Origin of the sequence: Aeoliella fuhlenseeensis (assembly GCF_052161615.1) — a bacterium.
In the GTDB taxonomy this organism is placed as follows: Bacteria; Planctomycetota; Planctomycetia; order Pirellulales; family Lacipirellulaceae; genus Aeoliella.
Genome location: NZ_CP197417.1, coordinates 461,372 through 519,042, shown reverse-complemented (window position 1 = coordinate 519,042; position 57,671 = coordinate 461,372). Strand labels below are relative to the sequence as shown.

The following is a 57,671-nucleotide window of genomic DNA, read 5'->3' as shown; positions in this document are numbered from 1 at the left end:
CGATGCGCAACGTGGAACTTCGAGCTCCACACGGGCGTACCGCTGGGCTCGATCGGCACCCACGAGGGAATCGCTTGGTCGCCGCTGACGATCACTCGCCACACGGGGTCGCCCCCCTGCTCTGCCAGCACCGGGTCGACCACCCGCAGCAGGAACATGAACCCACCGCCGGCGAGCACGAACACGTGGGCACAGTTCGGATCGAGCTTGGTGCGGAGCGGCACGTCTTCGAGCCGCCACTCGTTCGCTAGGCTACTGCCCGGGAAGTCGATGCCGAGTTGCTTGCGAACCGTGCTATGCGCGCCATCGGCCCCCAACAGCCACGGGCAATGAATCGTCTCTTTCGCACTTCCATCTGGCGATTCGATGGTCGCTTCCACGTGATCGCCTACGTTTCGACAATCGACGACCTGCTTACCGCGTTCGATCTCGCCACCGGCGGCAACGAGTGCTTGGTGAAGCAGTCGTTCGCTGGTTGCCTGCGACAACGCCAGCAAGTACGGGTACTTACCCGGGATATCCTTCAACTCGATGTGAATGTCACGCCGACCTTGGCGGTGGATGAAAGCGCCGCGGATGGGCTCGCCAAGCTCGAGCATCCGTTCGGTAACGCCCGTGGGGCCGAGCAGGTCGAGCGTCCGCGGGTTTACGGCGAGGGCTTTAGAGTAAGGGCTCGGTTCGGTGCGCAGCTCAATCACGCGCGGCGGCGAACCTTGCCGCGCAACGAGCATCGCTGCGCCCAAACCTACGGGCCCTGCACCAACGATTAGGGGTGGTTGTTCCTCAGGCATCGCGCGTCGCCTCCGTTGCTTGTGCTTCGCCTGACGAACTGCCCCCCGCTACATCCCTTCGACAACCACCATCCGGCCCGATTCGTCTTCGCAGAGAATCTCCAAGTGCTCGGGCGAGATGCCTTCGCGGCCGTTGACGTACAGCACCATCTGGTTCTCGTCTTCCAGCCGCGCAAGTTCCCTCCGCTTGCGATTGTTGAGGTACGCCGCCACTTCTTCTTCCACCGTGACGGTCACCTTGCAGACGCGTTGATCCTGGGTGGTCATCATCAGTTTGCGAACCACCTCGATCGCCATGCTCTCGGCGCTCTTCACGAGGCCCGCGCCGTTGCAGCCCGGGCATTCCTTGAACACGCTTCGCTTCAGGCTCGGCCGAATGCGCTGGCGGGTCATTTCGATCAGCCCGAAAGGACTGATGCGTAGGATTTTGGTCCGCGCGCGATCGCGTTTGATGGCGTCGCGGAGCGTACGCTCGATGATCCGGCGATGCCGATCCTTGCGCATGTCGATGAAGTCGTTCACCACCACGCCACCCAAGTCGCGGAGCCGAAGCTGGCGAGCGATCTCTCGTGCTGCGATCTGGTTGAGCTGGAACGCCGAATCCTCGGCCGAGCCATCGGTGCGGAAGCTTCCGCTGTTGACGTCAATCGCCACGAGGGCTTCGGTTTGATCAATCACCAGCGAGCCACCACCCTTGAGCGGCACCTTGCGCTGATTGATGCGTGCGATCTCGTCGTCGATCTTGTACTTGTGGAACAGCGGTTCGCGTCCCTCGTACAAATGCAGCCGATTGACGTACCGCGGCATGACGATTTGCAAGAACTCTTTCGCCCGCTCGTGGGCTTGGGGTTCGTCGATGTGGATGGCGTCGACGTCCGCGGTGAAGATGTCGCGGATCGTCCGAATGATCATGTCGCTTTCTTCGTAGATGTCCGTCGGCGCTTCGGCGCTCTTGATCCGGCGGACGATCGTCTTCCACAGACGTAGCAGGTACGCGAGGTCGCGCGAGATTTCTTTCTTCGTCCGGTCGGTACCGGCCGTGCGGACGATAAAGCCCAGACCCTTCGGCGGATTGAGTTCGCGGAGGATGTCACGCAACCGGCGGCGATCTTCTTCGCTCTCGATCTTTCGCGACACGCCAATCCGACCGAGCGCGGGCATCAGCACCACGTAACGACCGGGGATGCTGATGTAGGTCGACAGCGTTGGCCCCTTGGTGCCAATGCCCTCCTTGATCACCTGCACGACGACTTCGTCGCCGCGTTGGAAGATGTCTTGAATCGGAGGCTTGATGCGCGGTCGCACACCAGGGCGACGGCGGTTGGGGCCGCCGTTGGACGAGGGGCGTGGGCCGGACTCGTCCACGTCGAGATCATCGTCGTCAAAGTCGGCGTCGAATTCTTGCTGGCCACCACGATCCTCACCCCGCTGCGATCCATCGGGCTGAATCGGCTTGTCGGGATCGTAGCCACCTTGGCGGAAATACTGCGGCTCGACGTCGCTGATGTGCAAGAAGCCATTGCGACCGACGCCAAAGTCGACGAACGCCGCTTGGATGCTCGGCTCCAGATTAACGATGCGGCCCTTGTAGATGTTGCCGACGTAGTTGTCCTGGCTGCTTCGCTCGACGTACAACTCTTCGAGAACGCCATCCTCCAGAATGCCGATGCGGCACTCTTCGGGCTGCGCGACGTTGATCAGCATTTCCTGCTTGACCGACGGACGCTTGGTGGTCGATTCGGGCACTTCGCTCGAGCGACCGGTGGCGACCTTCTTCTTCCGCTTGGTGCCGCGACGGCGACGACGCTTCGGCGCGCCCCCTTCGCCATCGGCCACGCTTCGCAGTCCACCGGGATCATCTGGTTCGAGATCGGGTTGAGTGGTTTGAGATTCCATAGTTGACTCGTGTTTTCTCTTGAGGAAAAGTGAACGGCGTCATACGGGTTGGTCGGGGAGTATTTTGAGCAACTCCTCGCGAAGCACCGTTCTGACGTCGCGTGCGCTTTCGAGCGACAACACCCGCGCTGCGACTTCTTCGCATTGCGGAATGGTCACCGAACGGCACACACGTTTGATTTCGGGAATGGCTGCGGGAACGATACTAAGGGTCCGAAGACCAAGTCCCAGCAGCACCATCGTGTACATGGGGTTGCCACACATCTGGCCGCACATGCTAATCGGGCGGCCATGTTGCCCGGCGGAGTCGATTGCCATCTTGATGAGCCGCAAGACCGCTGGATCGCTCCCCGTGTATAGCGATGCCACGTCCTTATTGCTCCTATCGACCGCCAGGGTGTACTGAATCAGATCGTTGGTTCCGATGCTGAAGAAGTCAGCTTCTTCGACGAAGTGGTCCATCATCACCACGGCCGAGGGGACCTCGACCATCATGCCCACTTCGATGTCGCGGCTAAATGGAATGCCCTCTTCTTCGAGGTCTTCCATCGCATCGGACAGCACCATCTTCGCGCGCCGTAGTTCCAGCACGTTGCTAATCAGCGGGAACATGATCTTCAGCGGACCGGCGGTGCTTGCCCGTAGCATGGCGCGAAGCTGCGTGCGAAACATCTCGACGTGCTTGAGCGCCAGGCGAATACTGCGAAGGCCGAGGAACGGATTGCGCTCGTCATCCGGCATCGGGAAGTTCGGAATCTTGTCGGCACCCAGGTCCAAGGTCCGCATGATGACAGGCAGACCGCCGAGCGCTTCGATCACTTCGCGATACGCCGCGTGGTGATCGTCTTCGCTCGGCTGGATGTCCCGCATCAGGTACAGGAACTCAGTGCGGTAGAGCCCCACGCCCTCGGCCCCGCGGGCTAGGCACTGCTCGACCTCGGCAGGGAACTCGATGTTACCTAAGAGCGTAATGTGCTGCCCATCGAGCGTTACCGGCGGCAGGTCGCGAAGTGTTTCGAGCTTCGCCGCGAGTTGGCGATGCTCGTCCACTTCGTGGCGATAGCGGGCGAGGGTCTCTTCGTCGGGCTGCAAGATCACCAGGCCGTTGTCGCCATCGATGATCACTGTCTCGCCGCCGGAGACTTCGGTAAGGAACGGGCCCGTACCGACCACTGCGGGGATGTCGAGTGCCTCGGCGACAATCGCCGTGTGGCTGCCCGGTCCGCCGGTTTCGGTGACGAAACCTTTGACGAACTTCGGATTGAGGTTCGCGGTTTCGCTAGGCGTCAAGTTGTGCGCGAGGATCAGCACTTCGCTCGACAGTTCGCCGAGCCCTTCGCGTCGCTGACCCAACAGGTGACGCAGCAGCCGCTTCTCGATGTCGAAAATGTCGTTGGCTCGCTCGGCCATGGTGTCGCCCTGAAGCGACAAGAACACCTTGGCGTAGCGACGCAGCGCACGGCTCACCGAGTACTCGGGCGAGTAGTGGCGATCGCGGATCATCTGCTCCAGCTCTTCGCGGAGCTTGCGATCGGTGAGCATCTGGAGATGCGCGGAGAAGATCGCGGCGTAGTCGTCGCCCAGTTGTTCGGCGACGCGCTGGCGATTGAGATCGATCTCTTTGGCCGCGGCGGCGATGGCTTCGTCGAGGCGGCGGAGTTCGGCGTTTACGGCTTCGCGCGGCAGGAAGCGACGAGCGATGCGAAATCCCTCGTTGCCGAATATCACCGCTTCGCCGATGGCGACTCCCGGTGAAACTGCAATTCCCTGCAAACGCTGCATGCCGCACTCGTTGGAGGCGACCAGAGCCGTCACGTGTTGTGGGAATTGCTCTTGCGGTTTATCGTCGCGGTGCGATCGGGCCGGCTAATGGGGCAATGCTGTGGAACACGGTCAGGTTCACTGGGTGCGGAGGCCTAGCAGCAAGTGGCAACCGGGCGACGGGCGGGAGTACTCGCATTGTGTACAGCATCCGCTGGTCCCAGTTGGTGCTTAGGTATGGAGCTCGCTTTTGGGCGACTCCGACCCCTTGCTGGTGGTGGCTCCCGCGTGGCTTCCTGCTGACGTGTCCCTGATGGTTGGGCCTTAGATGGTTTGGCCTCGGGGGTTCGCCGCCAGTGGTCGGCCCTGGTGTGCCTTGTAAAGTTTATGTGGTTTACGACCAATCGTCCGCGGCGGCCCATGGCCACTATCGCACGGACAATACTCTCAAATCACGCGTATTTTGGATAATCAATCTTTAGCTGCTGGAGTGTATGTCGGTTGGTAGTACGCACACAACTCCGATTGGTTCGGTGGTCCGAAGTATTTTCAGGTAGCCGGGGGGCCCGACTCTGCTTCGGATTTCTCGTCTGACTTCCGGTCGGCGGCAAATTCGCTCTCGACCAGGGCCAGGATCGCTTCGACCGCTTCTTGGGCGTCGCTGCCTCGCGCCTCGACCACCACGCTCGTCCCCTCGCGGGCACCCAGCGTCAGCATGTCCATGATGCTCTTGGCGTCGACTCGCTGGCTCTCGCAAATGAGGCCAATTTGCGCCGCAAAACGGTTGGCCAACCGCGCCAGTTGCTCGGCAGGCCGAAGGTGTAGCCCGTTCTTCGACGAGACTACAAAAGTACGGGTAACAAATACGTCAGTCATAACTTGATGCTAGGTTCCGGCAGAGCGAGTGGGATGCCCACTTGCTCGGCGAGTCCCACAGCCCCTCGGTTACGAACCGAACTGGTTGTTGTCAGCTTCTTCGAGCAGCGTCCATACGTCGTCGGCCGTCTTAGCCTGCTTCAGGAAGCGGCAGAACGTGTCGTTGCGTAGTTGACGCGAAATGTTTTCCAGAGCCCGCAGGTGATCGCCAGGGCGATCGGGGGGCGAGACGAGCAGGAACAACAGGTGGACCTTGTCGCCATCCAGGCTGTCGAACTCGACGCCGCCGGTGCTAACGCCCACCGCGCCGCACAGTTTGTCGACCGTCGGGTGCTTGGTGTGCGGAACGGCAACGCCACGGCCAATGCCGGTGCTACCCAGTTCTTCGCGCTTCAGGATGGCTTCAACCACGCTCTCGAACTGATCGTCGCCAATCGAGTGGGCCTTCTGCAGTGCGCCAGCCATCTCGCGGATGACCGATTCCTTGTCGACGGACTCCAAATCCGTGCGAATGGCGTCTTTCGATATAAACTCAGAGAATTTCATTCCTTGCGATTCCTTTTGTCGGCGGGCTACCGGGCAGGTGCCCAATGTGTCTCTTGGTGAGCCGGCGGGGTAAAGCGAACCACTGCTCGCTCCTGCCCGGCGTCACACTCTCGCTATTGGCTTGGTTTACTCGTTGTCGGCTTCGACCTGTTCGCCGTCCACCTTGAATTCCGCTTCCACCTCGCGGACTTCGCGGTCCCGGTCGCGATGGCGCTCCACGACCTTTTCCTTATACTTGCGCAATTGATGTTCGACCTTATCAATCGCCGAATCGACGGCCACCATCAGCTCGTGATTTTGGACGTGGGCCACGAAGTCGTGCTTGTGTTCAGCCGTCACGTTGACATCTACGCGCGGTTGGTGTTCGTCGCTCAGGTCGACCACCACTTCGATTTCCATCAGGCGATCGAAGATTCTTAGCAGCTTCTCGGCCTTGGTTGCGATTTTGGCCTGCGTCGCGTCACTCAGATGCCCGTGGCGGGTCGAAACTCGAACTTGCACAGATGGTGCCCTTACCTTCCTACATTTCAGTCGTATTTGCCAGCCATCGCCGGCACCCAGCGGACGCTGCCCCAACGCGGCAGTACTCAAGGCCCGGAGAGACCTCCCAGTCTACCACCCGCCTCGCGGTCTGGGAACCGAGCTATCGGGGGTGCGGAAATCCCCCAGAGTGGCTCCAAACAGCTCCCACGGGGCCCCTAGCCCGACCGCCACGGCGGTCCGGGACTTCTCCGGACAGGACGGACTTACGGAGTCTCCACGGCCGAAGGCACCAGCTCGTTGTCCGCCAAACGGGCACGCCATTGCTTGACGGCCCGCTCCTGGCGGCTGGGCTCGGTGATGACGGGGTTGTAACCCAGCGTCTTGCCACCGTAGATCAGCTTGAGATTGTGGATGGCCAGCACCCGGTACTCCAGCCGATCGTGCTCCAGCCAGTCGATAAGCTTTCGGGTCACGCCAGCACGGACCTCGTCGGGGGTCGCCCCGACTTGGGCGGGCGTGTAGCCCCGCAGCATCTCGAACAGGTCGTCTGCCAGCGCGGCACCCCGCTGCTCGATGAGCGTCTGATGCACCAACTTGGCGGCCTGAGTGCTACGCGACATGGCGCTCTGCAACTCGGCGATGTGGTGATCCCAGCTCGACTGCTGCTGCGTGTCGGCCAGCGCCTGGACGAATGGCACGAACTGCCCGACGTGCGTACCACACTCGGCAGCCAGCGCTTTGTCCTCGCGGCGACGCGAGGTCTCGTAGAGTTCGAGCAACTGCACGCGTGCAGGCTCGGTGGTCACCAGTTGCTTCTCAAAGTAGTCGGAAACATTCTTCTCCAAGTAGTCGAGCGACTGGCCATCGAGCCACGCAACGTCGTCGGTGATCGAAGCCGCCTCGGGGTTCAACCAGGTCCATTGCGATGGCTTATCGACGACGGTCGGCAACCCCTCCATGTCCCAAGTAACGCCGCCGTTTGGTGCGTAGAACTTGGCGACGAACGTCCCAAGCGACGCCTCGACGTCTGCTCCAGGCACAAAGGGTCGATCGACATCAAGGCCGAGAATCGCGGTCGACGCGAGACTTACTCGCTTCGACTCGCCACCAACTACCAGTTCGATCTCGGAGGGTTCTTTGCCCGTGTTCTGAAGTAGGAAACGACCGTAAGCCACGTCGAGGCGTGGGGTTTTTCCATCGGCGGCAAAGCCGAGCGTCATGCTCGCGGCGTTGGAGAACTCAACGCGGAGTCCCGATACAAGAGCCAGCGAAGGACGGTAGGTCGGGAGCGACAACAATTGCTCACCCGCCACGATGCTCGCGCGAGGCGGCAAGCGAAACCACTCGCCCGACTGCGGATCGACTTCCAGCAGAACTTGATCCGTGGCGACCAGGGTACCTAACGGCGCGTCGGCCGGCAGTTCAGCCGTGCCCGTGCCTTCGGTGGCCGGTGCGAGCGCATCGGGAGTTTCTAGGGGACCCATCAGAGGATCGGGAACATCAGTGTTCATCGCCGCGCGATCGGGCTCGGCAGTGGCAGTGGCTTCGGTGCCGGGCTCCGTCGCAGCGGTTCCTTCAACGCGAGGCGCTACGGCAACCGGCGGCGTCTCCACGACCGGCGGAGTGACGGGTTGCGCCACGGTATCCGGCATAGTCGACGGAGTGGCAGCCGCCACGTCGGGTGAGGCCGCATCAGGAGCGGTCGCGTCGGGCGTTGTAGCCGGAACTGTGTCGGTGACAGGGGGCGTCGTGGGCTCCACTGGCGGAGTGGTCGCCTCCGCCGTGTTCTCGTCCAGACCACGAACCGGAGGCAGGGTCATCTCGCCCGTCCCTGCTTCGTTCGCGAAGGGTGCCTCAGCGGTGGGCGTTTCGGTCGCAGGGTTGGCGGCCGGTGGCGTCGGTGGGGTACCGAGCTCAATCTCGGGCTCGGCGGTGCTCTCGCCACTCAAGTCGGGGACGGGCTCTACGTCGGTGTCAGCCGTGTCATTGGCGGCGGCAGCGGGTTGCTCGGTCGCGCTGCCTTCGGTTTTGGGATCGTTCTGAGCGACCTCGGGCTTCGCGGTCAGCATGCCATCCGGGCCAAATAGCGCGTAAGCGCCGAAGCCTAAGAGCAGAGCCGCGGCGCACGCCATCAGCACGCGGCCGATGCCCGACCGCTCGCCGGCCTTGAGGTAGTCGGGCACTTCGGTGATCGGTTCGTCTTCGCCCGAGTCGCTACGCCGCATCGGCGACACCGCCGCGGCAGCGACTGGAGCAGCAGCGGAAGTCGTGGCACGGTGCGCCCCGTCCAAACGCAAACGACGCCATTCGTCGAGCCGCTCGGGAACGCCGTACATGCGTTGCCGCATCTCGGGGTCGATCTCAGCCGGTTCGCCAAGGACCATGGTCAAAATGTGATGGCACGATGCGACTTCTGCCAGATGCACGTCCGAGTCCAAGCAAACCTGCTGGTACTCGGTCATGTCGTCCGCCGACATGGTGCTATCGAGATACTCGGCCGCCGAATTGGGGTCGAGCTCCATCCCGTCGCCAATCACCGGTGGTGCACCCAGCCGCAACCGCCGCGTGGCATCGCGGGTGCGATGGATGAGTTCGGTCGCCTTCTCACTCTCCGCCACCTGCTTCGCCAGGCTCTCCTGGTCGGCCGGATCGAGAATGTCGTCCATGTAAGCAAGCAGCGTGCGGAGTGTAAGTCGCATAGTAGTAGCAGCGTTAGAGTTTAATTGTCCCAGCGAGCGGGGCCCGTAAGGGCCGTGGTACTCCCACATTTCGCCAAGTGCTAGCACTTCGCAAAACCTCCGGGAACTCACCGTCCACCTTTACTAGTGGCGCGGTCGCACAGAATCCGTGCAAGAAAATCCCAAACGGCGAAGAATCTCGTCGCTACTGCCGCTCGGGACCCGGCGGAGCAACCAGTGCTAGCATGCCTGCGAGCGCGATAAACCCTGCTACCACAACGGGATGCAGCGGGCCTTCGGTCGGCGGAGGGGACTGCCAGCTAGCAGGACGCTCCCATCCTTCGGTGGTACGGACCCATTCGATTTCGTTCGAAATCGCCTGCGGCCCGCTCGACGATGTCGCCTCCAAATCGACTGTTGCGGACCATGCCCCCACGGCGAGCAGCAGGGACGCAAGTAGCAAGGTCTGCTTCAAGGCCATACCGTGGGGCAGGTGGCGAAAAGACCACTCGCCCGGCGTGCTGCCCGAGGGGACAGGAGCAGCACGCCGGGGAGCGAAGGAGGAGTGCTGGCGGTAACACAAGGCAACCGCCGCGCCACACCTCGCCTGCCATTGCCCTATCGCGGCACAACTTGCCATGCCCCAAGCACTTACGCCAATTGGCCCGCCGAACGGGGGCACACCTAGCGTTGTGTTTTGGCCACATCTAGTAGATGCGTGCGAATCCTTTTCGCCACAAGTGGCAAACTCACCTCAACGCGAGGCGTTTCGAGCGATTGCGCTACCAGATCACGAGCACGTCGAGACTTACCTGCAAATTCGCGCAGGCCCCGCTGGATGTGTCCAGCACGACACAGCTACCCTGCGCGTTACAGGAGGAAAAGACGTGAAGCTTTATTTCTTGTGCATGGCATTCAACGACTTCCAGAAAAAGTTGTGTGACTTCCCATTAGGTGCTTGGGCGCGGCGAAGTCTCTGCGTAGAATGCAACCACAACACAGAGCGCGTGCCGCACGAATGGATGCAAGTCGGCCTTAGAACACTGCCCCTCCACGTGCCTCTCTAATCAACATGCCTCCACGAAACACACGCACGAGTCGCATCATCCGCGAGGCGGAAGGCTATCTCGAACTTGGACTTCCCGATCAAGCCGCTGAGTGCTTGAAGCGTCGCCCTCACTTGGTCGCCGACAGCGGTCGCGCCTGCTACCTGCTGGGCGAAGCCCTTCGCGAAGGCGAACGGTACCACGAAGCGGCACCTCCGCTGGAACGTGCCGCCGAGCTCCTGCCCGAGGACATGCATGTCCATTTGGCGCTCGCTTGGTGCTACAAGCGCACGGGACGCTTGGAACTCGCCATCCAGTCGCTAGAGAATGCGCTCGAGAGCGATCCCCGCGAGGCGATCCTGCACTACAACTTGGCGTGCTACTGGAGCCTCGCCCGCCATCGTCGCCGCGCCTTGCGCTGCCTCGGCCGTGCGCTCGATCTCGACATCAACTACCTGGACCTCGTTCCCTACGAGTCCGACTTCGACACCATGCGTGACGATCCGGAGTTCCAGGAACTGACGAGCATGATTGTCTAGCTTGTCCAAGGGAGGCCCTACAGCACACCTGTGGGAGGGCGTGACAACTGTGGGAGGGCTCTCCGAGCCCGATTCTTGAACTCGGGAATCGCCGCTGCTATCGGTCCATCGCTTGGCACGCCGGGGTAAGTCTGTCATTCTGACAGCACTTTCCACCCCACTGCATGGCCGCATGTCCGACTCTCTCCCACATCTTCTCGTTTCGCTCTGCACGTACAACGAGCGAGAGAATCTCGGGCCGCTGATCGGCGCGATCCACGAACACGCCCCCGACGCCCATATTCTAGTGGTGGACGATGGCTCGCCCGATGGCACCGGTGTGCTGGCCGACGAACTCGCAGCGGCCGATCCACGAATTCACGTGCTGCACCGCCCTTCGAAGATGGGCCTCGGCACCGCGCTGCTCGCAGCGATCGAGTACGCCAACGAGCACCAGTACGAATTCCTGCTGAACCTCGACGCCGACTTCAGCCACCCGCCGCGCTACATCCCCGCGCTCCGTGCGGCGATGGACCACGCTGACGTGGCGATTGGTTCGCGATACGTCGCGGGCGGAAGCGTTGAAAACTGGCCCCTTCAGCGCCGCATCATGAGTTGGGCGATCAACACCTATGCCCGCACGCTGCTGTGGCTACCCATCCGCGACACCAGCGGCAGCTTCCGCTGTTACCGCTTGTCGAAGCTGCGCGAACTCGATCTGTCGCTGGTCAAAGCGCGGGGCTACGCGGTGCTCGAAGAAATGCTCTACCGCTGCCGCCGCATCGGCTGCCGGTTCGCCGAAGTGCCGATCACGTTCGAAGACCGCCGCTTCGGCGAGTCGAAGATCAACTACCGCGAGGTAGTGGCGGCGCTGTGGATGATTTTGAAGCTGGGCGGGCAGGGAGTGGTTGGGGTGCGGGTGAAGAAATAATGAGAAGCGACGAACTGGTTCGTACCGCTATCACTGCGTAGTGAATAGCCCCGACCAAGCTTGGTCGGGGCTAGCGGTATTCGATACTGTGTTAGGCTACTTCCCAAACTCTCCATCGACCTCGATCGACTCGCCCGGCTTAAGCTCTAGCTCAAGACGCTGGTCTCCATAAACAACCCACAGCTTTTCGCCGCCGTGGGATTTGATCTTGGCCGAAGTCAGCTTGCCGTCCTTCCAATCGATGTCGACTTCGAAGTTACCGCGCGCTCGCAGGCCTTTTACCGAACCCGTTGGCCAAGCTCTGGGGAGTGCTGGTAGAAGCTCCACTTCGTATGGACCTTTCGCGCCATCGACTTGAACGTGCGATTGCAGCAGCATCTCGGCGATGCCGGCGGTGCCGCCGAAGTTGCCGTCGATTTGGAACGGTGGGTGGTTGTCGAACAAGTTGGGGTGCGTACTCTTCGTGAGTAGCGCCACCAGGTTCTCGTGGGCTCGTTCGGCATCGCCGAAACGCGCGAAGAAGTTGATGATCCACGCCCGGCTCCAACCGGTGTGACCGCCGCCGTGCGCGAGGCGGTAGTCGATGGTCTTTCGCGCGGCGGTCACCATCTCGGGCGTGTCGCGTTTGTTGAATTGACGACCGGGATGCAAGCCAAACAAATGCGACAAGTGGCGATGCCCCGGCTCAGCTTCCTTAAATGGCCGGCTCCACTCCATCAGTCGTCCATCGTCGGCGATGGTGGGCAAGTGGAGTTTGTTCCGCGCTTCGCGGACGCGATCGATGAACTCATTCTCCACGCCGAGAATCTCGGCCGATTCGAGTGTCGAGGTGAACGTCTCCCAAATGATCTCCTGGCTCATGCTCGCGCCCATCGAAATGGCATAGCGCTGGCCATCGTCGCCCAGGTAGCTGTTCTCGGGCGAAGTATCAGGCCCCGCCATCAAGGCACCGGTCTTCGGATCGGCCGTGAGGTAGCCAAGGTAGAATCGCGACGCCTCGCACTGCATGGGGAACGCCCGCTCGCGGAGGAACTCTTTATCGCCAGTGAAGCGATAATGGTCGCTGAAGTGCAGCGTGTTCCACCCAATGCCGTGAGGCCACATGCCCCACACCACGTGCCCGGTGAGAGCGGTCCAGTGCCAGATGTCGGACGTGTGCCCCGCGGTGGCTCCTTCGCTGCCGAACATCTCGCTCGCCGTCTTTCGCCCCGCAGGAAGCAGTCGTTCGGTGTACGAGAACAATGGCTCGTTGAGTTCGCCCAGGCCGGTGACGTCGGCCGGCCAGTAGTTCATCTGCAAGTTAATGTTGAGGTGGTAATCGGAGTTCCACGGCGCTTCGAGCATGTCGTTCCAGATGCCCTGCAAGTTCGCCGGCAGATTCCCCGGCCGCGACGAGCTTATGAGCAGGTACCGACCGTACTGGTAATAAAGCGCTTCGAGCGCCGGATCAAATTCTCCTTGTTTGACGCGATCGAGCCGCTCGTTGGTTGGAAGCTTAGCGTTGTCACTCGCACCTAGTTCGAGGTGCGAACGCCGGAACAACTCGCGGTGGGCAGCGATGTGATCGCCGCGGAGCGTTTCGTACTTCTTGCCTCGTGCCGACGCAAGTGTTGTTTCGACTTCGTTCTTGAACTGAGGCTTCGACGTGTCTTCGCGGTTGTAATCGGTTTCCGCAGCGAGGATCAGCGTGGCGGTCGTCGCCCCGTCAATGCGTAAGGAGCTTCTGCCCTCCTTCGGCTCTTCCGTCGTCACATTACCGTCGCCTTCGACGATCATCAGGCCGCGGAACTTCGACCCCAAGTGCTGGCCATCGTGCTGGGCCTGGCCCCAAAACTCCAAGCCTTTGTCATCCCCTATCGATGCTGAAAAATCGTCCTCGCGATCGACCCACGCCTTGAAACTCAACTTCCCGGGCTCACTCGCCGTCAAGCGAACCACCAGCACGTCGTCGACTGGCGACACAAACACTTCGCGGGTGTAGGTGACACCATTCTTCTTGAACGTGGTGGTCGCGATCGCGGTGTCGAGATCGAGTTCGCGGCGGTAATCCGTTACTTCGCCCGGGGCGTCGAGCAACTCGAGGTGCAGATCGCCTAGCGGTTGGTAACTCTGCCGGTCGGGGTTGGGACCAAGCGTCGGCTGCACGAGTTCTTGCGCGCGCCGGTAGTCGCCCGCGAACCACGCCTCGCGAGCGGCGGGCAGGACTTCTTTCATCTTCGGATTGTCGGTGGGGAATGGCGCCCCGGCCCAGATCGACTCCTCGTTCATCTGAATCCGCTCGTGGTCCGTGCCGCCGAAGCACATCGCCCCCAAGCGTCCGTTGCCCACGGGCAATGCTTCGACCCACGCCCCAGCCGGCTTGTCGTACCACAGGCGATACTGGTCCCACGGGTCCGCTTTCGAGGCTCCAACTATCAGTAAGTAGGGCAAAAGCAGAGGGGCGCAGCCGAACAGGACGCGGAGGGATCGTTGCATGGTCCACCTGTGACGATTGAAAGGATCGGGACTGCCATCTTACCACACCTGCCTTACTGATCCCAAATCTTACAAACTTGTTCCCCGGCACAATCCCCGAAGTAGAATTGCGGGTAGCTTTTCACGGGGGCTCACGAAGGCCGCCGATCAACTTGGATCTTCGAGATTACGATCATGCTTCGCAGCGGTGCACGTTCGAACTACCTTCGTTACTTCGCAACGCTGGGCGTTGCCATCACCGCGCTGACGTTCTCAACCAGCGTCCGCGCCGACAATTGGGCGACGCGGCTCGGCTATCCCGAGGATGCCAAGGTGTTGATCCTGCACGCGCATGGCATGGGCATGTGCTACGAGACCAACGCCGCGGCGGGCAAGCTGCTTGAAGAGAAGGTGATCAGCTCGGCCAGCGCGATGCCCCCCTGCCCTTGGTTCGCCAACGCGGCCGAGTGGCGAGGCGAGCACCCCAAGGCCGACGTGGGTCTCGAGTTCACCATCAACAGCCCCCTGCCTCAGTATCGCTGGAAGAATTTGAGCCAGGACGAGTTCGTTCGCTCGCTGATCGATCGCGATGGCTACCAGTGGCCTCGCGTGATTCAAGTGATGGTCACCGCGAGCGCCGAGGACGTCGAGCACGAACTGCGGATGCAGATCCTGCACGCCGAGCGTCACGGCCTTCGCCCCACGCACTTCACCACGAGCCTTGGTGCGCTTTACTCGCGCCCCGACTTGGCCGATGTCTATTTGCGGATCTCGCGCGAGCAGTGGATTCCCGCCGTCGTGATTGAACTGACTCCTGCACTCGCCGAAGGGTTCCGCGAGCAAGGCTTCCCGGTACCGGACGAGATGATTCGTTCGCTTGAGGACTACCCGTTCCCAAAGATTCAGGACCTGAAGATCGTGCCACGCACGAAGTCGCTGGAAGAGAAGATCGAGGGCACGGTGAAGATGCTCGCCGATCTGCCGCCAGGGCTCACGCAGATTGCTTGCGCCCCCGCGGACGACTCCCCTGCCCTGCGGGCGCTCGACCCCAATTGGCAGCAGCGGGTGTGGGACGCCGAGGTTTGGAACTCGGACGAAGTGAAGGCCGAACTGGCGAAGAAGGACGTGGTGATCACAACCTGGCAGGAAGTCATGCAGCGGTTTGACGGTTCGAACTGACCATCCACTGCATGCCGGGAGAAACTAACATGAACTACGTCCGCAATACACGAATCCTACTACTCGGCTGCCTAACGCTCGTCGCTTGTTCGTGCGCGAACATCGCCCACGCACAAAGCTACGGCGAAGTGTATCAGAAGAACTTCAAGGTCAATCCGGTTGTTGCCGACAGTAACAATCGCTACATGTACAACAAGTACTTTAAGTCGAACCCGAACATCAGCCCGTACATCAGCGGCGCGGTGCTGGGTGGCAGCCAGTACGGCGACGCGTACACGACGGTGGTCGCACCGGAGCTAGCCCGCCGCGGCGCGGCGCAAACCGCCCAGAGTCAATACATCCAGCAGCGCAAGCTACAAGGCAACATCGGCCACACGGCAAACCCCGGCGCCATCTCTTACGGCGCCCCCACCGACTACCGCGCGGGCAAACCGGTCCCCGCGGGGCGGAACAATAGCGGGGCGTATCAGAATCACTGGTACGGGCAGTGGAATAAGTAGAGCAGCCCAGCGACCTCACGTTTCGAAGTGTCGGAGGATTGAGACAACGCCCTTTTTACGCATCGACGTTTGCTTAGTTTCGAGCATCAGCCCGTACGTTCATGGACTGCAACGATCCCGACAATGCGGCGATGGCAGACCTCATGTCCGCCGTGGGGTACTTTCTGCTTCATTGGGGGTGGTTGGAACACGCATTGGAATCGCGTCCACTTCCCACTGAACTGCAACACTTGCGCGTCTTGCGGAACACCATTTGCCACGGCTTGTGGAGTGCTCATGCCAATCCGTGGGAAGACTCCTCCAAAGCGCACATTGGTTGCTATTCGCAGGACGGTGAGTTGGTGAAGTACTCGTTGCATGAGATTCACACCGCGATAGACTCCCTCGCGAAAGCTCGGCTTTCCTTGCTTTGACTCCACGGCACTGCGGCTTATTCGCGTCGGCGACTCCATAAAGGCTTCGCCCAGCCTTCACCGCCGGTACTCCTCATCACTCACCGGCTCGTACCAAGTCACCCGATCGTCACCCAGAACTTCCAGAATAGCGATGTGCGTCATCGCGACGGTCGGGCTAGCGCCATGCCAGTGCTTGACTCCTGGAGGAAACCAGACCACGTCGCCGGGGTGGGCTTCTTCGACCGCTTCGCCTTCGATCTGAGTCCAGCAGACGCCCGCGGTGATGATTAGCGTTTGGCCGAGTGGATGGGTGTGCCACGCGGTGCGAGCACCGGGCTCGAAGGTAACGCTGAGTCCCATGGTTCGCGCAGGTTTCACTGCTTCGAACAACGGGTCGAGCCGCACCGTGCCGGTAAACCATTCCGCGGGGCCGGGAGCTGACGGCTGCGAACCTACGCGGGTGATCGACATGCTGGGAGTCCTTAGTTGAATTGGGTACACGCGTGGACAGTTCCGGGGCCGGGGACGGCCCGGCTCACACGAAGTCTACCACCGCATGTCGCGCAGGATCTCCCCTGCCGCGTTCTTGCCACACGCCCCCATCACGCCGCCGCCGGGATGGCTCGCGGCACCGCAAAGGTAAAGGCCGTCTACCGGGCAGCGGTGGTCGGCCCAGCCGGCGATGGGGCGGAAGCAGAACAGCTGGTTGGCGTTCATCGCCCCCTGCATGATGTTGCCACCGGTGATGCCGTACACACGCTCCAGGTCCAAGGGCGAGAGCACTTGGCGATGCTCAATCGCAGCCGGCACGTTGGGGGCGTATTCGCCGATGATCTCGACGCAGCGGTCGGCAACCTTGTCCTTGATGTCGTCCCAGTTTTGATCTTTGAGCTTGTACGGCGCGAACTGGACGAAGCACGACAGGATATGCTTGCCCGCCGGCGCCAGCGAATCGTCGACGCTGGTCGCCATGGTCATCTCAATCACCGGCGACTCGCTTGGCCGGCCGTACTTGGCATCGTCGTACGCCCGCTCGATGTACTCGAGCGAAGGCCCGATGTGCATGGTACCGTGGTGATGCGGCGCGACTCCCTTGGTGGGGAGGGCCTTAAAGCTTGGTGGCTCGGCGAGGGCCATGTTGATCTTCATCGACGCCGACGCGTAGTCGATGTTCTCAATCGCAGAGCGGAAGTTGTCGGGCAGCACTTTCGAGTCAAGCATTTTGAGGTAAGTCAAGTTCGCATCGACGCTCGACGCCACGATCTTCGTATCGAAGTGCGAACCATCCGACAAGCTGATGCCGGTGACCTTGCCATTCTCGGTGTGGATTTGATCGACGGCCGTCTCGCGGAAGATCTCGACTCCCATGTCGGTCGCCGCCGCGGCGATGGCATCGCTTAGTTTGCCCATACCGCCGCGAACGTACCCCCACACGCCCCGCGCGCCACCCGCCTCGCCCATCACGTGGTGCAGCAACACGTACGCACTGCCGGGCGAGCTGATCGAGATGAACGCCCCGATAATCGCATCGGTCGCGAGCGTCGCCTTCACGGCATCGGACTCGAACCAGCGATCGAGAATCGGCCGCGCCGCACCGGTGAGAATTTCCACCGCCGCGGGCAGGTCTTCGCCGAGTGCCGCCATCGCTTGGTACAGCGACCACAGCTTCTTGGTGTCCCGCATCTTCTTGGGGAAACCTACGCGACGCCACTCGTGCGGCAACGGCAACGGATCGGGCGCGGTTTGGCTCAGCACCGGCTCCAGCACGGCCGCGATCTTCTCCAGCAGCTTCTCGTACCGCGGGTACGCCTCGGCGTCGGCGGGGCTGAACTTGGCGATCTCGCGCTGATTCAGTCCCGGCTCGGGGCCCATCAATAGCGTCCGGCCATCCGGCAGCGGCGTGAACGACGATGGCGTGCGGGGCAGGATATCGAGACCGTACTCGCGGAGCTTCAGGTCGCGGATGATCTCGGGCAGGAACAGGCTGATCACGTAGGCGGCCGTCGACACTTTGTAGCCAGGCCACAGCTCTTCTGTGCAGGCGCAACCACCGAGGACGTGCCGCTTTTCGACCACGGCGACCTTTTTGCCGGCCTTGGCGAGGTAAGCCGCACACACCAAGCCGTTGTGGCCGCCACCGATGATCACCGCGTCGTAATTCGCTCGTTTTGCCATGAAATCCGCACTCAGAAGCAGTCAGGTTAATCGGCCGTAAATCCCCTCTACCATCGGCATGGAAGGGGCTGTTGGCACGGCTTATTCTTGTAAGTCACAATAGACCGACCCTCCCGATTCGCAAACTACGGAAACTTTGACGTGCTACCACGCTGGAAAACTTTGCCGCTCGTAACGATTGCAACCGCGGCCGCGACTTGCCTGCCAACCTCCGCGCAGGCCGTCGAACGCGTGATGATCGGCTATTACGCCACGTTCGCCGACCTTCCGATCGACGACATTCCCTACGACCGGCTAACCCATCTGTGTCACGCGTTCCTCACGTCGGACGACGAGGGCCGCCCCGTAACCGGCGACCAAGTGCCGAGCCGCACGCTCACCGATACCGCCCACAAACACAACGTGAAGGTGCTGCTGAGCCTCGGCGGAGGCAACACCACTGCCGCGTTCGAGCGCGTGACTAAGGACGAGAAGTCGCTCAACACCTACGTCGACGAAGTGGTGAAGCTGGTCGTCGACAACGGCTATGACGGCATCGATCTCGACTGGGAGTTTCCCCGCTCCGAAGTGACGACCAAACAATTCACCGAGCTGGTAACCGCGCTCCGCGCCAAGCTCGACGAGGCCGCAAAGAGCGCGGATCGCAAAGAGCCGTACTTACTGACCGCGGCCGTTAGCTCGTCCGAGTTCTTTGGCAAGTTCATCGACACCGACGCCGTGATGGACAAGCTCGATTGGCTCAACGTGATGACCTACGATTACTCGGGCCCTTGGGACCGCGTGGTGGGACACAACGCCCCGCTGCTCGCCTCGCCCGATGACCCCGCGCGGAGCTGGCGGTCGGTCGAGGCGTCGATGGACTACTGGCACAACGACCGTCAGGTGCCCGCTGAGAAGCTAGTTGTCGGCCTCGCGCTCTACGGCCGAGCGTTTCCGGTGAAGGCCAAGTACACGCCGATCGACCGCACACAGAAAGACCAGCACGGCGTGCTGACTTTCGCGCAGATTCGCAAGCTGATCGACCAGAAGTGGAGTGCCGAGTGGGACGAAGACGTGCAGGCACCGTGGCTCGTTGCGCCGGGCGACAAGCCCATGCTCGTGGCGTACGACGATCGCAACTCGATCTACAAAAAGTCCGCCTGGGCCCGTGGCGAAGGCTACCGCGGCGTCTTCTTCTGGACCATTCACCAGGACCGCATGGACAACGGCGAACACTGGCTGATCGACGCCGCTTATAAAGCGTGGCCGAAGTGATTCATACCGAGCGTTTCGGATGTTGTGTCATCCTGAGGAAGCCTAAACGACTGAAGGATCTCCTTAACTATTGGAGAAAAGCCTCACGCAGAGACGCGGAGACGCAGACATAAGAGAGAGACGACGCAGGCGATTCAAGGAAGATTAGTCACCGGAAGTCTTCGCCAATGAATACTTATTAGTGTCAATTAGCGCAGATCAGCGGTTCCAAGGTCCTTCGCGACGATTCTCTCCGCGTCTCTGCGTGACATCCTTTCGAATGGCGAAGGAGATTCTTCAGTCGCCGGGGCTCCTTCAGAATGACATGTGGGCGAACGACGACCATTGGTAAATCCGCGCTCATCCTGCCCGATCCGCGTTCATCCGCGTCCTATTCTTCTTCGGGCCCGGAGTCCGCTGTGGTTCACTCCGGCCGCTAACGCGACCGGCTCGATGGGAGGTTAGACCCCCAACAGCTTCGCCGTCGCTAGCCAGTAGAGTTCGCCCGCGCCGACTTCCACTTTGCCGCGGAATCGTATCGCCGCGACAGTGCCCTTCGCAAAGCGAATCGAGCTCGCCGCATCGCCCACCAGCGCTGCGGCCATCAGGCCCATGTCGGGGTTGTGGCCCACCCAGGCCATCTCGCCGACACGCTGCGCATTGCTCCAGTGGATCAGCTTCGATAGCTCGGCACCCACGGCGAGTTCGTCCCGCTCGACGATCTCGCCGCCGCACACGTCCGCCATCAGCTCGGCCGTCTGCCGGCAGCGGACGTAGGGACTGGTGGCGATGATTTGTGGGGCGACTCCACTCTTCGCGAGCCGCTCGAGCATTCGCCTATAGCGGACGATCCCTTCGTTCGTCAGCGGTCGCTCGCTATCGTCCGGCCAAGCGGGATCGCCATAGTTGCCCGCCCACGCGTGTCGTGCAAGGTAAAGATACATGGTCGTGCAACGAAATTCGTTTCGCTCTTTGAAGTGGCTCTAAAGGTCTGAACTGTATTCTACTTCTCACGCCACAAGATGTCGTCACTGATCGCCAGTTCCCGCTGCTTCGCTTCGATGTCGAGCTTGAACCGCTTCGCGTCGCCCGGGTAGCCGGCGGTCGGCTTGAGATTTGGCACGTGCGACTGCCAGTAGGCGTTGAAGGCGTGCATCGACAGTTCACGCAGGTACTTGGCGACCATCGACGCCAGGGCCGCCTCGAGCTGCGACTCGCCCTTACTGCGGAATTCAATGCGAATCTCCATGCCATCGCGCGTCAGCAAGTAAGCACTCCGCGGCCGGCTCTCGACCACCACGCGGATCGTATAACCCGGAAAGAACTCGGCAAGCAGTCCCGCGTACGAGTTCCGGCCGCCATGCTTGTCGCAAGTGACGAGGATGGGGGCTGAGGACTGGGGGCTAGAATTTAGGGTCAGCCGGTCGATCGTGTCTCTCACCAAGGCGAGCGTCCAGCACGATAACGCCCGCCCCTTGCTTGCATGCTCACGGCACCCGCCGTTGAACTCCGCGGGAAACACCATCCGCCCGCCGATGGCTCGTAGGGCGATGTTGTCCGGAAGCTTGTTCCGCACGAACGATTGCATCGAACTCAGGCGATCGGGACACGTATCGCGTGGCACCGCGGCGTTATAGCCATTCGCGTGCCAGGGCAACTGATGCCGACAGCCTTCGCTATCCGCCGCGAGCCCGTCGATCAGCGTCTCCCAGCAACTGGCCGGCGCTTGGTCTAGTAGCGACATCATCGCCAGCACCCCACACTCGAGCGCCTCGACCCCGCCACCCGGTTTGTAGAGCAGCTTCGAATCGGCGATCGGCAAACGCTTTTCACACGGGCCATTCGCCACCGCACGCTTTAGCAATCGAAACAGATCGACATCCGCTTGCGCGTCCCTAGCCCCCAGCCCCCGGCCCCTAGCCCTTCCCCCGACTTCCCACGCCGACACACCAATACAAAGCGGCCCCAAGTTCGGCCCGTACCCCGCTTCGTCAACTCCCACGACTAGTGTCATGGGAGGGATTGTAACCGAACGGATTGTCGCGCCCTAGCGGGAGAGCTACATCTCTCCGGGATGACCTGGGAAGTGTGCTTCAAGTTCGCAGTCGATCGCGGGACGGTCCGACGAGGCGTAGCTCGTCGGCTATTGGGGAAGAGGACAAGCTAGCGTTAAAACATGCCGCCGCCACCCATGTCGCCTCTAAAACCTCCGCCACCGCCGAATTGGTCCTGCGGAAAAAGCTCTATCGCCTCTCTTTCCCAATCGATCTCGGTTCTCAAGTCGGGTTGATCCTTCTTCATTGCTTCAATGCGATCGTAAAGCTCCTTAGGTACATCATAACGAAGCCCACCATGCGGCAATTTTGTTGTGTGCAGGTTACTGATCACCCACTCTCCCAGCTTCTTGGTGTCATCATCTTCCACTGCAAAGAGAGCGAAAACACGTTCGCTCATCGCATGGGCATGGGTTCCAATCGCTGCCAACGCTCGCAAAGCATCAAGCCTACGCGCCTTCTGCACCTTCGCGTCGTCGGTTTTCTCCACCACCGCAGCACCTCTAAAAGTTGCAGACGCACCAGGCTTCTCGGCGATGGTCATTAGCAGTTCGGGGAGATCCTCGAGCTGGTCGGGCTTCGCGTGATTGAGGACAAGGCGCGCGTACTGTCGTAGTCGAGGTTCTTCGTGAAATAGTAGCGGAGGCAGGGAGGTCGGCAGTGTCCGCAGCTCGACCACACTCTCGTAGTTGCCGCTAGCTGATGCCACCATGCGACGGGGCATCAGACTCATGATGGCCCCGACGGCTATACCTTGTTCGTCGCTCGCGAGGCACTTCCTTAGCACTTTTTGCGTGCGTTCCTGATTTAACTTGGGATCACTCGCTATGAGGTGTTGAAGCACATCGAGCGCCATTGTGGAGTTGTCTGCGAGCGCCGCGATGCGATCCAATAGCTTCACGTCCTTCGAAGCCGTGTTCGACAGAACCCACGCCGCCAAGCGAACTCGGTTCTCTTGGCTCGCGTCGTACCAGTCGAGAATCACCGGGAGCGACACCTCACTCGGAATGGGAGACGAGTCATTGATATCCACGAACGAATAGACAATGGCTGTTTGCAAAGTCTCTTTCGGCGAGCCCTCATGACCGATCGAAATCATCGGATACTCCTCCGCCACCTCCAAAATTGCCTCGGTCGCCTCTTTGCCGTAGCCCGCGCGGCCGAAGGCTCGTAGGGCTTTGATCGCCTCGGTGCGGTTCTCGGTCTTCAGCTCCGTCTTCCACTCGGTCCGCCAGTCGTCGAACGTTCGGCCGTCGTAGAGGAGCTGGGGTGGGGCCGGTTTTATAGGTTCAGCATCCGCTGGCTCGGCGATGGGCGTGGTCGCGATGGGCGGAGGGTTCTCGGGCTCCTTGGCGGCAGCGGCGGGTGCTTCGGCGGGTCCAACCTTCACCGCGCCGGGTTGCCCCGGCAGTGGAAGTAGCGTCGTCTTGCCCGCGTCTTGCTCGGCCTTGAGTTCAATCTGCTTGAGCCGCTGCTGCTCTTGGCTCCACCTTTGGGTGTCGAACGAGACGCGGCCGGTGTGGAGCGTCCACTCGCCGGATGGTACCTCCACCGGAGTATGCCGCGAGTCTGGTGACGATCCCTTCACGTACTCCGTTCTAATTCCTTGCCGCAGTACGAAATACTTCAGCGGCGTGAACTGATTGAGGTCACCTCGTCGTAGCACTTCGGCAAGCTGATCCAAGTCGGCTGTGGGCCAAACGTGCAATCCTACCAGGATGTCGCCGCCCTGGATCCCGTTAGGCTGTCGCCTGCCCGCACTACTTTCCATCTTCACTCCCCCCGCAAACCCCTTCTCCTTCACCGCTGCGAGCTCCTCGGCATCAATCGCCGCGACTTCGACGCCGAGCATGCCGTAGGCCAGATCTGCGATCCGCTGGTCTTCGAGAGAGAGGAAGGGGGGCTTGTTGACCATCGGGTTAATAGGGGACCAATTCTTCTCCGCCTCGTCCTTCGCGGTGGAAGCCTGAGCCTCGGTGAATGCTTTGATCGATTGGGGGCTCCCTGCCAGTCCGATGATGAGATCACCAACGATCAAGATCTCGTCGAAGACGAATACATCGCCTCGTGCGGACAAGGACACCGAGTTTTCACCCAGTCGAAATGTCCAATCGGTATTCTCGCGGAAGAATATCCGAGCCTTTTCGAAGTCCTCTGGGTCCATCTTCGGACTCAGGTGCCACAAAGACCCCAGATGACCGGCGTCGTCCGAGTGAGGGAATTGGCGCAAGAAGTACGCGTTGACGACTTCTTTCATAAGTTCGGAAACTTGGCCTTGGCTGATATCATCTTCCGGACCGCACTCGATGGCCACCTGCAATTCCCAATCATTCACACGCTTGAGCTTAAGATGGTCCTTCAGCCACTCCGCGTCGATGGAATCGGCTAGCTTCAGTCGCGAGACAACTCCTTCTAACGCCTTCGCACTGGTGAACTCCGCATCGTGCTTCGCTATGCGCTCTGCGTGGCGAGCGGGGTCGTCATTGCCGCGGCCGACGCCGACATTCGCAAAGTAAAACGCCGCCAGGGCGCGTTTGGGCTGAACATCGGCGGCCGCAGCGACTTGCTGATCCGTCCTCTTCCCTGCGTCCTCCGTGCTCTCCGTGGTTAGTTCTTCTACTCCGGGCGCTGCTTCTCCAGAAACCGGCGCTTCCGGCTCGCCGGGTTTGTCGGACGCTACACCAGGTTTGGTAACGACCACTTGGTAGTTGTCTCTGTCCCCTCGCCGAATCATTACGCTATTGCCTGCCTTTTCATGGGCGACGATCAGCATCTTTATAGTTTCGGCCGGTATTGCTTCATCGATATCGTAGATTCTGGTTGGGCCTTCGAAATCGGTAGCAACAACATTCATCACATTGTGCGGAGTTGCTAATAGGCGGACCGGCCCCCAATCAGATCGGACGACTTCAATAGTATGGTCCCGCAGGTCCTTCTTTATTTGGTTGATGCAACGCGTCTCGAACTCTTGGGAGAGCCCATTAATCTCAGCTAAAAGAAAAGAGTAGTGCTCCCCAGATTCTTCCGCAAAGATGGGTGCTAGGACTCGCCAGTTGCCTTGTTTGATTTCTAAACGCCGCGCCTTCACCAAGCCGTCGTTGCTTCGCAGAAACACGTAGGAGCCATTCACAGAGACTGAGTAACCCGTGTTCTCGGCGGCCAACGTCTTCCGAATGTCGGCGAGTTCGGCTTCGGTAAGCTCGGGATGAAGGATGATCGATTCCTTCTTCTCCGCGTCCTCCGTGCTCTCTGCGGTTACTTCCTCCACTCCCGGCGCTGACGCTTCCGGCTCGCGTTTCGATTTCTTCGATGTGTTCTCCAGGTTCGCAGCGAACAATCGTTCAACATCTGAAGCATTGTCCTTAGGGGCGAAAACTTCCGCTGACGTCCCGCCTCGCATGACAAGTACCTGCACGCGACCCGAACTCGGATTAATACTTACCTTGTGCCCTGCCTTCTCAAAAACCTCGATCGCTTTGAGAATCTCGTCGGCGCGAGACTTATCAGCAGGGTCATTTTCATCGTAGCTATAAGTCTTTGTGGTCTCTCCATCACGGAACTCAGTATCGATGACAAAAGGTTCGTCCACTTCCTCCGTGCGCCCTTCGATTGCATAGCGATCGTCAACTTCATCTCCGGGGTCGGGGACGACCCGGCTCACTGGTTCTGACTCACTTGCTTTCGCCTCCTCCGCCTGCGTGCTCGACCACACGGCTCCGGCGGTTAGCGCGGCGAGCAATACGGCAACCGACAACAGCGTTCGTTTTGAGACCAACATCGGATCGTCCTCCAATTGCAGGATGCGTCGCACGCGTTTGGCTAGGGGATGCGAGGCCATGGCCATCGCGGGCGACGGGAGTCGCCGGGTTACGGAGCTCTTCGCCACCGACACCAGCAGGCTGGCGTACGCCTCGCGGTTGCCACAGTGGGCGACCACCACGGCGTCGCAGCAATGCTCGCGGTCGGCGCGGACCCACCGGCTGGTGATCCACACGGCGGGGTGGAAGAACAACAGCGACTCGACGAGCCGTTGCATGAGATTCATCAAGTTGTCCCATCGCCGAACGTGGGCCAGTTCGTGGACCAGCGCCATTTCGATCTCGGCGGGCGACCAACTGGTGAGCGCCACCGACGGCAGCAGAACCAGCGGCCGCACGATGCCGACCAGCACCGGTTGCAACACGCGATCGCTCACGGCGAGCGACACTTGGCGGCCAATCCGCAGAGCGGCGGTGAGCCTCGCCAGGGTTTCGAGCAGCACGGGGTCTGTGATCGGCTCCGCCCGACGGCGGAGTCGTTCGCTTCCCATCAGCCCGGTGGCGAGTAGCAGTAGCGTCGCAGGCGTGCCAATCATCCAGAGCCACGGTAGGTAGCTTGGCAAGGCTTGGAGCAGCAACTGCGGGTCGAACATCGGTTCGTCGCTCACAGGTGCCGGCGGCGCTATTGCTTGCGAAACAACGACCGTTTCAGTTGGCGAAGCTTCGAGCGGCGCTTCGACTGATGGAGCTTCGACCGTGATCGGCGTGTACTTGAGATCGATCACCGCGGGTGCGGGGGGCGCGGCTTCGGGAAGGGACGCTGCCGAGCTAGATGCGGCAAGCGGTCCGGCGTACCTATCTTCGACTCCCTGAGCGATGGGTTCTACGACAACAGCGAGTGGCTTGATTTCACTCGCTATCCGTAGCGCAATCAGGGGCGGCGAAACGGCAAGCACCGCGAGTCCGAGGAGGCTCGCCGCGTAGCGCCACTGGGGTGCCGCTCGGAATAGCGCCAGTCGCACTAGCGCCGTCACCAAGAACACCAGCGAGCCGATCCAGAGGAAGTGGATCATGGTCCAGCCCGCGACTTGCCACCAGATGCTATTCATCGTTTGCTCCCCTGCTTCTTGCTCGCGGCGCGCTGCTGGTCGAGTAGTTGTTCGAGTTCCGCCAAGTCGTCGCCGGTGAGGCGGTGTGTTTCGACGAGGTGCGCTACCAGTCGGCTCGCGGATCCCTCGAACACGCCATCGACCAACTTGCCCACCATGCTGCCGGCGGTCTTCTCTTGCGACGAAGCGGCCGCCCACTGGTACCCACGGCCGGCCGAGGCGCGGCGTTTCACGAGGTTCTTCTCCAGCATCACCTTGAGCATCGTGGCGACGGTGGTGGTAGCGACGTCGCGATTCTCGCGAAGCGCGTCGCACACCTCGGCGAGCGTCGCGCTCCCCTTCGCCCAAAGAATACGCAGTATTTCGAGCTCCCCATCGGTAGGGTGCTTACTCGCTGGCCGCGCCATGACGCATGCTCCTTCGCTGGCAGACTGTGCCGAATCGCTGAATTGAAAAGACCCACGTCGCCAATTCTATAGAATTAGAATGGCGTGTCAAGAAAAATCCGGTGAGCGTTCCGGTCGAGGGTGATAGTACCTCCATACTCCGTATGGAGAGCCACGAAGGAGTTAGCTAGTTCGAGGCCAAGAAACACCCATAGAGCGTTCCTACTAGGGCCTAACCATACGGAGTATGGTTGTACTATGGCCCGAATACTTGCGAATCCGGCTACTCGCTAACGGGGACTTGCACGACCGTCAGTTTATTGGGAGCCAGAGACTCAAGCGTGTGAAGTAGAATTGAAACCAGCGGACGGATGTCTTCGATGTCGTTGGAAGCTGCCCACAACACCACCACCGCGACCGGAAGTGCTGCCAGGTTTTGCTCGTACTCGATATTCGCATCTTTCGTCAGCACGGCATCAAAGCCTTCCCCAGCTGCCGCTTGCAACAGCCGACCGTTGGTCACGCCACTCAAACCCATGTAGGTTACGGTGAAGCACTCGTGCCCCGGAATCTCCAATCGCAACTGATGAGGCAGATTCTCATCCAGCAGAAGCTTCATGATTGCGATACTTCCGCAACCGCGTGCTGCCGTGCATCGGCTAGCACGGAATCCACCTGCTCGCGTGACACTGCCGGGAATTGCTCCAGAAAATAAGAGATCGAATGCCCCCGAATGAGGTAATTGAATAACGACTCCACAGGAACACGCGTCCCCACGAACACGGGCGTGCCTCCGAGGATTTCCGGATTGGAGGTGATGGCGGTCGACATGCTGTCATTATACCTAGCTACGTTAGGCAAGTGAAAGATCTCACCCCTACCGAAACAGCAATAACCCAAAGCTATCCGGCGTATCCCCCGACACTCCAGTCCATGAGGCGGAGTGGCCGCGGGCGTTCTGGCGGGTGACTCGAAGGCACCACGTGTCGAGCACGGCGGGCTCGGGCTTCACGACTTCCGACCACGGAATCGCCAACTCGGCGGTCCAGTTCGTTTCGTTCATCTTGCTGGCGACGAACCAGCGTGGATTCCAGTTCTTGTCGCCCCAGCAAGTGTCGTGCGTCCAACCTCGGCAATCGACGGTCATCTCGTAGGCCGACACGTAGTCGCGATCGATGTCGATCGACAAACGCACGCGATCGTACGCCGAGAGGTCGGCGTCGCGGGTGCGCGAAGCACTGGTAGCTTCGTACTTCTCGTCCCGCAGCAGCGGGCAGGTGATGGCGACGTACAAGTAGTCGGTGTCGCGGGCCAGTTGCATTGTAGCGGCTGTGTCGTCGTTGCGCCCGGCGGAGGTCGCTACGCGGAGCATTTCGGCCGACTTCCACATCGCCTCGTCGAACACGCCATCGAGCCTCGGCGGCGAGAGCGTGGCTTTGCAGGTCACCAGCGGCTTGCTGGGTGGAAGCTCGTCGGGCTTCGCGAGCCAGTTCTCGACGCGCGCCGCCGAACTCCAACCCCTGTCAGAACCCGACCGCCCGAGCACCATGAAGTACCGCTCGGTTGTGTTGTTGTAACCCAGTTTGCGCGACGTGACGGCGAGCGGGAATCGCAGCGCGGGTTCGGAGTAAAGCGCCGGTCGAGCCTTCTCGAGATAGCCGCCAAGCAGCGAGGCCCGCTCCAAACGCTCGTCGCTCGTCAGCGTCGCGGTACCGCCATCGTCGTTGGTGGGAAGCTCGATGCTCTCGTTTCGCGGAGCGCCTGCCGACTTTTTATAATCGACGTTCGCTAGCGGCTTGGTGCGTGCCTGCATCGCCTGCTGACGCGCGGTGACATGCGACACCTCGCCACTTGCGTAGTAACGCACGAGCCACACCAAGGCTTGCTCGGTGAGCGGGTGATCGGGGTAGCGCCGCGCTAGCAAGTACATCGTGTCGGCGGCCATCGCGTGGCGGCCTGTCTCGCGATAACCCTCGGCGAGCTGGTAGACGAGCTCGCCACCGGTTTGCGGATCGAGGCCTCCGGTGAGGTTCACGACCTGCGCGCTCCAGATTGGATTCCCTTCGGAGTAATCAAGCAAGCGTACGAGCTGCCCGCGCTTTTGAGTGAGCTTGCGAAGTCGCTCAAGGTCGTTCGGGTTACTCGCCACCACGGTCCGCCGCGCGTCGCAAGCCGGCGGAAGCTGCAGGCCGGCAAACGGATCGCGGGTGTTGGTCGCCATTCCGTCAAGTTGCGACAGCAGTTCTAACTCGTCGAGCGGCGATGGGATCGTATGTTTGGTGAATAGCAGCGACCGCGGCAACGAACTCCACGACGCCGGCGAGCCACCCAGTGCTGGCACGAATTCGTCCGTCGCCACGCGGATCGAACCACGCTCGCCGGGTGGTGCAAGGCCCACGGTGCGTTTCACTTGCCACGCGGGAAGATCGATCGTGGCAAGCTCGAGCCCCTGCGTCGAGTCCGCGGCGTGCCGGCTTGCTTCGATCGCAAGTTGTTCGGCGATGGTCGAGCCGGCATCGCGATTCGGATTGCGTTCGTGCGGGACGACGAGCAGGTCGGGTTGCCACGTGCGAATCGCCAGCACGGCGGTGGCGAGCAATTCGTCGCGTGCAAGTCCGTCCGTCCGGCGGTTCATTTCTTCCATCAGCGTTTCGGGGCTGGCGTGGTAGCCAACCGGCAGCATTTCCCCAGCCCACAGCGGCGGAGCAACGATGGCACCGGCGGCTGTCAGGGCTTCGGTGACGCGGTGCGTGTCGAGTTCGGTGACGGACGATGTCTTTGCGGCGAATAGTGGTACCACCACCGTGCGAAAGCCTTCGCCGGCCGCGTACCGCGATACTACTTCGAGCGGAACATCCTCGGGCGTGGCGACGACGACCAGCATCGCCGCGTGGCCACCACCGCGTTGCCGACGCCACGAGCGACCGCCATCGGTCGTAGCCAGAATCGTGCCAAGCTCGCCCACGGTCCATCCGCGGCGATCATCGACGAAATGCATTTGAGTGACAGGAGCGCGAAGCCCCGTCGTGGTGGTCGACCACGTTGCGCCATTGTCGGCGGAGTGGGCGATCACGCTCCCAGGAGCACCGGCAAGCCACACGTGGTTTCCTTGCACCGCCACGCTGTTCCAGCTCCATTGCCGGCGAGTGATGGGGTCGATCGCGAGTGGTTCGGTGGCGGGAGGTTGCCAAGTCGCGCCCGAGTCGCTGGTGGTGAGCACCATACCATTGTCGCCGACCATCCAGCCCTTCGACGCGCCATCGATCACCATCGCCCGGGGCTGACGAGCATCCGTCGTCGTGCCTGCGGTTCGCATCTCGCGTTCCAGCACGACGCTTCGCGCACCGCGTGGACCAGCGAGCAATCCGCTACCCGAACTTACAAAGTCGGCAGCCAGCCAAGTGGAGACCTGCGCCGAGCCAATTGGCTGCCAGCTCTTACCGCCATCGGTGGTGGTGAAGAGTCCCGAGGGATAGAAGCTGCTGCCATACCCAGCGGCGACGCCATTCGCGGCGTCGAAGAACTCGACGTACGTGAGTCGCGGTAACGTGGGCTCCACGACTTGCTGCCAGGTCGTACCACCATCAATGGTTCGAAGTACCACGCCCTCGCTGCGATGCGTCAGCGGTGTGGCGCGCCCGCCGACAATCCAACCTCGCTTGTCATCGACAAAACTCACGGACAGCAGTGGGCAATCCACTCCCGATCGCTGCGGATACCAATGCGCACCGCCATCGTCAGTTACCAACACGACACCGCGATCTCCCACCGCCCAGCCGTGCTGCGCGTCGACGAACACCACGTCGCGGAGCGTTGCATCGGTGGCGAGCACTTCGGAGAGCGTTGCCGGCGGCGCGGCATGCAGGAACGATGGCAATACAAGCGTTGCCAGGGCGAAGGCGTAGAGGGTTGAGCGGTTCATCGAGCGAGCATCCTTGCTGTCGATTCAAAACGTAGAGTGGGCCAAGCAGTGGGTCCGATTGTAAGCCATTGGCCAAAAGGGGGGAATGCGAAAGCCGGGCGACCGGCGTAATTGGAGGACGATTCATCCTCCAAGTGCATCCCAACTCAGCGGTTCGCCGCGGGTGACGGTTGTGACGATGGTGCTAGCAGTCAGAGGCCCGCGTTCCCAGCAAAAGCCGAGTTGTAAGGTAGAGTTCGATGCCTACCTGCGCGCCTTGCTCCGACCCTACACCAAACGCCTTAGATGCCTGCCTCGAATCCACCATTAGACCTCATCATTGCCAAGGCTGAGTCGCTGTACTCGCTGCCGGCGGTGGCGATGGAAGTGCTGAAGCTCACCGAAGGCGAGCGCGTCGACGCGCGGGCACTCAAGGAGTGCATCGAACGTGACCCCGCGCTGGTAGTGAAGTTGCTGCGGGTCGTCAACAGCTCGCTGTTCGGGCTCTCGAGCAAGGTCGAGAATCTGACGCAAGCACTCGCCCTGCTTGGCATCAAACCACTCAAGCTGCTGGTGCTTGGTTTCAGCCTGCCCAACAAATTGCTCGACGAGGTGGATGCCGATCAGCTGAAGCTCTACTGGCGAGCGGCTTTGGTTCGCGCGGTCGCGGCTCGGCAGTTGGTAGAAACGCAGTGGAACTCGGCGGGCGACGATGCGTTCCTGGTCGCGCTGCTACAAGACATCGGCAAGCTGGTGCTGCTGGCACAACTTGGCTCGCCCTACGCCCATTTCCTTCAGCACGTGACCGAAGAGCACGAGGACCTCATTGAGCTCGAGCATCGCAGCCTGGGTTTCGACCATCGTCAGTTGACCGTCGCCCTACTGCGAAAATGGCGATTGCCCGAGATGTACGCCGCCGCTGTCTCTACGATACCTACACGTCGCAACACGGCTGACAGCTACTCGCTTGAAACATCGCTGCCTCAAGTTCTGGCACTGGCCAACCTGTTCGCTGAGTTGGTCGACCAGCACCGACTCGCCGTGCTCCCCGACTTACTGGAGCGTGGCGAGCAGTACGGCGCCCTGACGCACGACGACGTTTGCCGACTAGTGGCGGAGCTTCAACCGCAGGTCGATCAACTTGCGGCTGTGCTGGAGATCGACTTGGGCGAACGACCGACTTACACCGACGTGCTGCTCGAGTCGCAAGCAAGGCTTGCGCGGCTGGGCGAAAACATCGCAGGGCGGTTAATGCCCAGCGAACAGCAACTTTGCGACGAGCTGCTCGCCGATACACAAGACTTGCAACGCGCGATGCTCGCCTTCGGCCACGCGCGACCGTCGAACCTGAGTGAAGAGCTTCGAGCCGACGCGGCTGCCCCCGCAGTACCCACGCCACGCACGCAGAGATCAGCCGTCGCGTTTCCGATGCAACGGCAGCTAGTCCGCGACGCCGTCGAGGCGGCGGTGGCCGAGTGCCGTCACGAACGATGCCCGCTAAGCCTCATTTGCTTCGAGGTCACGTGCGACTTACCCCGCGAGCCGCTCCTCGACGTGGGCGACCTCGTCAGTGCGACGATGCAGCAGGTGATGATGGAGTTCGATTTGAGCACGGAACAGTTGCTACGGACTTCGCCGACCGGTGCTAGCTGGATTCTGCCGAACACCGAACGCCGCGAAGCCGTAGAACTCGCCAACCGCGTTGCAACGCTCATTGACGAACGGGGTGGCCGCGAGTCGCTCGCCCTGAAGGCAGGTGTGACGGCCGTACACGCCATCTCGCGATCGTTCGCCGCCGCGGAATTGCTCGCCGCCGCCGAGCGCTGCCTGGAAGCGGCCTGCTCCGCGGGTGGCCGTGCGGTCAAGAGCATTGAAGTCTACTGACCCAACGTTTGAGGGGCTCCACCGGGTGACGACTCGCCCCTCGGCACCACGTTTGCTAAGATCGGCAGCATGACCGACGAACCTTCCTCCGGCGAGCCGCCAGCCTCCGACACTCCCCCGCCCACGGAGGTGCCCGTCCCCGAGGCGTTTGCTGCGCCAAGCGATGGCGAATACCGCGAACTTCGCAGTTCGGACCTCCACGGCGACGACCCCCTGCCCCGCCGGCGCACGCTTCCCATCGTGCTGTTTGTTGCGACCTGCCTCAGCACGTTTTGGGTGGGTGCCGCGAAGTACCATCCCGTCGAGCGGATGGCCGACTTCCAACTGATGTGGTACACGATCACCAGCAACTGGCAGGAAGGCCTCACCTACATGGGGGCGGTGCTTGCCATCCTGCTGACGCACGAGATGGGACACTTCCTGCAAACCGTCCGGCACCACATCCCCGCCAGCTACCCGCTCTGCATCCCCGTGCCCTTCAACCCCATTGGCACGATGGGCGCGGTGATCAGCATGGATGGCATGCGGGCGGATCGCAAGCAGATCTTCGACATCGGCATCGCGGGACCGCTCGCCGGCTTGGTGGTCGCCATACCGATCTTATGGATTGGCGTGTCGCAACTCGACTTGTCGAAGAACGCGGCGGGCTCGGTTCGCGAGATCCAGCTCCATACGCCGCTGATCGTCAATTGGATGATCGATCACCTGCATCCCGAGTGGTCGGGCAAGGCCGACTGGATCAGCATCTCGAACGTCAACCCGTTCTTCATGGCCGGTTGGGTGGGCATGCTGATCACGGGACTCAACATGCTGCCGATCAGCCAACTCGATGGCGGCCACACGCTCTATGGACTGTTCGGCCCACGAGCCCACACCTACGCGCGGGGATTCGTTGTCGCGGCAATCGCCTACGTGGTGATCAATCTCGAACAAGCTGCCATCTGGACGCCCATGCTAATCCTGGTGATCCTCATGGGCGTCAACCATCCACCCACGGCCAACGACGACGTCGAACTCGACGACTTCCGCTGGGTCCTCGGCGTCGCCTCGCTCTCGATCCCCATCCTCTGCTTCCCACTCCTGGGGCTAAGGCAGTAGGGCGTCCTTCTCATCGAGCCGGGGGCGTTAGTCCCCGGAGCCTTCAGCGTTGCTAGCTACGCCTACCCCCGCGAAGCAATGCGACTCGAATCGCAAGTGAATGTCGCGGACCGCGTGGCGGTCCGGATATTGAATCGAACTAGAATTTCCCTGTCCGCAGGAAGTTCGCAACGTGCCCAGCCGTCTCTTTCTTCCACAGCACGCTGACGTGCAAACCTGGCAACGTAATGTGATCGGCGTAGGTGTCGAGTAGCGTCGACTCGGCAGGCACCAGATAGTCGGCGGCGGCCGTTACGATCCCCACGTCATGGCGATCCACCGCCAGGGGAAGCGCGTTGACGAAACTCTCGGGAACGTCGGACAATTCGCAAAGCGTCGACGACAACCAACCGTAGTAAGGTGCCATCTTCCGCGCCATGTGCGAACCGCGATTCGGCGGACCGACCATCACAATCCGGCCCAGATTGTCAGGCACACCTGCGAGCACCGCGCACCGAGTGACGATGCTTCCCATGCTGTGCGCGACAACGTGAATTTTGCGATCCGGGTTTTGCTCCGCTAGCCGATGCAACTTCGCGGCAAACCGACAACCAATGTCTCGTATCGAACCACGCAGCGTGAAATAAGTATGCAGCTGCGTATCAAAATCCATCGCCCGCAATCGGCGACCGAGCGGTGCCAGGAAGTACTTGCTCGAGGCGATACCGTGGATCAGCACGACGAGATCGCGCGTCGAGTTGGGCGACTTGGCGGGTGTCGCAACGCGGTCGGGGGGGAGGTTCAGGGCTGCCGAGTTCATCGAACGGTTCCGAGAGTATCCAAAATGTTGGGTGACCTAGGAACTGTAGAACGCTGGCACCCCGGTGACGAGCCTACTCGCCGTCCGTCGCACTAGGCGGCAGTCGCTGATCAACTTCCTGCCAGAATGCCGTGATGTCGAGCTCTACTTCCGCAAACTGCGGCGACTGATACTCACCGGAGGCCTTCGCGGTCACGCGATAGCTGGGGCCGTCGAGCACGTGAAACTCGATGACCTGCGACCGCGGGTCGACAATCCAGTACTCCGGAACCCGTGCCGTCGCGTAAAGATCGAGCTTCTCAACGCGATCTCGCCTGGTCGTCGAAGGCGAAAGAACCTCTACCAGTAGATCAGGCGCACCGTAGATCCTATCTCGAATCTGATGGACATGATCCGGGCGAAGATACACCACGTCCGGCTGAAGGACCGTGTACTGGTCAAGCTTCACATCCACCGGTGCCGGCAATGCAATGCCGCCAATCGAAACGGCCGCTTCGTTCAAAGCCCGCCACAGCAGCACGCCAATGAATTGGTGCCTCGGCCTCGGTGCTGGCGACATCATGATCAGTCTCCCCCTTAAGAGTTCTACCCGCTCCCCTTCGGGCAATTGCAGGTAGTCCTCGTCCGAGTACGGCCCGAGGGTCGTGTGCGGAGTGGTTTGATCGAATGTCTCGAACACCAGTGTTTCGGTGGCCATGAGTTACCTCCCAGGCGTGGCGGATGGGCTATCTCATTATACCACGCCGGCCAGCCCTACGGCGCCAGCAGCAATCGACCCGGGGCAGACAGGAAGCCCTTCACGTCGTTCACAAACCGAGCGGCGTCAGCCCCGTCGACCACGCGATGGTCGTAGGTCAGCGACAGTGGCATGATCAGCCGAGCTTCGATCGCGTCGTCGACAATCGTCGGCAGCATGCGGCTGCGGCCTACCAGCAGGATCGCCACTTCCGGCGGATTGATGATTGGCGTCGAGTAGGTGCCGCCGACCGCGCCCATGTTGCTGATGGTGAAAGTGCCACCTCGCATCTCTTCGATGGACAAGGTGCCTTCGCGGGCGGCGGTGATCAGGCGGTCCATCTCCTTCGCGATCTGCGAAATCGACAACCGATCGGCATCACGCAGCACCGGCACCATCAGCCCGCGATCGGTGTCGACCGCGATTCCGATGTTGACGTACTCCTTGTAGATGACGTTACCCGCCTCCATGTCGACCGAGGCGTTGACGATCGGGTGCAGCTTGAGGCTCGACGCGATTGCCTTGATCAGGAACGGCATCTGCGACAGCTTGAGACCACGCTTGGCGTAATCGTCCTTCGACTGCACACGAATGTCTTCGAGTTCTGTGACATCGACGTCGTCGAAGTTGGTGAGCTGCGGAATGTTCGAGTAGCTCGCCACCATGTTCGCCGCGATCGTCTTTCGCATCCGGCTCATCTTCTCGATCCGCACGGCACCTTGGCCATCGGAGTCGGGCGAGCCCGGTGGCGTGACACCACTCGATACCTGCGAAGCGGCTTGCGCCTGCGCTTTGCGAACGTGAGCCCGTACGTCGTCTTCGGTGATGCGACCAGCGTTACCACTGGGGCGCACGCGACGCAGATCGACGCCTAGTTCGCGAGCCAGTCGGCGAACACTGGGCCCCGCCGCCGCGCTCGCTACGCCATCGCCCGGCGTCCCGGAGGTCGGAGTGGCCGACTTCGGCGCCTTCGCTGCGGGGGCTGCTTCTTCCTCGTCGTCTTCGGGCTCGGGCTCAGCGGCCTTCTTGGCTGCCGGCTTCTTCTTATCTTCCTTAGGCTCGTCTTCCTCTTCCGTGCGAGCCGGGGCGTCCCCGCCCCCGGACTTTTTGGGCTCCGATTTCGCTTCTTCTTTCTTAGGCTCGGGCTTCTTCTCTTCCTTCTTGGGCTCCGACTTGGCCTTCGCTCCCCCACCGCCCGATTCAATCTCAAAGATCGGCGCGCCGACGTTCACGGTGTCGCCTTCGGACACCAGAATCTTGACGATCGTCCCCGCCTCGGGGCTCGGCACGGCGGCCGTTGCCTTGTCGGTTTCGATCTCCAAAAGGTCTTGGTCCTTCTCGACCGAGTCGCCTTCGGACACCAGGATCGACAGCACGTCGCCCGAGTCGATGTTTTCGCCAAGATGAGGAAGGGTGATTTCAGTTGCCATGTTCGTGTGCCCGCATAGTACCTCCACACTCCGTGTGGAGAAGAATCATCTGGAATTTTTGCTAATTCAGTTGCTGTCGAAGTGTCGCAGGTGATCCCCATAGTACCTCCACACTCCGTGTGGAGAAGAATCAAGCGACGCTCACTTACTTCTGCTGTTATCTCTGGCCACCCGCTATTCGAAGTGGCTTCTCCATACGGAGTATGGAGGTACTCTTACGCATAAAGCGCCGATTGCTTGTCGGGGTCGATCCCCAGCTCTTCGATCACCTTCGCAAGCGCCGGCACGTCTGCACCTCGCTGCTTCAGTTGATCGATGGTCGCCAAAGTCACGAACTCCGCGTCCACCTCGAAGTGCCGACGCAGTGCCTCGCGGCTTTCGCTCCGGCCCATTCCGTCGGTACCCAATGCAAAGATGCCACCCGGGACCCACGGGTCGATCTGCTCGGCCAGCGCCCGCATGTAGTCGCTTGCGGCGATGAACGGACCATCGAGCCCCGCGATCTGCTTCTCCAGGAAGCTCACCCGCGGCTCGGCGTCTGGGTGTAGCATGTTCCATCGCCGGCACTCCTGCGCCTCGCGGCGTAGTTCGGTGTAGCTGGTCACGCTCCACACGTCCGACGAAATGTCGTACTTCTCGGCAAGCAGCTTTTGAGCATCGAGCACGCCGCGAAGGATCGCACCGCTGCCAAACAGCTGGACGTGGTGCTTCAGCTTCTTCGCAGCCGGGCTCACCTTGTACATGCCCTTGATGATGCCCTCTTCGACCTCTGGCAGGATGTTGCCATCCGGGCCAGCGGGCATTTCGGGCATCATGTAGTTTTCGTTCTCGAGCATCAGGTAGTAGATGCACGTGTCGTTGTCGACGTACATCCGCTTCATGCCGTGGAAGATGATGACGGCCGTCTCGTAGTTGTACGCCGGGTCGTAGGCACGCACGGTCGGGAATGCCATCGCGTTCACCAAGCTGTGGCCATCTTGATGCTGCAGGCCTTCGCCGTTGAGCGTGGTGCGACCTGCCGTGCCCCCCAAGAGGAACCCTTTGGCACGCATGTCGGCGGCGGCCCAAATGAGGTCGCCCACGCGCTGGAACCCGAACATCGAGTAATAGATGTACATCGGGATCATCGGCACGCCGTGCGAGCTGTACGAGGTGCCCGCCGCGTTGAACGAGCTCATGCTACCCGCTTCGGTGATACCCTCTTCCAGCAACTGGCCGTCCTTGGCTTCCTTGTAGTAGGAAATATCGCCTGCGTCGGCCGGCTCGTAGAGCTGGCCCGCGTGGGCGTAGATGCCTACCTGACGGAACAGGCCTTCCATACCAAAGGTCCGCGACTCGTCGGGCACGATTGGTACGATGAACTTACCCATCTCTTTGTCACGCAAGAGATCGGTCAGCAAGCGGACGAAGCCCATCGTCGTGGACAACTCCTTGCCCTCACCCTTCGACACCATCTTTTGACTGATGGTTTTCTCGTAGTCGGGTAGCGCCGGCACCGGAATCGAGCACTTCGAGCTATTTCGCGAAGGCACAAAACCACCCAGCGCCTCGCGACGCTCGCGCATGTACTGCATCTCGGGGCTATCTTCCGGCGGACGGTAGAACGGGGCCTCGGCCACTCGCTCGTCCGAAATCGGAATGCCAAATCGAGTGCGGAACTCGCGAAGTTCCTGCTCGTTTAGCTTCTTGTTGTTGTGCGTAATGTTCCGGCCTTCGCCACCCTCGCCCGTGCCGTAGCCCTTGATGGTCTTGGCGATCACGACGGTCGGCTTGCCATTCTTCAGATTCACGGCGCGATGGTAGGCAGCGTAGACCTTCTCAGGGTCGTGGCCACCGCGACGCATCTTCAGCAGCTTCTCGTCCGAGTAGTTCTTCACCATCTTCGTCAGTCGAGGATCGACGCCGAAGAAGTGCTCGCGGATGTAACTACCCGGCGACACCGAGTACTTTTGGTACTGACCATCGACGATTTCCATCATCCGATTGGCGAGTACCCCTTCGGTGTCCTTCTCTAGCAGGGGATCCCAGTCGCCACCCCAGATGACCTTGATCACGTTCCAGCCGGCGCCGCGGAACGTCCCTTCCAGCTCCTGGATGATTTTGCCGTTGCCACGTACCGGACCGTCGAGCCGCTGCAGGTTGCAGTTGATCACGAAGATCAAATTCTGCAGCTGCTCGCGCGAGGCCAGCGAAATGGCACCCAGCGTTTCGGGCTCGTCGCATTCGCCGTCGCCAAGGAACGCCCACACGTGCTTCTGCGACAGGTCGGCGAGTCCCCGGTCGGTCAGGTACTCGTTAAACCGCGCTTGGTAGATGGCCATGATCGGCGCAAGGCCCATCGACACGGTCGGAAATTCCCAGAACTTGGGCATCAACCACGGATGGGGGTACGAACTCAAACCGCCCCCGGCCGACAATTCGCGGCGGAAATTGATCAGATTCTGTTCGGTCAATCGACCTTCGAGGTACGCCCGCGAGTACATGCCCGGCGCGGCGTGGCCTTGGAAGTAAATCTGATCGCCACCGAATCCACTCTCGCCACGACCCTTGAAGAAGTGATTCTGCGCTACTTCGTACAAGGTCGCGCTCGAAGCGAACGTCGAGATGTGGCCACCCGGCGACGCAGCGTGACGATTCGCCCGTGTCACCATCGCCATTGCGTTCCAGCGAACGTAGCTCTTGATGCGACGCTCCATCTCGCGGTCGCCCGGATACGCTGGCTGCTCGGCGCGCTTGATCGTGTTGACGTACGGCGTCGTCGCTGTGAACGGCAACTCCACGTCATGGCGATACGCGGCCTCTTCGAGCGCCGCGAGAATCTGCTTCACTCGGTCGGGGCCTTTGTGCTCCAGCACATAATCGAGCGACTCGAGCCATTCGGCGGTTTCCGTCGGATCGCTGTCGTCCGGAATTGGCGAGTTGTAGTTTTTCATATCGACGGTTGCCATGGTTACGTTCCTCGATCCGCGTGGTAACCACGGAGAGCACAGAGGACACAGAGAGGGTGCCGTTCTTGGAACACTAATCTTCGCTAATCCTCACTAATCTTTTCTTTCATTAGTGTTTATTAGCGCAGATTAGTGTTCCCAACTCTTCTTCCTTCTCTCCGTGTACTCAGTGGCCTCTGTGGTGAGTCTTAGTCTTTTTTGCGCTACTTAATCTTTTTTACGCTTTGGTTTGTAGATCTCGGTGGCTGTCCCCAGGTGCACCTCGCCGGCGAACGCCACGGTCTCGCTGAGCGTTGGGTGAGGGTGGATGGTCTCGGCGACGTCGCGCATCTGGCAGCCCATCTCGATGGCCAGCACGGCCTCAGCGATCAGTTCGCCGGCACCTTGGCCCACGATGCCACAGCCCAGCACGCGATCGGTCTCCGGGTCGATCAGCCACTTCGTCAGGCCATCGGTCCGGCCGTTGGCCGTCGCGCGGCCGCTTGCTTGCCACGGGTACATGGCGATCGACACCTTCCGGTCCTGCGCCTTCGCCTGATCGGCAGTGAGCCCGGCCCAAGCGATTTCGGGATCCGTGAATACCACGGCAGGAATCGCCGCCGGTTCGAACGCCACCGACTCGCCCGCCAACACTTCAGCTGCCACTTTCCCTTCGGCCGACGCCTTGTGCGCCAGCATCGGGTCGCCCACCACGTCGCCAATCGCCAGGATCGCGGGGTCGCTGGTCCGCTGCTGCTCGTCGACCTCGACAAAGCCGCGCTCGTTGATCGTGACCTTCGTATTCTCGAGGCCAAATCCACCCGACACCGGTCGACGACCAATCGAGATCAGCACGCGGTCGTACTTGTGGCCACCCTTCATTTCGGGGCCATCGAGCTCCACCTCGACCGCATCGCCAACGTCCTTGAGACCGACAACTTTGGTGCCCAAATGGACGGCGTGGAAACGCTCGCGAACTCGCTTCTCTAGCGGCTTCACCAGGTCGCGATCGGCACCGGGGAGCAGGCCATCGGTCAGCTCGACTACCGAAACCTTCGAGCCAAGTTCGGCGTACACGGTCCCCATCTCGAGACCAATATAACCACCGCCGACGACCAGCATCGTGTCAGGAATATCCTGTAGAGCCAGCGCGCCGGTCGAATCCATCACGCGGGGCGAACCAATGTCAAACACCTTGGGCATCGCCGGTACCGATCCGGTCGCCAGGATGCAGTGGTCGAACGTCAGCCGCGTGCTCTCGTAGGTAGCCGAATCGCCCCCTTCGAGTTCCAGCGTGTTCGAATCGACAAACACACCGCGGGCATGAATGCGTTTGACTTTGCGACGGCTTGCTAGCTGCGCGAGACCGCCAGAGAGCGTCTCGATCACTTTCTCTTTGCGGGCACGCACTTTGTCGACATTGACCGTCGGCTTGGAGAACTCGATGCCCCACTCGGCCATCTCCTCGGCCTCGCTCAGAATCTTGGCGACGTGCAGCAGCGCTTTGGAAGGAATACACCCACGCAGCAGGCAGGTTCCTCCCAGGCGTGGGTCGGCCTCAACGAGCGCGACCTCCATCCCGAGATCGGCTGCGAGAAAGGCGGCCGCGTAGCCACCGGGACCACCACCAAGGACGACAACTTGCGAATGCATCAGCGGGCGGACTCTTCGTAGGTATTACGGGGCGGATAGCGTGGGGAGCAAATTCCTAGTGTCGGCAATCCGGAACGCCCGACAATCGGAAAACTGTTTGACAGCAAGCGGTTAAATCGCGAAAGCTATTAAGTTTACCCCCCCTGCGTCAACTAACAAAGGACCGCCCCGCAGACTCACCCCAGCGCGCAAACCCACCGAAATCGTTAAAGTTAAACTGGGTAAGGAGTTAGAGCGAATTGAGTCATTAGGTGCGGTAAGCCCAGGGCCGTGAGCAGAAACCGAGGGGGTAGAGACGCGGAACGCGAGCCCCCCTCACTCCCCCCAGGTCGCTCGGCGAAGCCGATGGGGCACCGCCAGTGCCACGCCTGCCATGAGCAGCCAGACCGCCGTTGGTTCGGGCACCAACGCGGTCGGCAACTCGGCAGTTGTCGCCGGCGTGAAGCTTTCACCGAAGCGGGATTTCCAAACCTGGTAGTCCAATTCACTCACCAGCCCATCACCATTGCCATCGCCCTGCGTGAAGGGCTGGACATCCAGTGTCCCCAGATTGTCACGCCACACACTGTAGTCGGCGAGGTTCACCACTCCGTCGCTATTGAAGTCGCCCGGCAGAACGGCGACTAGCGAGAAGTTGACTCCCGTCTCAAACAGATCATCGAATGCCGAACTGCTCGCTCGCAGGAGAAAATCAAAACTCGATCCGTCGGCGAAGGTTCCGGTCAGGGTTCGATTGCGCGTCGTCATGAGTAGCGGCGCGCCTTGGGACATGGTGCCCGTCAAATCGACACCATTGAGCGCAAACTCAGTCCCGTAGAGAACCACCGTCGACCCTCGGCGCGCGAGGAATCGATTCGTGAAGGTTCCCCCGCTGATCGCGATCTCGCTCTGCTCGTTCGCATTAAATGGTCCCTCGAACTCGCCGCCGGTGATAAACCATTCGCTGCGAGTGTAGGCATGCGCATCCCTCTCTACCGACCCGCCAGTCACGGTCACTCTGCTGACGGCTGTTTGAACGCTACCAACGGCCCCACCCGAAATGGTGAGGTGCGAGTCGAGCTCGACCTGTAGCAATCCGTTCACGCTACCGCCGTCGATTGTTGCTTGCCCTCCTTGCAGGCGAAGTCCACCATTCAGAGTACCAGCCGACATCACAAATCGACCATCTTTGGATACTCGCGTGCTGCCGACAGTTCCGCCGTTGACGGTTAGCACGCTGCCATTGGCGAGTTCGATATCGTTGGCGATGGAACCACTGTCGAGCACCAGCTGCGCTCCGTCGAATAGATCGAGCCCTTCGCCAACCGTGCCGTTATGAACGTGAACGCTCGAATTCACGACTTCAAAGTCTTTGCCTACCACACCGCCGTTCACTTGGACTTCAGCATCGGGAGCGACCGAGAAGTGGTCGCCGATCGTCCCTCCACTCGTCACCACCAGCGTTTGCCCCGATCGCAAGCCTTTGGGGGCCACATCAGAAGGAACCCGAATTATCGCCGCACCAACTGCCGGCAAGTCCGTCACCTGCAGCTCCACCGTATTTAGATCGAACTGATCTCCATCGAGTGCATTGAAGATAAAAGGGGTGCCATCAGCGAGTATGCCAGAAAACGTGGTACCCCAAATGGGTGCCGGGGCCCAGACGGAAGGCATCATCAGTGTGTCGCCGGGCGAGTCGAGGCCCTCGATCAAGTGGCCATTCAAGCGAAACTCCCCTCCTTGGATCAACAGCTTCGAACCTTTGTTAACGTCGATGCCATCGCCGATCGCTCCGCCGGCGAACGTGAATTGGCCACTCCCGACAGAAAGGCTTTCACCGATCACGCCCCCGGTCAACTCGATTTGACTGGCACCGCTCGTGTTCATGTCCGCTCCAACGGTTCCCCCTGAAATTTCGACCCGGGCATTGTCGAACGCCCTGAATCGGTCGCCGACGGAGCCGCCGCTAATCCGGAAAGTGCTATTCTGTCCGGCTTCGGCCAATCCAGCCTGCCGTCCTCCGGAAATAGTGACTACGCCCGTTCCCAAAGCTCGAAGTTTACTGACGCTTCCTCCCTCAATCACGAGCTCGCCGCCATCCAGCACTTGGCTGTCGCCCGAGATACTTCCTCCCGTAATCGTCACTCGGCAATTGTCAGGGATGTCGATGCCCTTGAAGAGCACTCCGTCGCTGACGAGCATTTCGCTCTCAGGCTGTAGGGTGACGGTTCCTGAAAACCTTAAGCCGGCAACATGGACGTAGCTTCCGGCATGCGCCGTCAGGCGTTCGGTGAGCGATCCCCCGTTCAGTGTCACGTGACTTCCCAACAACGCATCGAAGCCACTGTCGAAGACTCCGCCATTGACCGTTACGTTCGCTCCCAGCGCCTCGAAGTTCTGGCCTACCGTTCCGCCATCGATCACCACGGTGCTGCCCCACAGCGCGGTAAAGTGGTTTCCCAATGAACCTCCGTCCGACAGGATAAGGGTCTCGCCTTCGCGAACTCCGTTGGGTGCATCGACGTCGGGCACGTTGATCGGTGTGTCGGAACGACTAGGTAGCGCAGCCACCTGTAGCCTAAGAGCGCCGGGACCGAAGCGACCAGCCGTCGGCGTCGCGGTTTGGAAGGCAATGGGACTTCCGTCGGCCAGGGTCCCGCTGAGCGTCGCGCCGTCGGGCACGTCGAAATTTAGCGCGTCTCCAACGCTTTCCAGTCCAAGGATCGGCTCTCCGTCGATTCGAAACTCCCCCCCTACGAGCGTCAATTGACTCCCGGTAGCGGCGCGCAATCCCTCACCTAGGATCCCACCGGAGATAATACCAACGCTCCCAGGGTCGAGGTACAAACCTCTGTCAATCTCGCCGCCAGAGATCTCTAGCTGGCTTCCTGCAAACACTCGGGCATAGGAACCAATGGCCCCACCGCGAATCACCAGATCCGTGCCGATCACGCTAAAACTCGCCCCAACCTGACCACCATTGATCTCCACTTGCGAACCCCAGCCCGCGAAGAAACTCGACGGCAGCACTCCCCCCTCGTCGACGATCAGGGTTTGGCCCTCTCGAACCCCCGCGGGCGTTGCATCGGTCGGTAGCGTAATCACTCCGGGAGTGACCTCCGGCAACGTCGCCGCTTCAAGGGTCAGCGTCGCGGCCCAATTGTAGAAGCGAGTGGAAATGAGCGGCGTTCCATCGAGCAGCGTCCCACTTAGCACTACTCCCGAAGGAACTTGAAGCGCCACGGTTGCACCCGGCGAGTCGAGTCCCGCGATCGGCACTCCATTCAGGCGAAAGTCCCCTCCGATGATCCGCGAGTTGCTCCCCGGCATGGCCTGAGCATCCACGCCAATGCGTCCGCCCGACAGCGTAAGATTGCTTCCTGAACTCATGAGGAAGTCCTCCAACGTTCCTCCTGTGATGGTGACGGTGCTACCAGCGTGCCCATAAAGATCGCGACCAATGGTTCCGCCGGAAATGTTGACGACTCCACCGTTGTAGATTTCGAGTCCCGTTCCGACGGTCCCACCCGTCACATTCAATTCCACGTTGGAATTAACAACATTCGAAGTGCCCACGCGAAAGTTCTTACCAATCGATCCCCCCTCGCCGAGATTCACCTGCGTACCCGACAGGACCCATTTGTTGTCGGCAATGTTTGGATCGGGGGGCAGATTCACGACGGTGGTAAACTGACCTTCCACGCGATCGCCCACAACGATCATCGCTAGCGTTACCCAAACCGCGCTCAGTAGGGACTTCCATCGCAACGTGATCATAGTGAACCAGAAGAAAGTAAAATTGAGTTGCCGCGTCACGGGCTAGGGCACACCAACTATGTACCCTACATCCCACCTAGGGTAGTTGATCGCCCGACTTGGAACAACTCACTCTTTCACCCCAATCAGCCCCTATGGATAGCGCGACGCGTGTACGCTTGCCGCCATCCACCCACACCGCGTCATGATCCCCCAACACTACTTCCGCCAGGCTCCGCCTGCTTCCGACGCCTGGAACTTGTGGAAGACGTTCCTGCAGTCACTTGCCTTCTGGGGTGTGTTTCTCCTGCTGTTGCCGCTCGGACTTCGCTGGATCGAGCAGGCTATCGGTTTGGACGCGTTTCATTTCCGAGGCCAATGGCTCGTCGCGATCGCACTCTTCGTTGCCGCGAGCGCGCTCAACATCTCCACCGCTGTGACGATGGCCGTACGAGGACAAGGAACTCCACTACCCACCGACTGCCCGCGTAATCTTGTCATCACCGGGCCTTACCGCTGGGTACGCAACCCGATGGCGATCGCTGGCCTCACGCAGGGGCTCGCCGTGGGGGTCGCTCTCGGATCGTGGTTTATGCCAATCGCGGTACTCACTGGCGGCCTCCTGTGGAACTACTACGTCCGCCCGGTCGAAGAACAGCACCTCACCGAACTCCACGGCGACGCCTACCGCGAGTACCAATCCCAAGTCGACTGCTGGCTGCCGAGATGGTTCTGATCCAACAGGAGGTTCAAGTTCGCCATCCGGCGTCCCGTCAATTCCTTGTCCATCCGGCGCGACCCAGCCGCAGAGCGGCGACAGCGCATAGCCTGTGGCGCAAGCCCCTGGTTGGGTGTACAACACGCGATCGTTAGCCGCGGAGCGGCGGCAGCGAAACAACGATCTGATGGTGCCATGAAAATCATGTCATTCTGAGGGAGCCTAAGCGACCGAAGAATCTCGCCCCTGAGCAAACCCCCACAACATGACAATCGCCCGTCGCTCTTTCTCACGCAAAGTCGCCAAGGCGCAAAGAGCGTGAAGAACTCCAAGCCGCAAACCACCACCAAATCTTATTAGCGAAGATTAGCGCCGATTAGTGTTCCCCCCTCATTGTCTTCTTTGCGCCACTGCGCCTTTACGTGAGAAACTCTCCTGAGTTAGGCATTCACCCTAACTCCCTCCGGTCGCTGACGCTCACCGGCTCGCCATCTTTCCTACTTTTCACCTCCGCCAAACTATTTTCGACAAAATGTCCACGCGTACACATAGGCTATTGACAAACGTGTGTACATCCGCTATAATGCAACCCGTTCGTCGTACGCGAAAGCGCACGGTGAGAGACTGATCGTGACCCGCCGTCGTTTGGTACCAAGAAATTCATGAATTCTCGACGGGGCTATCACAAAGGGAAACCCTTCGCGGCGGTACCAATCAATCTCTCTCTGCGCGCCCGTGGGGCGAGGTGAAATAAACGATGCCTGCCGGCAAACACGCGTTACCGGTTACCCCATCCAAGTTCCACCCCGCCCAACCGCCCGACGGGATCCCGTCACTTTTTTTTTCAATAGCTGTAGGCTATAAGCCATTGGCCGTAGGCCGTATCAAGCTCCGCGCCGATACGGCAATTCACGGTTGACCTTCTCCTCTCACCTAACCACTCGTCACCCACCCCCTAGCCACGAAGTGGCGCGCTTCGACAGCCCAGGACGAAGTCCTGGGAACTCGTTGCCGACAACGACGTTAGTCCCAAAGGGACGCGCTATCCGTACGCACGAAGGTGAGTTAGCGCGCTCTTTCAGAGCTAACAATTAAAACTACCACCCCTAACCAGGGCTGCGCCCTGGCCTATCAAAGCGCGCTCCTTCGGAGCGCCTTAGCGTCTTTGCGTGAGGCGTTAATGCCGCTCGGCCTACCGAAAACCATCGAGGACATTTTCATAAGTTCAACGTCGAAATCGCCGGGTCGGCGCGGAGCTTGACCCGGCCTACGCGCGATCGCGGTAGGCAGGGTTTCACCCATGCCACACGTTGATCCCCGGAAATTGTTTTCCCCCACCATGGCGAATGGTTATGCTAGGGAGGGACTTAAAAGCTCGGGACGGGAGGGCAAGGTGAGTGACAAACCAACTACGGCGGTCGACATCGGAGCGATCAGCCGTAAGATCATTACCAACGTCGAGCAGGTGGTCGTTGGCAAGCGGCAGCAGATCATCAAGGTGCTGGTCGCTTGGTTCTGCGAAGGCCACGTACTGCTCGAAGATGTTCCCGGCGTCGCCAAAACGATGCTCGCCCGCGCGTTTGCCGCGAGCATGGGTTGCACGTTCAAACGAGTGCAGTGCACGCCCGACTTATTGCCGACCGACATCACCGGCGGGTCGATCTTCAATCAGAAGTTGAGCGAGTTCGAGTTCCGGCCCGGACCGCTCTTCGCACAGCTAGTGCTGGCCGACGAGATCAATCGCGCGACGCCTCGCACGCAAGCCGCGCTACTCGAAGCGATGGCCGAGGCGTCGGTGACCATCGATGGCACGACGCACACGCTGACGCCACCGTTTCTGATTATCGCCACCCAGAACCCCGTGGACCACGAAGGAACCTTCCCGCTACCCGAAGCGCAGCTCGATCGGTTCCTCATTAAACTCTCGCTCGGCTATCCTACGCGGGACGAAGAATCGCAGATGCTCGAAATGCTCAAACGCCAGCATCCCTTGGCGTCGCTTAAACCCGTGGCGACCGCTGAGCAACTCGTCGCCTGCCAGCGTGCGATTCGAACCGTGCACGTGGACGAGAAGATTCGCAAGTACATCACCAATCTGGTTCACGCCACGCGCGAGCACCATGACCTGGCGCTGGGCGCAAGCCCGCGGGCGTCGATCGCGCTCTATCGCACCTCACAAGCGATCGCGGCGATCCGCGGTCGCAACTACGTAGAGCCCGACGACGTGAAACACATCCTGCCCTCCGTACTTTTGCATCGGTTGATCTTGAAACCCGAAAGTCGACTTCAGAACGTGAAGCTCGACGAGATCCTGGTCGACATCGTCGACGAGACGGAAGTGCCCATGATCGAACCACCTCGCGCCCGTGCCGCCACGGCCAGCCCGGGGGGAGATTGATCCAATGCGATGGATCGTCGGGGCAATACTGCTGTTGGTGGTGGCCGTCATCTTTCGATTGGGGCTCCTGGCTTACAGCATGTACGCCCTGCTGGCGGCGATCGCCCTGAGTCGGTACTTGGCCAATCGCTGGTCGAGCGACCTCGAGGCCAAACGGACGATGAACGCCACGCAGGTCGGCGTCGGTGCGAAGGTCGCCGTCGTGGTGACCGTCGACAATCGCGGCAAAGTGCCGGTGCCCTGGATGCTGCTTGAGGACTTACTGCCACGACAAGCGCTCATCCATTCGCCACCGCCACTCGAGGTCGCGGGGCAACGGCTGCAACTAGTGTCGTTTCGCAGCCAAGGAACCAAGACCATCCTGTATCAGATGAAGTGCAACCGACGTGGGTACTATCAAATCGGCCCGCTAATTGCCGAGACGGGCGACGTTTTCGGGCTGTATCGCCGGTTCCGCGTGCTCAGCGATCCGAGTTTCCTGACGGTGCTGCCCGAGGTCGTACCCCTCACCGGTTTCGACATCGCTTCGCGGCGACCGATTGGCGAAGTGCTGATGTCGTACCAATTGTTCGAAGACCCCACACGCATCCGCGGCGTTCGCGAGTACCGCGCGGGCGATCCGCTCAATCGTATTCACTGGAAGGCCACGGCCCGCACCGGCACGCTGCATAGCAAAGTGTACGAACCTTCGACCGTGGCGGGCGTGACGATCCTGCTCGACTTTCATCACGAGGCGTTCGACCGAGCCGACGAGCCGGTGCGTTCGGAGCTCGCCGTGACGGCCACGGCTTCGATCGCCGCGGCGGTGTGTGAAATGGGGCAACAAGTAGGACTCTGCACGAATGGGCGTGACGCCGCCGATCGCATCCGCACCGAGGGTTGGACTCACCAGCGGCTACGCTCTCGGCGTGATGCCCAGGCCGCCGGCATGCGTGACCGCAGCGATCGACTCCGCCCCGTGGTAGTACCGACCGAGCGAGGCGATGTGCAGCTCCAACGGATCCTCGAAACGCTCGCCCGCGTCGAAAAAAGCGATGGCCTCAACTTCCCGCAATTGGTGATGGAATCGGCCGCCCGTCTGCCTCGAAGCGCGACGGTCGTCGCCATGCTGTCGATCGTCACCCCGCAGCATGCCATCGCGCTCAGCAATTTGCGAAAACGCGGCTTCGCGGTAACCGCGATTGTCAACACCTACGACGAGTACCGGTACGCGGAGCTTGCCGCTCCGCTCGTGGCGGAACGCATCGAAGTGCGACAACTGAAGAACCGCGAAGCGATCGCCGACCTCTGCAACAAGTGCATGATACATTGATCGCAAATGGTGCATTGATGACAAAACGACTTTACATGACGAGCGCCGACTACCTGGCCATTGCGGTCAGTCCAGCGCTGATCATGCTGTTGGTCGGCAGCCTGGTGTTCTTCCTGCTCGAGGTGGTGTACGTCGGCGAGTACCAGGCGCGGCTGAACTACGTCTTTGCGCTCTTCGTGTTCGCTACGGTGCTCGTGGGGCGTATCTCGATCGAGATGGGCTCGGAGCGCGCCGCCATGTACAGCGTTCCGCTCGCGCTGGCGACGTTCGTCGTATTGCAGAAATTCGTCGAGCACCCCAGTGTCTTCAGTCCACTAATCAACATCGTGCTCATCGCCGTGGTGTGGTGGTGCGCGCACCGTTTGACGTGGGACTGCACGCTGATCGACGACAGCGTCGACGCGTCGGGCGAGGGGCTCATGCAGCTCGCTGGTGTGGACGACACGGAGGGGGACACGGCACTCGCTCCGCCCCAGCGGAACCAACTGCTGCCCGGCGAGTCGCTACCGAACTTTTGGCAGCGAATGTTCTCCTTCGAAACCGGTCCGCACGCGCCGGGGCTGTGGGTGCTGTACTTCTCGCTCGCGGCGCTCCCCATCTTTGGCATCGGGCAAGGATTCATCCCCGCTTCCGACACCGCCAGCCGGCGCTATGTGTTCGTGCTGTTGTTTGTCTACGTTGCGTCTGGACTGCTTCTGCTGGTGACCACCAGCTTCCTCGGCTTCCGCCGCTACTTACGGCAACGCGGCGTCGACATGCCAAACCCGATGGCTATGACTTGGGTCGCGGTGGGCGCCGTGGTGACCGCGATCGTGCTGCTCGTGACCACGTTGCTTCCGCGGCCGAGCGCCGAGTTTTCGTTGGCCCAAGCTCCGTGGCAAGCTAAATCGCCCGATGGACTCACTTCGTCACGATACGGCCGTGGAACCGATGGCGCTGAAGGCGAAGAGCCCTCCACCGAGTCCGTCACGACTACCGACCAGAATGCCCCCACCGGAGACACCACGTCTGATGACCAAACTGGTCGGCCTCCCGGAGAGTCGTCCGAAGAGGGAACGCAGCAGAGCGACAGAGGGGAACACACGAAGCCGGACCAGTCGGGCGAGCAAGGCCAGTCTGGTGGCGAGAGCGATTCAGGGGAGCGGAGCGAGCAGGATCCATCGCAAGACTCTGACCAGGGTGGAACACCCGGCGAACAAGCAAGCAGGTCGCCTGAGGAGAATAGCAACGGCGAACGTGTTTCGCAAGCGAATGAGCAGCAGGAGAACAGAGAGCCATCGCAATCGGCGGAAAACTCGGAGGAGTCGCCTGACGCCGAGGGCGATCCCTCTTCGGAACCACAAAGTGTGCAGCCACCCGAGCACGCAGCCCAGCCGCCTCAGAACATTGCCGAAACGATGTCGAACATCGCCGGTGGCATCGCGGGGTTGATCAAGTGGTTGTTCTACGTCGTGCTTGCGCTGGTGTGTGCGTTTCTACTGTGGAAGTACCGCCAGGAATTGCTCGCCGCTGCGCGAGACATGTGGCGAGATTTGAAAGCGTTTCTGGCCCGACTGTTCGGTCGCGAGACGACAGATTCTCCTTCCGAGAACGAATCGGCCGCACCCCTCTCACCCCGCAAACGCTTCCGCGACTTTCGCAATCCGTTCGCTGGCGACACTTATCGCAAAGTGCCACCCGCCGAGTTGGTTCGCTATACGTTCGAAGCGTTCGAAGCGTGGGCAGCCGATCGTGGCCAGCCACGCCGTGCCGATCAAACGCCGCAGGAGTTCGTCGAGTCGGTCGCTGCAGAGCGAGTGGAGAACAACGAATCGATGAGGGCGCTGTGCCGACTCTATGGCCGCGTTGCCTATGGCGACGGCAAGATCTCGGCGAGCGACATCAAGGATCTGCAGACGGTGTGGAGTTGGATGAGCGCGTCGGGCGAGGTGCTGGTGGTGACCGAGTAGCGATGAAAGCGATGATAAGAGGAGGCGACTGTCGTGCGACGAGGAGAGCTCCCCTCAAGAGTTTGGATCACCACGGCCCTAACGGGCCCCGCTCGCTTGGAGGTTAAAGAATTTACTCCCCAAGCTCCGCTTTCAGTGCCGTGTGGATATCGGGGCACCGAAACACAAAGCCTTCGGACTCGAGTCGCGCGGGAAGGATCTTCGCACCACCCAGCAGCATCTCTTCGGCCATCTCGCGCCCCGCAAGCATGCGAACGGCGAACGCGGGTGTCTTGATCACCGTTGGACGATGCACCGCTTCGCCCAACGCTTTGGTGAAATCCAGGTTGGTCACCGGCTTGGGGGCGGTTGCGTTCACCGCGCCGTGGAGCGGATCGTGGTCGAGCGTGAACTGAATCGCGGCCACCACGTCTACTAGCGAAATCCAGCTCATGTACTGCTCGCCGGTACCGAGCACGCCACCTGCTCCAATACGAAACGGCGTGAGCATCTTGGCGAGCGCTCCACCTTCGGTGCTCAGCACCACACCGATGCGCATCTGACAAACACGAATGCCGGCTTCCCACGCGGGCTGCGTCGCGGCTTCCCAGTCGCGGCACAAGTCGGCGAGAAAGCCCGTGCCACCGGGGGACGTTTCGGTGAGCACTTCGTTGCCACGCACGCCGTAGTAACCGATGGCCGACGCATTGACGTGCACGCGAGGCTTGTTGCTCAACTCGGCGAGCGTCTGGCACAGCAGCCGCGTGCTCTGCACCCGACTGTCGCGAAGCTGCTTCTTGAATTCGGGGGTCCAGCGATGTTCGGCGATGCCCACACCACCAAGGTGCACCGTGGCATCCACGCCTTCGAGCGCCGCGGCGTCGATCTCGCCTCGCGCGGGATCCCAGAAAATCTCGCGGTCGGGACGCTTCACCGGACGGCGCACCAACTGCTTCACCGTGTGGCCATCGCTTTCGAGCGCTGCCATCAGCGCCTTGCCAATCAGGCCCGAAGCGCCGCCGAGGACAATGGTTTGCGAAGGATGATTGATCATGATCGGCCCGTGGGTTCGTCGCGGCGAGTGGATTGGCGAGCGACTGGAATCGGGACGCCTGCACGTGCCAGTATAAGCAGTCGGCGCACGACGCCAAGCCGAGATGCCCGCAGCAACTACTCAATGACCAAGATTGCGGGGGGGCTCCGCCAACTTATCTTATGTGGGAGTGCTCTGGAGAGCCCGATTGGAGCGGATTGTGCTCAATCCAATCGCTTAATCAGTCACGCACCGAAACCCCACGTTGCTCGCGGTGTGATGCGGCGGAGCGTGGCCACGAGCCGCCACGGAGAGCTCGCTATTCGTACCACCGGTGCTCAGCCACGAGCCACCACGCAGCACCCTCGCGCGTCCGTTGTCGGGTCCCTTCGGATTGCGACGTGGGCTCGCGTAGTAGTAATCCGCCGCGTACCAATCGCTGCACCAGCACCACGCGTTGCCAGTCATGTCGTACAGTCCAAATCGATTCGGCGGGAACCTACCGACCGGCGCGAGGCCTCGAAAGCCGTCGAGCCCGCGGTCTTCTTGCGGAAACCGACCCTGCCAGAAGTTCGCCACCCGGCGCTCGGAGTCCATGTCGTTGCCCCACGCGTACTCGTTATCGATCAACCCACCACGAGCGGCCACTTCATACTCGGCCTCGGTCGGAAGCCGCTTCCCCGTCCAGGTGGCGTACGCGACGGCGTCGTCCCAACTCACGTGCACCACGGGGAGGTCGCCGCGATCCGCCAGCGTGCTGAGCGTTCCCTCAGGCGACTTCCACGACGCGCCATCGACTTCGAGCCATTGGCGGCGCTCACGATCGAACACCAGCGACGACCCGCGCTGTTCGGCAGTCGTGACGTAGCTCGTTTGTTTGGCGAACGTCGCAAACTCGTCGTTCGTCACCGGTTTCGCATCAATCCAAAACGTGTCGAGTTCCACTTCGTGCGCGGGCTGACGATCGCCTCGGCTGCTGGTGGAACTCCCCACCAGCGCCGCGCCAGCGGGAATGCGAACCATCCCATCGCGCTCGGCAATCGGCGGCGGACCCGACTCACTCGTGAACTCGACGCCGCTAGGTGGAATGTAAGCGTACCAACTCAAGAGCGCGTACTTGGCCGCCATGAACACCCCGAACGGCAAAGGTGCCACGAGCAGCACAAGGACGATTTGCCAGAAGCGGGATTGCATAGGATGGTAGTCGGATTCGCCAGAACTCGGACGTCGTTCAGCAATAGATCAAGTCGTTTTTTGGCCACAGATCCACACCGATGAAACACGGATGCAGAAAACTAGGATTACACTCGATTCACCGCCATCAATCCTCCGTGAAGATCCGTGTGCATCTGTGGCTAGATCTTAACGGCGAATCTCGAAGGGCGCACCACTGGTCATTGGGAATTCGTCATTGGTCATTCTCTACCGTCTTTTGTCCTGGTAGTACTTGCTCAGCTTCTGCAGTTCGCGTTTCTCGCTGCTGGTGAGGCTTTCCTGCCCACCCGTGGCAACTTTGCCCAGTAGTTCATCGAGTCGATCCTCTTTGCGCTGGTCGTTATCACTCGGACGATGTACTCGAAGCGGGGGCTTGCGTTTGAAGCTCGGCATCTTGCTTGGCAGATAGGACGTCAATCGGATGCCTGATTTCCAATACAGGAATGCAAACAGGAAGCCGCCAAGGTGGGCCGCGTACGCAACGTTGTCGTCGGGGCTACGTCCCATGGCACCAAAGATGTCCATAGCAATCAACACGGCTCCGACGATCCACGCCTTGGCAGGGAAGATGCCGAACACCAGCAACGTGACGTTGGGAAAGTTAATCACGAAGAGCAACAAGATCGCCGAAATTGCGCCCGAGGCACCCAAAGAGGATGGCCCAAGTCCATCGAACCTAGCACCCGATTCGATGACAACCGCCAAGCACCATACCAGCGAGGAGAAAACGATTCCAACTAGGTAAATCGCAAGGTACTCGCGCGAACCATAGCGTTCCTCGACGGAGCGGCCCAAGAAGAACAGCACCAGCATGTTGAAGATGATGTGCTTGAGATCGTTGACGCTATGCAGGAATCCCGCCGTTAGCAACTCGAACACACGCCACGGCTCGCGGTACCAGCCCGCGTGATTGGCAAAAAGTTCAGTGAACCAAGGGCCCGCCAGAAGCTGCACGACGTAGACGGCCACGGTAAAGAGGATGATCTTCACGGTCATCGACTGCACGCCACCGAAGTGGAACCCAGGCTGGTCGTTGTAGCCGTACTGGTCGCCGTTGCCGTATCGTCCGTAGTCGCGGTCGTTGATGCCCATCGAAAGGTCGCCATGGAAAGATTGCTAGCACGCACAGAGCCCACGGCCAATGCTGGTCGTGGCGTGCTACCATATCTTACGGCACCCGCGGCATAAAGAGCAGCCGCGCGGCTTAGGGGCCAAAAAACTACGGAGTTTCGAAGCCCAATTCAGCGGCGAGCTCGCTGTTCTGCTTCAACAGGTCGGTGAGCAAGGCCCGGGCGTTGGCGAGCTGGGTCTCGACCTGCGCCCGATGGGCGTCGATCGCCTGGCGGTCGCGGGCCGTGCCGGCGGCGTCGCCCTTCAGATCGGTCTGCTCCGACTCTCGGATGGCTTGCACTTTCTTCGCGCTCACCAGGGCCTTATCGAGTTGCTTGTTGTCCTCGGCCAGGGCGTTGTGGTCGGCTTCCATTTGCGTGTACCGCTTCGACATCTCCTGGAAGATCAGGTTGTAGTCGCGCAGGTTCCGCCAGAACTTGAACTGCGTGGTCGCGTCCCAAGCATCGGGCTTCAAGAGCTCGCCGTCCGCGTTAAAGCCACGGCGGTGGTAGTCGTCGTCGCCGGGCTGCGCGGGCTGACCATGACGAAGGTAGTCGTCCACCGAATCGGCGGGGAGCCACTGACGGAGTTGCTCCTCCGTGGCCCCGGCGAGAATCTGCAACACGCCATCGGGGTACTGATCGATCGGCATGTTCTCATACAGCACCCATGGTGGCTGTGTTCCCTTCAGGCGTTCGATTGAACGCTGATCGAACTGCGACGAGGGCTGCACTTGAATCGTATCTTCGGTGGCGTTGGTCACACGGAACTCACCAACGTACTGCGGACCGCGCTGGCCTTGGGCGACGGGATCGCCTTGTTCGAAAGCGTAGATAATCGCGCCCTGGGCAATGCCATGTGGCTTGGGGGCAGGAATGCGAAGCGTGACGGTCAGTGTGCCAGCGTCGAGCGCCTGCGTTTCAACATCACGCCACATCCGACCCCGCGCACGTGTGACCATGCCGAGCTCGTGCTGCAGGTCGCGGACGCTTCGCATCCGCGGTGTGTCCTCTTCGCTATCGGTTCGCTCCATCACGACGGGGACTTCGTCGGCTTCGAGCGAGGCGATGATGCCGGGGTTCTCGGTACCGAACTCAAGGGCCTCGACTTCGGGTTCGAGATTCGCGATGGTCTTGACGTTCTGGTTGTAGACGGGGCCATACACTTCGCGAATGCGAAACACCTCGGCCGCGAGAATCAGGAACGCAAGGCTCAGCAGGAACACGGTCTCGGTCAACAACACGTGCGACCAGTGCCAGAACTTCGAACAGAAGTAGCAGGCCACGAACGAGCCAAGCAGCAACAGGCCCAATACAGTGAGAAAGATCATCGACTACGAACCTTGCTGCAAAGTGGCGACGCCGGCGGCGGGAGCTACGATTTCGGGACGGGGCAAACGTTTAAAATGGGCAATTTGCCTCTATCGATCATAAATACGCAGCCCGCGAGGGTCAACTAAACCGCTCCGGGTACAACGGTCGTAAATCCCGCCCCCGCCGGCAGTTAGGGCCCGAGAGCCGGCAAAATCGGCAGAATTGGGCCATGGTACCCGAGGAGCGCCGCAGTCCCAGTCATTCTGAGGGAGCCCCAGCGACCGAAGAATCTCGTCCCTGAGTAAGCCTGAGAAGAATGGCAAACGAGATCCTTCAGTCGCCTAGGCTCCTTCAGGATAACACGATGGGGAAAGCCCCATCAGGATGACACTCCGCGACCAATCGGATTCTTCCCCAGCGCCTCGACCAATCGCCCGACCTGCTCCTCGGTGTGAAGCCAGCTCAGGCTGATCCGTAGCCGCGACGAGTCCTCGGCGACCGTCGGCGGGCGGATCGCGGGGACGTAGAGACCCGCCTCGCGTAGCTTGCCAGCGAGGGCGAGCGTTTTGTCGGCGTCCCCCACTACCACGGGGATCACCTGACTCGTCGAGTCAGCAATGTCCCAGCCGCGCTCGACGAGTTGTTCGCGGAGCATCGCGGCGTGCGTGAGTAGTTCGGTCCGGCGGAAGGGTTCGTCGCGGACGATATCGAGTGCCGCGATCGCCGCGGCAGCCGAAGCCGCCATGCCCGCCGTGCTGAAGACATAGCTTCGCGCGGAGTTGGCTAGCCACTCAATAAGTTCATTCGGTCCTACCACGAACCCACCACACGCACCGAGCGCCTTACTAAGCGTGCCGACGCGAATGGTGGCTTGTTGTTCGAGTTGCGGCGCGGTTGCGGAGAAGTGTTCGACGAGTCCCCTACCCTCCGCCCCCCACACTCCTGTGGCGTGCGCTTCGTCGACCAAGAGCATGGCGTTGTATCTATCGGCGAGCTGGCCAATCTCCACCAGTGGCGCGACATCGCCATCCATGCTGAACAGCGAATCGGTGACGATCAACCGCCGGCGACAGTGCGAGGTCTCAATTAGTAGTCGCTCAAGCGCCGCGACATCGCAATGGGGATAAATGAATCGCTCGGCCTTTGAAAGCCGGCAGCCATCGATCAAGCTCGCATGGTTCACGGCGTCGGACAGCACGGCGTCCCCTTCGCCGACGAGCGCTGGAATGATCCCCGCGTTCGCCGCGAAGCCCGAAGGGAACACGAGCGCCGACTCGGTGTGCTCGAACTCGGCGAGTCGTCGTTCGAGTTCGGCATGCACCCGGCTGCGACCGCTCACGATCGGACTCGCCCCGCTACCACTGCCATCGCTCCCGAGCACGCGCGCGGCAGCCTCGGCCAGTCGCGGATCGGCGGCGAGGCCCAGGTAGTCGTTAGCCCCGAAGTTCACCATCCGCTGGCCATCGATTGCCACCTCGGCCGCCTGGCACGACTCGCGCACCGTCCGCCGCCGCCGGAGGCTCTGCAGGTCGAGTCGCGCGAGCGCGCCCTTTAGCCAGTGGAGGGAAGAATGCATGAGGAAGGGGGGAAGGCGGAATTCGGAAGGGGGAATAGCAAGGTGGATTGTAAGCCAACCGGTCACACGATTGCAGGATTGCTGTTCCATGCAATTGCCCCGAAGGGGCCGCACATGTCAGCCCAGGGGAAGAGAG

Annotated in this window: 40 protein-coding genes (1 of these 40 cut by a window edge); 11 read left to right on the top strand and 29 right to left on the bottom strand. The window is 60.9% G+C overall.

Annotated features, from left to right (window positions below; all coding sequences use genetic code 11):
- The 8 genes from SH292x_RS02045 to SH292x_RS02010 all read right to left on the bottom strand — a co-directional run.
- Nucleotides 1-791, bottom strand: partial view of an FAD-dependent monooxygenase gene (locus tag SH292x_RS02045; protein WP_442483913.1) — the 5' portion only. It extends 346 nt beyond the left edge of the window; 791 of the gene's 1,137 nt are visible here — the first part of the coding sequence; the start codon lies at nucleotides 789-791; the stop codon falls past the left edge of the window.
- 48 nt (nucleotides 792-839) lie between these two features.
- Complete coding sequence (locus SH292x_RS02040; protein ID WP_442483912.1) at nucleotides 840-2,687, bottom strand: Rne/Rng family ribonuclease; 1,848 nt, start codon at nucleotides 2,685-2,687, stop codon at nucleotides 840-842.
- A gap of 39 nt (nucleotides 2,688-2,726) precedes the next feature.
- Nucleotides 2,727-4,469, bottom strand: coding sequence for a phosphoenolpyruvate--protein phosphotransferase (gene ptsP, locus SH292x_RS02035; RefSeq protein ID WP_442483911.1), 1,743 nt, complete (start codon nucleotides 4,467-4,469; stop codon nucleotides 2,727-2,729).
- A 528-nt stretch (nucleotides 4,470-4,997) separates the two neighbouring features.
- Nucleotides 4,998-5,324, bottom strand: a complete 327-nt coding sequence (locus SH292x_RS02030) for an HPr family phosphocarrier protein (protein ID WP_442483910.1) — start codon at nucleotides 5,322-5,324, stop codon at nucleotides 4,998-5,000.
- Nucleotides 5,325-5,393: 69 nt separating this feature from the next.
- Nucleotides 5,394-5,870, bottom strand: coding sequence for a PTS sugar transporter subunit IIA (locus SH292x_RS02025; protein WP_442483909.1), 477 nt, complete (start codon nucleotides 5,868-5,870; stop codon nucleotides 5,394-5,396).
- Nucleotides 5,871-5,996: 126 nt separating this feature from the next.
- On the bottom strand, nucleotides 5,997-6,371 hold the full coding sequence (gene hpf, locus SH292x_RS02020) for a ribosome hibernation-promoting factor, HPF/YfiA family (RefSeq protein WP_442483908.1): 375 nt from the start codon (nucleotides 6,369-6,371) through the stop codon (nucleotides 5,997-5,999).
- Between the two features lie 245 nt (nucleotides 6,372-6,616).
- Complete coding sequence (locus SH292x_RS02015; RefSeq protein WP_442483907.1) at nucleotides 6,617-9,052, bottom strand: hypothetical protein; 2,436 nt, start codon at nucleotides 9,050-9,052, stop codon at nucleotides 6,617-6,619.
- 184 nt (nucleotides 9,053-9,236) lie between these two features.
- Complete coding sequence (locus SH292x_RS02010) at nucleotides 9,237-9,506, bottom strand: hypothetical protein (protein WP_442483906.1); 270 nt, start codon at nucleotides 9,504-9,506, stop codon at nucleotides 9,237-9,239.
- A 597-nt stretch (nucleotides 9,507-10,103) separates the two neighbouring features.
- On the opposite strand from SH292x_RS02010, the gene SH292x_RS02005 reads away from it, so the two are divergent.
- Together SH292x_RS02005 and SH292x_RS02000 are read left to right on the top strand one after the other, a co-directional pair.
- Nucleotides 10,104-10,616: a TPR end-of-group domain-containing protein gene (locus SH292x_RS02005; protein ID WP_442483905.1), complete on the top strand. Its 513-nt coding sequence runs from the start codon at nucleotides 10,104-10,106 to the stop codon at nucleotides 10,614-10,616.
- Nucleotides 10,617-10,788: 172 nt separating this feature from the next.
- Nucleotides 10,789-11,526, top strand: a complete 738-nt coding sequence (locus SH292x_RS02000; RefSeq protein ID WP_442483904.1) for a polyprenol monophosphomannose synthase — start codon at nucleotides 10,789-10,791, stop codon at nucleotides 11,524-11,526.
- Between the two features lie 96 nt (nucleotides 11,527-11,622).
- Here the strand turns inward: SH292x_RS02000 and SH292x_RS01995 are convergent, their stop codons facing one another.
- Nucleotides 11,623-14,001 carry a glycosyl hydrolase family 95 catalytic domain-containing protein gene (locus tag SH292x_RS01995; protein ID WP_442483903.1) on the bottom strand — a complete coding sequence of 793 codons (2,379 nt, stop codon included), beginning with the start codon at nucleotides 13,999-14,001 and terminating at the stop codon, nucleotides 11,623-11,625.
- A 174-nt stretch (nucleotides 14,002-14,175) separates the two neighbouring features.
- Here SH292x_RS01995 and SH292x_RS01990 point away from each other — a divergent pair, with 174 nt between their 5' ends.
- On the top strand, nucleotides 14,176-15,159 hold the full coding sequence (locus SH292x_RS01990; RefSeq protein WP_442483902.1) for a polysaccharide deacetylase family protein: 984 nt from the start codon (nucleotides 14,176-14,178) through the stop codon (nucleotides 15,157-15,159).
- A gap of 29 nt (nucleotides 15,160-15,188) precedes the next feature.
- The gene (locus tag SH292x_RS01985; RefSeq protein WP_442483901.1) at nucleotides 15,189-15,659 is read left to right on the top strand and encodes a hypothetical protein; all 471 of its coding nucleotides are present in this window, start codon (nucleotides 15,189-15,191) and stop codon (nucleotides 15,657-15,659) included.
- Nucleotides 15,660-16,129: 470 nt separating this feature from the next.
- Here the strand turns inward: SH292x_RS01985 and SH292x_RS01980 are convergent, their stop codons facing one another.
- Both SH292x_RS01980 and SH292x_RS01975 read right to left on the bottom strand, forming a co-directional pair.
- Nucleotides 16,130-16,525 (bottom strand): (R)-mandelonitrile lyase, encoded by a 396-nt coding sequence (locus SH292x_RS01980; protein WP_442483900.1) that lies wholly within the window; start codon nucleotides 16,523-16,525, stop codon nucleotides 16,130-16,132.
- A gap of 75 nt (nucleotides 16,526-16,600) precedes the next feature.
- The gene (locus SH292x_RS01975) at nucleotides 16,601-18,229 is read right to left on the bottom strand and encodes a phytoene desaturase family protein (protein WP_442483899.1); all 1,629 of its coding nucleotides are present in this window, start codon (nucleotides 18,227-18,229) and stop codon (nucleotides 16,601-16,603) included.
- Nucleotides 18,230-18,370: 141 nt separating this feature from the next.
- Here SH292x_RS01975 and SH292x_RS01970 point away from each other — a divergent pair, with 141 nt between their 5' ends.
- Nucleotides 18,371-19,483: a glycoside hydrolase family 18 protein gene (locus tag SH292x_RS01970; protein WP_442483898.1), complete on the top strand. Its 1,113-nt coding sequence runs from the start codon at nucleotides 18,371-18,373 to the stop codon at nucleotides 19,481-19,483.
- 440 nt (nucleotides 19,484-19,923) lie between these two features.
- Here the strand turns inward: SH292x_RS01970 and SH292x_RS01965 are convergent, their stop codons facing one another.
- From SH292x_RS01965 to SH292x_RS01935, 7 genes are all read right to left on the bottom strand, one after another.
- Nucleotides 19,924-20,406: a SixA phosphatase family protein gene (locus SH292x_RS01965; RefSeq protein WP_442483897.1), complete on the bottom strand. Its 483-nt coding sequence runs from the start codon at nucleotides 20,404-20,406 to the stop codon at nucleotides 19,924-19,926.
- Nucleotides 20,407-20,465: 59 nt separating this feature from the next.
- A complete protein-coding gene (locus SH292x_RS01960) occupies nucleotides 20,466-21,476 on the bottom strand; it encodes a hypothetical protein (protein WP_442483896.1) in 1,011 nt (336 codons plus the stop codon).
- Between the two features lie 155 nt (nucleotides 21,477-21,631).
- Nucleotides 21,632-26,383, bottom strand: a complete 4,752-nt coding sequence (locus SH292x_RS01955; protein WP_442483895.1) for a M56 family metallopeptidase — start codon at nucleotides 26,381-26,383, stop codon at nucleotides 21,632-21,634.
- Nucleotides 26,380-26,790, bottom strand: a complete 411-nt coding sequence (locus SH292x_RS01950; RefSeq protein WP_442483894.1) for a BlaI/MecI/CopY family transcriptional regulator — start codon at nucleotides 26,788-26,790, stop codon at nucleotides 26,380-26,382. The genes SH292x_RS01955 and SH292x_RS01950 overlap by 4 nt, the downstream gene beginning before the upstream one ends.
- A 262-nt stretch (nucleotides 26,791-27,052) precedes the next feature.
- Complete coding sequence (locus SH292x_RS01945; protein WP_442483893.1) at nucleotides 27,053-27,388, bottom strand: DUF5615 family PIN-like protein; 336 nt, start codon at nucleotides 27,386-27,388, stop codon at nucleotides 27,053-27,055.
- Nucleotides 27,385-27,600, bottom strand: a complete 216-nt coding sequence (locus SH292x_RS01940) for a DUF433 domain-containing protein (RefSeq protein ID WP_442483892.1) — start codon at nucleotides 27,598-27,600, stop codon at nucleotides 27,385-27,387. Before SH292x_RS01940 ends, SH292x_RS01945 begins: the two co-directional genes overlap by 4 nt.
- 46 nt (nucleotides 27,601-27,646) lie before the next feature.
- Entirely contained in the window at nucleotides 27,647-30,691 is a 3,045-nt protein-coding gene (locus SH292x_RS01935) for a YCF48-related protein (protein WP_442483891.1), read from the bottom strand.
- A 285-nt stretch (nucleotides 30,692-30,976) separates the two neighbouring features.
- Between SH292x_RS01935 and SH292x_RS01930 the strand changes: the two genes are divergently transcribed.
- Nucleotides 30,977-32,554 (top strand): HDOD domain-containing protein, encoded by a 1,578-nt coding sequence (locus tag SH292x_RS01930; RefSeq protein ID WP_442483890.1) that lies wholly within the window; start codon nucleotides 30,977-30,979, stop codon nucleotides 32,552-32,554.
- A 69-nt stretch (nucleotides 32,555-32,623) separates the two neighbouring features.
- Nucleotides 32,624-33,652: a site-2 protease family protein gene (locus SH292x_RS01925; protein WP_442483889.1), complete on the top strand. Its 1,029-nt coding sequence runs from the start codon at nucleotides 32,624-32,626 to the stop codon at nucleotides 33,650-33,652.
- 139 nt (nucleotides 33,653-33,791) lie between these two features.
- Here the strand turns inward: SH292x_RS01925 and SH292x_RS01920 are convergent, their stop codons facing one another.
- The 6 genes from SH292x_RS01920 to SH292x_RS01895 all read right to left on the bottom strand — a co-directional run bounded on the left by SH292x_RS01920 (nucleotide 33,792) and on the right by SH292x_RS01895 (nucleotide 44,953).
- On the bottom strand, nucleotides 33,792-34,451 hold the full coding sequence (locus tag SH292x_RS01920; RefSeq protein WP_442483888.1) for an esterase/lipase family protein: 660 nt from the start codon (nucleotides 34,449-34,451) through the stop codon (nucleotides 33,792-33,794).
- A 73-nt stretch (nucleotides 34,452-34,524) separates the two neighbouring features.
- Nucleotides 34,525-35,148: a Uma2 family endonuclease gene (locus SH292x_RS01915; protein ID WP_442483887.1), complete on the bottom strand. Its 624-nt coding sequence runs from the start codon at nucleotides 35,146-35,148 to the stop codon at nucleotides 34,525-34,527.
- Between the two features lie 56 nt (nucleotides 35,149-35,204).
- Nucleotides 35,205-36,617, bottom strand: coding sequence for a dihydrolipoamide acetyltransferase family protein (locus SH292x_RS01910; RefSeq protein ID WP_442483886.1), 1,413 nt, complete (start codon nucleotides 36,615-36,617; stop codon nucleotides 35,205-35,207).
- A gap of 215 nt (nucleotides 36,618-36,832) precedes the next feature.
- A complete protein-coding gene (gene aceE / locus SH292x_RS01905) occupies nucleotides 36,833-39,565 on the bottom strand; it encodes a pyruvate dehydrogenase (acetyl-transferring), homodimeric type (protein WP_442483885.1) in 2,733 nt (910 codons plus the stop codon).
- 207 nt (nucleotides 39,566-39,772) lie between these two features.
- Complete coding sequence (lpdA, locus tag SH292x_RS01900; RefSeq protein WP_442483884.1) at nucleotides 39,773-41,197, bottom strand: dihydrolipoyl dehydrogenase; 1,425 nt, start codon at nucleotides 41,195-41,197, stop codon at nucleotides 39,773-39,775.
- A gap of 315 nt (nucleotides 41,198-41,512) precedes the next feature.
- Nucleotides 41,513-44,953: a dockerin type I domain-containing protein gene (locus SH292x_RS01895; protein WP_442483883.1), complete on the bottom strand. Its 3,441-nt coding sequence runs from the start codon at nucleotides 44,951-44,953 to the stop codon at nucleotides 41,513-41,515.
- Between the two features lie 184 nt (nucleotides 44,954-45,137).
- Between SH292x_RS01895 and SH292x_RS01890 the strand changes: the two genes are divergently transcribed.
- From SH292x_RS01890 to SH292x_RS01875, 4 genes are all read left to right on the top strand, one after another.
- Entirely contained in the window at nucleotides 45,138-45,668 is a 531-nt protein-coding gene (locus SH292x_RS01890) for a methyltransferase family protein (RefSeq protein WP_442483882.1), read from the top strand.
- A gap of 1,375 nt (nucleotides 45,669-47,043) precedes the next feature.
- Nucleotides 47,044-48,048, top strand: a complete 1,005-nt coding sequence (locus SH292x_RS01885) for an AAA family ATPase (RefSeq protein WP_442483881.1) — start codon at nucleotides 47,044-47,046, stop codon at nucleotides 48,046-48,048.
- A 4-nt stretch (nucleotides 48,049-48,052) separates the two neighbouring features.
- The gene (locus SH292x_RS01880; protein WP_442483880.1) at nucleotides 48,053-49,360 is read left to right on the top strand and encodes a DUF58 domain-containing protein; all 1,308 of its coding nucleotides are present in this window, start codon (nucleotides 48,053-48,055) and stop codon (nucleotides 49,358-49,360) included.
- Between the two features lie 17 nt (nucleotides 49,361-49,377).
- A complete protein-coding gene (locus SH292x_RS01875; RefSeq protein WP_442483879.1) occupies nucleotides 49,378-51,309 on the top strand; it encodes a DUF4129 domain-containing protein in 1,932 nt (643 codons plus the stop codon).
- A gap of 112 nt (nucleotides 51,310-51,421) precedes the next feature.
- Here SH292x_RS01875 and SH292x_RS01870 read toward each other — a convergent pair whose 3' ends face one another.
- The 5 genes from SH292x_RS01870 to bioF all read right to left on the bottom strand — a co-directional run bounded on the left by SH292x_RS01870 (nucleotide 51,422) and on the right by bioF (nucleotide 57,535).
- Nucleotides 51,422-52,342, bottom strand: coding sequence for a TIGR01777 family oxidoreductase (locus SH292x_RS01870; protein ID WP_442483878.1), 921 nt, complete (start codon nucleotides 52,340-52,342; stop codon nucleotides 51,422-51,424).
- 216 nt (nucleotides 52,343-52,558) lie between these two features.
- On the bottom strand, nucleotides 52,559-53,515 hold the full coding sequence (locus tag SH292x_RS01865; protein WP_442483877.1) for a formylglycine-generating enzyme family protein: 957 nt from the start codon (nucleotides 53,513-53,515) through the stop codon (nucleotides 52,559-52,561).
- Between the two features lie 228 nt (nucleotides 53,516-53,743).
- Entirely contained in the window at nucleotides 53,744-54,628 is an 885-nt protein-coding gene (locus SH292x_RS01860) for a rhomboid family intramembrane serine protease (protein ID WP_442483876.1), read from the bottom strand.
- A 127-nt stretch (nucleotides 54,629-54,755) separates the two neighbouring features.
- On the bottom strand, nucleotides 54,756-55,976 hold the full coding sequence (locus SH292x_RS01855; protein WP_442483875.1) for a hypothetical protein: 1,221 nt from the start codon (nucleotides 55,974-55,976) through the stop codon (nucleotides 54,756-54,758).
- Nucleotides 55,977-56,338: 362 nt separating this feature from the next.
- A complete protein-coding gene (gene bioF / locus SH292x_RS01850; protein WP_442483874.1) occupies nucleotides 56,339-57,535 on the bottom strand; it encodes an 8-amino-7-oxononanoate synthase in 1,197 nt (398 codons plus the stop codon).
- Between the last annotated feature and the right edge of the window lie 136 nt (nucleotides 57,536-57,671).

Coding starts and splice junctions, on each gene's coding strand:
- SH292x_RS01930 (WP_442483890.1), top strand. CDS start 30,977: ATGCCTGCCTCGAATCCACCATTAGACCTCATCATTGCCAAGGCTGAG.
- SH292x_RS02015 (WP_442483907.1), bottom strand. CDS start 9,052: ATGCGACTTACACTCCGCACGCTGCTTGCTTACATGGACGACATTCTC.
- SH292x_RS01865 (WP_442483877.1), bottom strand. CDS start 53,515: ATGCAATCCCGCTTCTGGCAAATCGTCCTTGTGCTGCTCGTGGCACCT.
- SH292x_RS01890 (WP_442483882.1), top strand. CDS start 45,138: ATGATCCCCCAACACTACTTCCGCCAGGCTCCGCCTGCTTCCGACGCC.
- aceE (WP_442483885.1), bottom strand. CDS start 39,565: ATGGCAACCGTCGATATGAAAAACTACAACTCGCCAATTCCGGACGAC.
- SH292x_RS01945 (WP_442483893.1), bottom strand. CDS start 27,388: ATGAAGCTTCTGCTGGATGAGAATCTGCCTCATCAGTTGCGATTGGAG.
- bioF (WP_442483874.1), bottom strand. CDS start 57,535: ATGCATTCTTCCCTCCACTGGCTAAAGGGCGCGCTCGCGCGACTCGAC.
- SH292x_RS01870 (WP_442483878.1), bottom strand. CDS start 52,342: ATGATCAATCATCCTTCGCAAACCATTGTCCTCGGCGGCGCTTCGGGC.
- SH292x_RS01895 (WP_442483883.1), bottom strand. CDS start 44,953: ATGATCACGTTGCGATGGAAGTCCCTACTGAGCGCGGTTTGGGTAACG.
- SH292x_RS01880 (WP_442483880.1), top strand. CDS start 48,053: ATGCGATGGATCGTCGGGGCAATACTGCTGTTGGTGGTGGCCGTCATC.
- SH292x_RS01980 (WP_442483900.1), bottom strand. CDS start 16,525: ATGTCGATCACCCGCGTAGGTTCGCAGCCGTCAGCTCCCGGCCCCGCG.
- SH292x_RS01875 (WP_442483879.1), top strand. CDS start 49,378: ATGACAAAACGACTTTACATGACGAGCGCCGACTACCTGGCCATTGCG.
- SH292x_RS02000 (WP_442483904.1), top strand. CDS start 10,789: ATGTCCGACTCTCTCCCACATCTTCTCGTTTCGCTCTGCACGTACAAC.
- SH292x_RS02030 (WP_442483910.1), bottom strand. CDS start 5,324: ATGACTGACGTATTTGTTACCCGTACTTTTGTAGTCTCGTCGAAGAAC.
- lpdA (WP_442483884.1), bottom strand. CDS start 41,197: ATGCATTCGCAAGTTGTCGTCCTTGGTGGTGGTCCCGGTGGCTACGCG.
- SH292x_RS01935 (WP_442483891.1), bottom strand. CDS start 30,691: ATGAACCGCTCAACCCTCTACGCCTTCGCCCTGGCAACGCTTGTATTG.
- SH292x_RS01960 (WP_442483896.1), bottom strand. CDS start 21,476: ATGACACTAGTCGTGGGAGTTGACGAAGCGGGGTACGGGCCGAACTTG.
- SH292x_RS01940 (WP_442483892.1), bottom strand. CDS start 27,600: ATGTCGACCGCCATCACCTCCAATCCGGAAATCCTCGGAGGCACGCCC.
- SH292x_RS01975 (WP_442483899.1), bottom strand. CDS start 18,229: ATGGCAAAACGAGCGAATTACGACGCGGTGATCATCGGTGGCGGCCAC.
- SH292x_RS01910 (WP_442483886.1), bottom strand. CDS start 36,617: ATGGCAACTGAAATCACCCTTCCTCATCTTGGCGAAAACATCGACTCG.
- SH292x_RS02025 (WP_442483909.1), bottom strand. CDS start 5,870: ATGAAATTCTCTGAGTTTATATCGAAAGACGCCATTCGCACGGATTTG.
- SH292x_RS01955 (WP_442483895.1), bottom strand. CDS start 26,383: ATGAATAGCATCTGGTGGCAAGTCGCGGGCTGGACCATGATCCACTTC.
- SH292x_RS01855 (WP_442483875.1), bottom strand. CDS start 55,976: ATGATCTTTCTCACTGTATTGGGCCTGTTGCTGCTTGGCTCGTTCGTG.
- SH292x_RS01965 (WP_442483897.1), bottom strand. CDS start 20,406: ATGTATCTTTACCTTGCACGACACGCGTGGGCGGGCAACTATGGCGAT.
- SH292x_RS01860 (WP_442483876.1), bottom strand. CDS start 54,628: ATGGGCATCAACGACCGCGACTACGGACGATACGGCAACGGCGACCAG.
- SH292x_RS02040 (WP_442483912.1), bottom strand. CDS start 2,687: ATGGAATCTCAAACCACTCAACCCGATCTCGAACCAGATGATCCCGGT.
- SH292x_RS01985 (WP_442483901.1), top strand. CDS start 15,189: ATGAACTACGTCCGCAATACACGAATCCTACTACTCGGCTGCCTAACG.
- SH292x_RS01950 (WP_442483894.1), bottom strand. CDS start 26,790: ATGGCGCGGCCAGCGAGTAAGCACCCTACCGATGGGGAGCTCGAAATA.
- SH292x_RS01925 (WP_442483889.1), top strand. CDS start 32,624: ATGACCGACGAACCTTCCTCCGGCGAGCCGCCAGCCTCCGACACTCCC.
- SH292x_RS01915 (WP_442483887.1), bottom strand. CDS start 35,148: ATGGCCACCGAAACACTGGTGTTCGAGACATTCGATCAAACCACTCCG.
- SH292x_RS02005 (WP_442483905.1), top strand. CDS start 10,104: ATGCCTCCACGAAACACACGCACGAGTCGCATCATCCGCGAGGCGGAA.
- ptsP (WP_442483911.1), bottom strand. CDS start 4,469: ATGCAGCGTTTGCAGGGAATTGCAGTTTCACCGGGAGTCGCCATCGGC.
- SH292x_RS01990 (WP_442483902.1), top strand. CDS start 14,176: ATGCTTCGCAGCGGTGCACGTTCGAACTACCTTCGTTACTTCGCAACG.
- SH292x_RS01920 (WP_442483888.1), bottom strand. CDS start 34,451: ATGAACTCGGCAGCCCTGAACCTCCCCCCCGACCGCGTTGCGACACCC.
- SH292x_RS01995 (WP_442483903.1), bottom strand. CDS start 14,001: ATGCAACGATCCCTCCGCGTCCTGTTCGGCTGCGCCCCTCTGCTTTTG.